This window comes from Gordonia amarae NBRC 15530 (assembly GCF_000241345.1).
GTDB lineage: Bacteria > Actinomycetota > Actinomycetes > Mycobacteriales > Mycobacteriaceae > Gordonia > Gordonia amarae.
In genome coordinates, this window is sequence record NZ_BAED01000075.1 from 1 (window position 1) to 56,821 (window position 56,821).

Genomic DNA, 56,821 nt, shown 5'->3' on the forward strand with positions numbered 1-56,821 from the left:
GGTGGGGTGCGCTTGAGCGGTCTCGGGGGGGCACGAAGGTGGGGTGCGGTTGAGTGGTCTCGGGGGGCACGAAGGTGGGCGCAGTGGAAAAGTTGAGGCCGCCGATCAGTGCGGGGATCGCTCGCAGCTTTGATCGGCGGCCTGCACCGGTGACGCGACGAGGTGTGTCGGTCACCGGAATTCGGGGGGTGTCGCGGTTACGGGGCCCAGGTGCGGGGGGCGGTGCCGTCGGCGTCGGCGGGGGCTGCCGCGCGGTGGGCACGGTTCACCGCCGAGACGACGGCGCGCAGGCTGGCGGTGGTGATCGACGGGGCGATACCGACACCCCACACCGTCTCACCGTTGGTCTCCACCTCGACGTAGCAGACGGCGCTGGCGTCGTCGCCCGAGGTCAGGGCGTGCTCGGCGTAGTCGAGGACGCGAACGTCGAAACCGACGGTGCCGATGGCGTTGACGAACGCGGCGAGCGGGCCGTTGCCGACGCCCTCGATCTCCCGTTCCACACCGTCGACCTTGACGATCGCGGTGATCTGGTCCTCGCCGCCGTCGATCTCGGAGGCGTCGACACGCTGGCGCATCCGCTCCAGCGGGGTGATCGGCATCAGGTATTCCTGGCTGAAGACATCCCACATCTCCTTGGGACTGACCTCGCCGCCCTCGCCGTCGGTGATCTTCTGGATCTCGCGGCTGAACTCGATCTGCAGGCGCCGCGGCAGATTCATGCCGTGGTCGGCCTTCATGATGTAGGTGACGCCGCCCTTGCCGGACTGGCTGTTGACGCGGATCACGGCCTCGTAGTTGCGGCCCACATCCTTGGGATCGATCGGCAGGTACGGGACCGCCCAGATGATGTCGTCGACGTCCGAATCCTGCTCGTCGGCATCGATCTTCATCTGATCCAGGCCCTTGTTGATGGCGTCCTGGTGGCTGCCGGAGAACGCCGTGTACACCAGGTCGCCGCCGTACGGGTGGCGCTCGGGGACGTTCAGCTGGTTGCAATATTCGACGGTGCGGCGGATCTCGTCGATGTCGGAGAAACTGATCTGTGGGTCGACACCGCGGCTGAACATATTCATGCCCAGCGTCACCAGGCACACATTGCCGGTGCGCTCACCGTTGCCGAACAGGCAGCCCTCGATGCGGTCGGCGCCGGCCTGATAGCCCAGCTCGGCGGCCGCGACCGCGGTGCCGCGGTCATTGTGCGGGTGCAGGCTCAGGATGATCGAGTCGCGGCGCGCCAGGTTACGGCTCATCCACTCGATCGAGTCGGCGTACACGTTGGGCGTGGCCATCTCGACCGTCGCCGGCAGGTTGATGATCAGCGGCTTCTCGGGGGTGGGTGCGATGATCTCGGAAACCGCGTCGCACACCTGTTTGGCGAACGACAGCTCGGTGCCGGTGTACGACTCGGGGGAGTACTCGTACCGCCAGTTGGTGTCGGGGTACTTCTTCTCCTCCTCCAGCACCAGCTGCGCGGCGTCGGTGGCGATCTTGACGATGGCCGGCTTGTCGGCGCGGAACACCACCCGGCGCTGCAGCACCGACGTCGAGTTGTAGAAGTGCACGATCACATTCGACGCGCCCTGGCAGGCCTCGAAGGTGCGCTGGATCAGTTCGCTGCGGCACTGGGTCAGCACCTGGATGGTGACGTCCTCGGGGATCGCGCCGTCCTCGATGATCTCGCGGACGAAGTCGAAGTCGGTCTGGCTGGCCGACGGGAAACCGACCTCGATCTCCTTGTAGCCCATGCGGACCAGCAGATCGAACATGCGGCGCTTACGGGCCGGGCTCATCGGGTCGATCAGGGCCTGGTTGCCGTCGCGCAGGTCGACCGCGCACCACAGCGGGGCCTTGGTGATGACCTTGTCGGGCCAGGTGCGGTCGGGAACCGATACCTTCTCCACCTCGTCGGCGAACTGGAGGTAACGGTGGACGGGCATCGCCGAGGAGCGCTGCGGATTCCAAACGGGCTGGTCGGCGGGGATGGGGCCGGAAGGCTCAACGATACGGCTGGCTCCGGAAGTGAAACTGTCTGCTGCGGCCATGATGGGTCGTTCTCCAGGTCAAGAAAGAAAGGGGAGTGACCGGCACGTCTGATCCCCGCGGCGGAGAGCCGGTCGAATCAGACCCCGCCGCGGCAACCGAGAAGGAGCGCACGCTGCATGCCGAACACTGTACTCCTGCGGATTCACCCCGCAAAATGGCCACCCCACCAACTGGTTGAGGTGTGAGGAGCGCAAGCGACGAGCCTCGAAACCTCGTGAGCGGACAATGTCGTCTCACGAGGTTTCGAGGCTCATCGCCTAGCGGCTCTTCGCACCTCAACCAGCGGAGGCGGTCTGGGCGGTGGCCACCTGACGGCGGGCGAAGAAGATCAGGCCGGCGACACCCGCGGCGATCATCACGAAACCCCATGCAGGCCAATCATTGTCGGGTCCGAGGGTGATGGGCAGCATGATTGTGGCCAGCGATGACCGAGCAGGGTTGCCGATCCGGTCGTGATGGGGGCGGGGTCGTCAGGCGGTGGCGGGGTGGGCGGCGTCGGCGTAGCGGCGCAGGCGTTCGGACAGGGAGAGGACGAGGGCGTCGACGGTGGCATTGGCGGTGGTGGTATCGGGGTAGCGGATGCGCAGGTCGAGGCCGTCGTGGTGGCGGGAGAACCACATCTGGACACTGTCGGTGGTGGTGCTGTTGGAGATGTGCCGGGCGCCGGGCAGTGGATCGCCGAGGCGGCGGTAGTCGAGGTAGGACACCATGAAGATGTCGGCGGTGGTCATCGCCGGCTGACAGCGTTGCAGCACGTGGTCGAGTGGGACGGCGGCCAGGCCCAGGGCGGACTTGAGGGCGCGCTGGGCACCCCCGGTGTCGCCGGAGCGGACCCGTACCGGGGCGTTGGTGACCAGCCAACCGGCGGTCTGATGCCACCGTGACGACGACCGGCCGCGGGTGTGCACCGGGATCACCGTCGACAAGGTCTGCGGCCCGCCCTGGTCGGCTATCGACGCGGCGAGCTGGGCCAGGATCTTGGCGAACGCGCCGCGGCCGAGGGCGTCTGCGGCGGTGTCGTCGAGAAGTTCCACCACGCGCGTGCATTGCGGCGCACCGCCCGGCGGGATCTCACCCAGCGGCAGCGGGAAGGTGGGGATCGCATTGCCGGTGGCGGCGAAAAACCGTCGCCAGGCCGGTAATCGGGGATGCTCACCCTCGGCGGCGGCGAGTTTCTCGCTGAGGATGCCGTCGAGTTCGGACCGGTCGAAGAAACGCTCACCGGGGCTGCGGCGGGACTCGGGGTCGAGGTAGAGCTCCCGGATCCGGCGCAGCGCCAGGTCGACGGTGAGGGCGTCGCAGTGGGCGTGGTCGAAACCGACGATGAGGGTGGAATCGAGCAGCCCGAAGAACACGCCGGGCACCTCGCCGCTGCGGCAGCGGGCACTCAAAAGCGTTGCCAGATCAGCGGATCCGATGTCGCCACGGGGTTCGGCGGTCACCCGCACCTGGTTGGGGCCGAAGACGTCGGCGTACGGTACCGAGGTCTGCGGATCGAACTGGAAGCGGGCGCGCAGGGCCTCGTGCTCGGTCAGGAACCGGGCGACCGCGTGTGCCGCCCGCTCGGTGTCCACCGCCTCGCCGTCGTCGGCGAGGTCGACGGTGCCCGCGATCCACACCCCCTGCGACGTCGGATCAGCAAGTCCCAGAAGGTGATTGGCCTGATTGAAGGTGACCGCGAGCTGTCTCCGGACCGGCTCGCCGGTCCAGTGGGTGCACAGCTCGGTGAACGCTCCCGAGAGCATGACCAGATCGATCGTGGTCACATGCATGGACGCCCACCTCCGGCCCTGAAGTCGTCTCCGCCGCCGGTCAGCCTATCGCGGATACCGCTGCGATACCGCTGGTGTGAACAAGATCGCTTATCGCGAACCGCTCACGCCCGCGCGGTGAACGGCTGCCCCCAGGTGCCGGCAAACGCGACCTCCTCCAGCGGGCGGCGTCGGCGTGGAATCGAATCACGTTCGAGTACTTCGGGACTCAGGATCGAGATGTCCTCGGCGAGCTTGCCGATCGCGAGGACCACCATGGCGCGTTTGTCGTCGGGGATGGCGAACCGCACGCGGGCGCCCGCGGCGTCGAAACCGGCCATCGGGTGTGCGTTGCAGCCGAGCGCCACCGCCTGGATGCTCATCTGCGCCACGGCCAGCCCGAGGTCGACGGCACCGTACTCGTGGGCCATCGTGTCGTCGGGGTTGTCGGTGGTGCACACCAGCACGAGCGCCGCCGCGGCGGGCGCCCACGACTTGTTGCCGCGGGTGAGCAGGTCCGTGATCGCGGTGAAGGTGTCGTCGCCGCGCTCCCCGACGACGAACCGGACGGGCGCCACCTTCCCCCAGGTGGCGGCCCACCGGCCGGCGTCCAGGATCTCGGTGAGCTCGTCGGTGGAGATGGTTGCCGCGGGGTCGTAGCCGCGGGCGCTCCAGCGGCCTTCGATCAGTTCATGCACCCTGACGACGGTAAGGCATCAGGACGCGACCGGCTCGACCGCCGGACGGCTGCCGGGCCGCATCACGAAGGCGAGCACCACGGCGACCACCGTCAGCAGGGCCGTGGTGGCCAGCGCCGCGGTGTGCATACCGTCGACGAACGCCACCTTGGCGGCGGCCACCAGCGCGTCGCCGGAGGCGCCGAGGCCGTCGGCTGTGCGCAGGGTGTCGCCGAGTGTGTCGCTGAACTCGCGCCCATCGGATCCACCGCGGAAGACGAGTGTCGCCAGCGAACCGAGCAGGCCCAGCCCGAGGGCGGTGCCGAGCTCGAAGCAGGTCTCGGAGATGCTGGAGGCCGCACCCGACCGCTCCGGCGGCACCGACCCGACCACGACCTCCGACACCAGGGAGAACTGGACGCCGAAGCCGATACCGGCGATCGTCGTGAACAGCATGTACATCCACAGACCGTCGTCGACACCGAGCGTCAGGACACCGGCCATGCCGACGGCGGTGAGCACCACAGACCCGACGAACGCGTTCCGGGTTCCGACGGCCGCGGCCACCTTCGCGGCGCCGACGGAGAAGATCGCCACCGCGCACGCCATCGGGAGCCCGGCAATCGCGGCGGCCAGCACATCCATGTCGAGGACGGACTGCAGGTAGACGCCGGTCAGGTACGACATGCCGCCGAGCGCCATCATGCCGGTGAGGGCGACCGCGACCGAGCCGCTGAACATCGGGTTCTTGAACAACGAGAGGTCGAGCAGCGGGTGCGGGGTGCGCCCCTGGTGCATCAGGAACGCGACCAGCAACGCCAGGCCGGCCAGGCCGATCAGCAGGGTGCCGGCCGAGAAACCGTGCGAGGCCATCGTCTTGATCGCGTACATCAGCGGCAGGATGCCGGCCATCGACAGCCCCACGCCGAGGGCGTCGAACGGCCCGGACGCGCCGGCCCGGAACTCCGGCACCAGCCGGGGGCCGACCAGCAGCAGCACGATCACCACAGGCACGTTGATGAGGAACACCGAACCCCACCAGAAGTGGTGCATGAGCACACCGCCGACAACCGGCCCCACGGCGCTGCCGCCGGCGAACACCGAGGTCCAGATGCCGATGGCCAGCCCGCGGTCGCGGGCGTGGACGAACATGTTCGCGATCAGCGACAGGCTCGACGGCAGCAGGGTGGCGCCGCCCAGGCCCATCAGGGCGCGGGCCGCGATCAGCACACCGGCACTCGGGGCGAACGCGGCGATCATCGACGCCACACCGAACACGAGGGCGCCGCCGAGGAGGATCTTGCGGCGGCCGATGCGGTCGCCGACATTGCCCATCGTGATGAGCAGGCCGGCGAGCAGGAAGCCGTAGATGTCGAGGATCCACAGTTGCTCCGACGCCGACGGGTCGAGCGCCGAGGTGATGGCGGGGATGGCCAGGTAGAGGACGGACACGTCCATCGACACCAGCATCACCGGCAGGGTGAGCACGGCCAGGCCGAGCCACGTGCGGCGGTCGGCGCGGGGGGCGGAAACCGCCTCGACGCGCTGTCCGCTGCTCTGGTGGTCGATGGCCATGATTGACTGCTTTCTGTCCGGGTGCCGGAAACGGCGTGCGTACGGCGTACGCGTCACACGGTACGGTCAAACGGTACGTAGGTGAGTACGCTGTACGCAAGCCGGTTATTCCGTGTACCGATCAGTGGTTTCGGGTTCAGATCAGGAGGCGATGGATCCGGTGTCCGCCGAGAGTCCCAAGCTCACCGTTCCGGCGATCGTCGACGCCGCGATCGCCGTCGCCGACCGCGACGGGATGGGCGCGCTCTCGATGCGCCGGATCGCCGACGAACTCGGCGTCGGCGCCATGTCGCTGTACCGGCACGTCGCGGGAAAAGACGATCTCATCGAGGAGATGACCGTCGAGGTGGGGCGGCGGTTCCCGTACCCGATCGACGCCGAACCGGCGCTCGGCTGGCGCGAGCGGGTCGCCGCGGCCACCGACATCGACTGGGAGCTGTACCAGCGGCATCCGTGGGTCGTGCAGGCCTACACCTCACCCCGCTACGGCTTCAGCATCGAATCACTGCGCTGCCTGGACTGGTTGGTCGGCGGTTTCATGGACGGCCTCGGCGTCGACGTCGAGGTGGCGACGGAGATGTCGCTGACCGTGTGGAGTTACGTCAACGGGGTCGCGCTGGCCGTGCTGCCCAGCGTCGCGCTCGACACCGATTCCGACGTGCCGGGCGGACTCGTCGACGTCATCGAGGGCCGGGTCGCCGACGCGCCGCCGCACCTGGCCGGTCTCGTCGGCAGCGCCCGGGGTGGCGAACTCACCGATCCCCGCGCCCAGGTCGACCGCGGCATCGCCTGGCTCTGCGCCGGTTTCGCCGCCGGGTAGTTCCACGTCCGGCGGGGAGTTCTCCCCATCGGAGGCTTCCGCCTGGGGAGTTCTACCCATCGCCTGTGGGGGCGCTGTGAGTCATTGTTGACCCATGCCGCAGTTCACCGCCTCCCGCATCGCCCGTCATTCGGCCGCCGTCGCGGCCGGAATCGTCACTGTCGCCGCACCATTGGCCGTCGCCGCGCCCGATGCGTCGGCGATCCCGGGGGAGTGGCCGAAGGTCAACCCGGCCGATTTTCAGGTGGGCGGGAGCTACTACTTCCAGTCCCCGTCGGGCAGCTGGAAATGCGCCATCCACCTCGACAGGGGTGCGCCGTGGGCGGGATGCCGGGGCAAAGTGCCCGCCCGGGCGCCCAGGGTGTCCGGCGGCGGAGTCGCCTCGATCCATCCCAACGGGGTGTACATGACCACCGCGACGCCCGCCCGGTTCACCTTCTACAGCGACACCACTGTGGACGTGCCACGCCAGCGGGTATTGCCCTACGGCAGGCTGCTACAGGTCCGGGGCATCACCTGCTCCACAGACCCCGGCTACGGCGTGAACTGCGCCGGCGGGGGCCACTACTTCACGATCTCCACCGATGACTACCGAATGGGGTGAACAGATGACTCAGAACTCTGACGACGACAACGGCCACCGCGATTCCGGCCAGTACCGGGTACCGCCGGAGAACGTCCGGCACTGTGCGCGGGCACTACCGCGGTCGGGCCGCTCGCGGTGGCGGTTCGCGCCGGTGGTGTGCCCGCACCGCGCGGCCTGACGCCGGCTGCCCGCACCACACAGGACATCTCTGCTGCGGGCGAGTGGTCCGGTCCCGGTCGGCCATGTCGATCTCCGGGATTCGCCCTCACTGGAATTTAGGCTGACCGGGATTCACACCGACAGGGATTCACACCGACAGGGCGGACTCGCAGGCGGTTCCGTCGGCCGGGTGCCCGCCAGGTCGAGGATGCGATTGCGCAGCTTCGGGGGCGAACTGGGCAGCCACATCGCCATCACCGGAACCTGCGGTGGTGCCGTGAGACTGACAACCCGGATCTGGTCGTGGTACACCCAACCGGCCTGGTTGGTAACGAAGGTGCAGGCGTCTTGATGCACGAGCACCGCCATGTGCGGTGGGATGCCGTGCAGCTTGGACACGATTATCGTCGGTTCGAATCCCGCGTCGCGGCAATAGGACACGATCATCGGCGTGCAGTCCGTTTCGAGTTCGGACACGACGATGGGGTGGCGGCTGACATCGCTCATCGAACACGTCGGCGCGGAGGCGAGCGGATGCCGAGCGTGCACGGCGAGCCGCAACTCATGCCGGAACGCGACGACCCCTGCCAGGTCCGACGGCACGGTCGCGCTGCGCGTCAGTGCCAGATCGATGGTCCCGGCGAGCAACTCCTCGCGCGCGCTGTCGGGGGCTATCGGGCGCACGGTGATGGCGAGAGTGGGGTCGGCGAGGATGGGGCCCTCGATCACCTCGAATGCCTCGGACGGGGCCACCGCCGGAGTGTGCCCGATGGAGTAAGGCACGTCCCCGTCGGTATCGAGCTTGCGGACCTCGGTGGTCAGGCTGGTACCGACCGCCAGCAGCGGAACAGCCCCCTCATACAGCGCCTCGCCGGCCTTGGTCAGCACCAGGGAACGTTTGCTGCGGGAGAACAGGTCGACGCCGAGCTGGGCCTCGAGTTCGCGGATCGCCACCGACAGCGACTGCTGTGAGATGGCCAGTTCCTCGGCGGCGATCCGCAGCGACGGTGACTCGACGACCGTGACGAACATGCGCAGACGGCGGAGGTCGAGATCGCGCATGTGCGCCCCTTGCTGTCATTGGCTTGAGATGCCGGTTGGTATGGACGTTGATGGTGAAATTTTCTCACATCCTGGGCGAGGTTTCGTCATCAGTCCGGGCAGCGGATCAGATCGGCGATCGCGAGGAATCGTTCACGGGAGAACCCGGCGGCGTGACCACTTGTCATCGCCGGTGACCGGCCAACGATGCGGATCAGTCACTTTTAACATTCTGACTATGACAAATGGTGTTAAATATCAGCAACACACTGACGATGATCTGCGGGAGGGTTCGCGTGGCAAGGCGCTTGTCGCTGGCATTCGGTGCCTTGACCCTGGAACGGGACGGAACAGGTGTGGGTACCTACACGCGCGAATTGCTGTCGGCCATGGCGTCACTACTTCCCGAATGCCTCGACGTATCGGCGCTCGTGCAGGCGCCGTCGGCGGATTGCCTGCCCGCGGCCATCGAGGCGTGGCAGGTGCCGCAGAGCAGCGGCATCCGCAGGGCGGTGCTCGGCAAGCTGCCCGTCCCCCGGGTGGACGTCTTCCACGGCCTGGACGCGGATCTGCCGGTCTCCGGTCCCCGCGCGAAGGTCGCGACGATCCACGACATGTCTGTGTTCGACACGCCCTGGGCATATCCGGCGATACGCGCACGCGGCGAACGGCTCCTGGTGCGCGACAGCCTGCGCCGGGCCGACGCGGTGATCGCGGTATCGGAGTTCACCGCCGACCGGATCCGTGATCTCGCCGGCGTCGAGCCGATCGTGATCGGGCTGGCGCCGCCGTCCTGGGCGCGCTGTGCCTCGCCCGCCGAGATCGTCGCTGTGCGGGAGAAATACGCGCTACCCTCTCGCTTCGTCCTGCAGGTGGGGACGGTGGAACCACGCAAGCGGCCCGATGTGGTGGCTGCCGCCGCGCGGGGGGCCGGACTTGCCTGCGTGCTCGCCGGCAAGAACTCCGATACCTCGGCGGCACCCGCCGGGGCGATCGGACTCGGCTATGTCGACAGGGCCGATCTGCCCGCCCTCTATGGAGCGGCGACCGTCGTCGCGTACGCCTCGGAGTACGAGGGTTTCGGGCTGCCGCCGCTGGAGGCGATGGCGTGCGGTGCGGCCGTCGTCGCCTCGGACGTGGGTGCACTGCCCGACGTGGTCGGTGACGGTGCTGTGCTGATCGGCGGCTTCGAGGTCGCCGAGTGGGCCGACGAATTTGGCGACCTGGCCGCCGGCCCTGCCGAGCTGGCCGCGCTTCGTCGTGCGGGATTGGCTGTGGCGCAGTCATTGTCGTGGCGTGACGCGGCCCGGCGAACCCTCGCCGTGTACGAATCGGTGGGTCTGTGGGCGCGGACCGGGGTCGCGTGATGACGGCTGTGGCCGGCAACCGCGACGGGAGGCACCGGGCGGACCCGGAACGTGGGCGCCACCAGTTGCCGGAGCGGGGCAGACACCACGAGCCGCCCGACGGCCGCCACCACCGGGTACCGGAGGGCCGCCACCGGGCGAATCCCGACCTGGCTCCGCACAGCAGCGCCGACGGCCGCCATCACCGGGTTCCGGACGGGCAGCGCCGGACGCCGGCACCCGCGCCGGCGTGCTGAGCCCGGCGTCGCTGCGGCGGAATGCGGCCGGCCATAAATGATGCATCACCATCATCTTCCGGACTGTCGGAGCGGTGCTGGGCGGGACGGGGTCGTAGCGCCGAGCTGTCAGTGCGTGGTGCGGTCGGCGTAACCGGATCGCTCCAGCCGTAGCTGGTTGCCGCCGGCGCGTTTCGCGGCGTAGAGCGCCCGGTCGGCGCACGTGAGCAGGTCCGCGGACATCATCGCGGCGTCGGCATCGGCTCCGGCTCTGCCGGCATCGAAATGCGCTCTGCCGGTAGTGCGACACGCTCTGCCGGCGATGCGACACGCTCGGCCGGTATTGCGACACGCGCGGCCGGCGTTGCGGCACGCTCTGCCGGTATGGGGACGCGCTGCGGCGGCATCGACACCCGCTGCGCCGGGGTGGGCGTGGTACACGGACACCCCGGCGGAGGCGGTGAGCTCGCGGTCGTGACCGGGAGCCGGAATGCCGAGTTCGGACACTCCCTGCCAAATGGACCGAGCCCGATCGACCAGGCGGGCATCGGACATCGTGGGATCGCCGGTGAGGAGCACCGCGAATTCCTCACCGCCGATGCGGGCCGCCAGCGCGAAGCCGTCGGTCAGTGGGTTTTCCGGTGGCGGTTGGCCGGGGAGTTGCTGGTACGGCGCGACGGCCGCGGACAGATAGCCGCCGATCCGCCGAAGACACGCGTCGCCGGCCGCGTGACTGAACTCACGGTTGTAGGCGCCGAACGAGTCGAGGTCCATGGTCATCACGGCGACGTCACGACCGTCGGTGACGAGTCGGCGTAGCCGGGATTCGAATGCGCGGCGATTGGCCAGCATCGTGAGGGTGTCGACCTGGCTGAGAAAGGCCAGATGCTGGGATCTGCGCCAACGGATCCGGTAACTGATCTCGACGCGGAACGCCGAGCGCATTCCCATGGCCGTGATCAGGGTCGCCACCACGATCGAGAGGATCTGCGAGGCGGTGATCGGTGTGCAGATCAGTTCGATCACGAACGTCCCGGCCAGCATCGATGCCCCGACGGGCAGCGCGATATTCCAGACGACGTGTGTGGTGAACAGACTCAGGACCAGCGTGACGGGGATGATGATGGGGACCGTGGCGGGCCCGTCCGCACCGAGCGCGATGAAGGCGGCCATCCCCGCAGCCCAGCACGCACCCACCGCACCGATGAAGGCGAACGTGGACCAGCGCCGCAGTGTCGGTAGCTGAATGGCGATCAACGCGGCGAGGGTGGCTGGAATGCCGATGAACGCGAGCGCCGGCGTGACCACGTCCGTGACGTCGGCGGGCACGTTGTTCAGGGGTGCGCCGATGACCAGCGTCGCGATCGATATGACCAGGATTCCGGCCAGCACGGCCGTCCGCAGCGGCTTGCCCCGCGCGTCGGACCCGATCCGGTAGTCGGCCTCCGCCTGCGGCGGGTAGGTGATCGAATGCCACGTGGTGTGCAGCGGATGCGGGCACGGGTGCTTCTCCTGGGTGACCCGGGTGGCCTCGCCGAGGTCGAGGGTGAAGGTTCCGGCCGGCGGCTGATCATCGGGGCGTGCTGTGACCAGCGCGGCGTCGTCCGACTCGCGCGAGCGGCACAATGCGCCTTCGGCGCGCCGCACGAACTCCTGGAGGCCGGGTTCCTCACCGGGCTGCTCGTCGGGCCACCCGGGCCGATGCGCCAGGCTCGAGTGCACCCGCAGGGATCGGCCGGCCGGGCCGGTTGCCGCCCGGATGGCCGTGACCACATGGAGGCGAACGTCGTACGCCTTTTCCGAGGTCACCTGGCCGTTGCGCCACAGGACGGCGAAACGCTTGCCCGCCACCCGGGCGACCACGGCGTTGTCATTTCCGCATGATTCCCGCAGGCACAGGGCGACGGCGCGCAGCACCTCGTCACCCGAGGGGTGACCGTGGGTGTCGTTGTAGTTCTTGAACCTGCCTATCTCCAGCAGCAGCAGCGAGAACGCCTGCCGGTGATTGTCGGCATCGATCAGCTCGAGCGCCAGCCGTGTGCTGTTGGCGATCCCCGTGAGCGGGTCGGTCTCGTTGAGGAGTGCGATCCGGTGTTGCTGTGCCCAGGATTGCCTGCCGATGATCTCGGATCGACGAGCGGTGAGTGTCGAGCCACAGACGATGGCGAGCGAGACGACAGCCTCGGTGACCTGCGCACCGAGGCCGCCTTCGGCCAACTCCATCGCACCGACGGAGATGACGAATACCGCGGTCACGCCGACCAGGATGTTGAACGGCAGATGTGCGAACTGCACGCTGAGGATCAACGCGTACGGCACCATCAGCGGGACGGAGCCCGGTACGTCGCCCGCATGCGCCAAGTGGGCGGTGAGCACGCAGACCAGCGTGAGGAATTGGGCGGCGACGAACAGCGCTGCCGAACCCATCGAGTTCGCGTACGTCCGCGGGTACCGCGCGACCAGCAGCCGGTTACCGAGAATGGCTGCCGACTGGATTCCGACCGCGGTTCCGAGGATGGCGCAGATGGCCGCTGTACCCGGGCCTTCGCAGGCGGAAAGCGATACGGTGGCCAGAGCGAGCGTCAGCGCGAGGAAGGTGAGCAGGTGGACCTCGGCGCGGGTCTGTGCCCCGGAATCGCAGAATGTGGCGCGGAAGCGTCGTTCGTTCCGCTCCGGGAACAGCGGTATGCCCATCCATGATGTGCGTGCATCGAGGATGAGTCGGGGGTCGCCGTCGCTGCCGATCGTGGGCAGCACGGGAACGCGGGGTCGTTCAACCATTGAAGAGTCGTTGGTCCTGCATGCTGTGGGTACTAAGTCACAATAATTAGACACTTTAGGGTCGGCGCACCGCTAATCGGGGTGCCTTGAATGCGCTCGAATGTGAGTGGGCGGGGCACACGCGAAAAAGGCGGACGGGTCGAACCCGTCCGCCTTCATCACTGAGGCCTTTTAGATTCTGGTCTCGGCCGCCACGGCGCGGAGCTTGTGCCGTGCCAGCGCGAGATTCGCGGTCGCCCGGTTGAGGACCAGATAGATGAACAGGCCATTGGTACCCCGGCCGTCCAGGATGTTGATCAGATGATACTGCTTGTCGAGCGAGATCAGGATGTCCTCGATGTTGCCGGAGATGCCCAGCGTCTCCATCGTGTTCATCTTCGCGCGAACGACATTTGAGTTGCCGGCGGCTGCGACTTCGAGATCGAAACCCGGGTCGCCGCCCTTCGCGAGAGCCATGCCGCTTTCGCAGTCGACGATGGCCGCACCGACGGCACCGTCGATACGGAGTAGTTGCGATACATAATCTTCGAGTTGTGACACTGGTGTATTTCCTATCTCTGTGTGGGATGACTGATCGGTTTCGATATCCCCGACTGATGGGGAAGATTCTGGCTCCGGCGGTAGTGATGCCCGGATTGCGGGGAGCGAGGTCTCTGCCCCGGGTGGAACAGGATCACCGGGTGGAACAGGATCACCGGGTGGAGCGGGGTCGGCGGGTGGAGCGGGAGTCGTTGCCTCGAGGTGTTCCGGCGGAGTCCAGGGGCTGTGCCGATGGATACGCCGGCCGGTGGGCATCGGAGGCATCTCCTGCGCCGGGTAGGCGGCACGCCGGTGCCGCTGCGTCGTGCGCTGGACCGGCCACCGGTCGGTCGGGGCGTCGTCGGGTGCGACCTGCGTCGACGCCCCGTCGGTGAGCCGGTTCACGTCACCGACCAGCGTCCCGAGCGAAGGCTCTGGCGGTGCCGGTTCGTCTGCTTCCTCCTCGACGGGCCGCAGAAGGGCCGGCGACGGGCTATCGCGTGCCGGCTCCTCCCGCGAGTCCCTGCCCGGGGTGTCGAACTCCGAAGTCGATGCGGCCGACCGGGTCTTCCCTGGGGCAAAGGGTTCCGGACCGTCCACTGCGGGGGTCTCGTCTTCGTTGTCGTCCTCTCGGGCGGGTTCACGACGCCGTCGATTCCACCAGCGATCTGCCATTACTGCCGGACCTGCCTGACCGGGCCGCGGGGCGTCGTCATGCGGTCGCCGGCTCGGTGTCGTGGTACTGGTCGATCGCGGTGGGGGTGTGTGCGGCGTGCAGTCTGTGTTCGAACTCTTCCGGGCTCATCGTCTCCGGAACGATCCACTCGGTCAGGAAGCCGTCGACGATGACGCCGACACGGGAGCACCAGGTGCGTAGTTCGGCGGCGTCACCGGACACCACGACGGCACTTGAACCGGACAGGACCGAATCGTTGAGCAGGCGCCGGAGTTGGGTCTGGGCGGCGACATCGAGCCCGCGGGTCGGGGAATTGAGGACGACGAGATCGCTGTCCTCGAAGATGAGCGGTGCCAGCCGGACCTTCTGGGCGTCGCCGCCGGACAGTTCACCCACGCTTTTATGGAAACTGTTCGACTGCAATTCGAGTGAGGCCATCATGGCGATCACCTTGCGCAGGGCGGCCACCTCGGCGTGGAATCCGGCCTCGGTGGTCCAGCCGCTGTTCATCATCGAGCGGGCGACGGATTCGCTGGGATCGGCGCCGAGTTCATCGCGCTCACCGGTGAAATAGGAGAAACGCAGTGCTGAGGCGTCTGCGGGTGTCAGCACACTCCGCGGTTCGCCATGGACCACGAAAGTTCTTGCGCTGGCCGTGACCTGGCCGGTGATGGCCCCGCCGATCTCGAACACGCCGGAGTCCCGGGACCCGGTCAGCCCGATGATCTCACCGGTGTACACCGTCAGGTCGACGCCGTGCACGACACCGGGAACTCGGAGGTCGGTGACCTCGAGCAGCGGCGTCCCTCCTTGTCCCGCAGGTGGTTCCGGAGCCGGTGCGGGCTCTGCCACATGCGTGGTGCCCAGCATCAACTCGGCGAGGTCATCGGCGGTCAGCGCGCTTGTCGGACCGGAGTAGACCAGTCGCGACTCGCGCAGCACCAGTACCCTGTCGGCCAGCTTCAGCGCCTCCGGGAGGCGGTGGGAGATGAACAGCACACCGCGACCCTGCCGCACAAGGCGGCGTACCACCTCGTGCAGTTCGGCGGCCTCGGCCAGGTTCAGCGGCGCGGACACCTCGTCCATCACCACCACCTGGGCGTCGTCGGTGAGCACCCGGGCGGCTTCGATCAGCCCGTACAGTGGCCGGGGCACCTCGCCGATCAACTCGTCGGGCGAGAGCGTCATGCCCATCTCATTCAGGATCCACGCGGCCTGCCGGCGCAAGGCGTCGTGGGGACGGTCCTGTTGGAAGGTTCCCCGGAAGATCGCTTGGGCGACAGTCAATGTCGGGTCGATGTCGATGCGCTGCTCGATCATCGCCACTCCCCGGGCACGTGCTTCGAGCCGGGATGCGCGCGGGTATTCGACACCGAGGGAGCTGATGGTTCCGGCCGACTCGGACTCGGTGCCGGCAATGATCCGCCCCAACGTCGACTTGCCCGCGCCGTTTCTTCCGACGAGTGCGACGATCTCGCCGGGCGCGACCGCGAACGTGACGTCATCGAGTACTCGCTTGGAGTGAAAGTCTTTGGACAGTCCACTGACCGAGAGCAACTCATTGGACTCCACGAACGTAACTCCTTGCCGACGGATGAGACACACAGCCCGACGCATTGACAGTCCAGGATGGACAGTCAATGACTTTAATCAGTCATAGTATGTATGAAACGTGTGATGTGTACAACTGCGTTGTACCTAGAGCCTAAAGTCCCTGGATCTGGGGGGTTACTCAGTGGTAACTGACCGGCAGGTAGCCGTCTGTGGCCCGAATCGGGGGCTATGTCAGCAGTGTGTGCGGCGCCGGCGCCGGACCATGGTGTGAGAGGTCAGCCGGCTGTTGCTGTTCGTCCGGCGAGCGCTGCCGCCGCCGTCGGGTGCCCGAAGAGGTAGCCCTGGCCGTAGCCGATGCCGAACCCGTGCAGGACGGGGAGGATATCCTCGGACTCGATCCCCTCGGCGACGATGTGGATGCCGACTGCCTTGCACATCTGGCAGATGGCGTCGACAACTGCCGCACTGACCGGGTCGCAGGTCACCTGATTGATCAGGTCGCGATCAATTTTCAGGACATCGACGGGCAGGTCCCTGATGTAACTGAGTGCGGAATAACCCGAGCCGAGATCATCGATGCTGATTCTGCAGCCCAACTGATGGAGTTGATCGATTACCTTCGAGGTACTCGAATCATTCTGGATGGCGGCATCTTCCCGCAACTCGATCCACAGTCGTCCGGGATCGACGCTGAAATTATCCAGTGTGCGGCCGATATACCCGGCCAGCGCCGGGTCGGTCAACTGCCTGCTCGACAGATTGATGGTGACAAACGGTTCGTCGGATGCGCATAACGGCGCCAGGGTATTGGCAAATGTTTCGATGATCACGGGGATTGTCATCAAGCCGATGTCAAGAATCAGCGACGAGGCCTCCGCCTCTTCCATGAAGTGGTCCGGGGTGAGGACATCCTGGTCGGGGCGCCAGCGCAGGAGGGCCTCGAACCCCATCACCTGGCGGTCGGACAATCGGACGATGGGCTGATAGACGAGGGGGAAGTCGGCGGCCGACGAGAGACGCAGCCGATGTGCGAGCGTGAGCCCGTCGCGTACCTCGGCGCGAGATTCATTCTCGGCAAATCGGATTCGATCGGTAGATCGCAGGCACAGGCTCAGTGCGGCCGATGCGTACTCGGCCAGATCGTGATCGGTTGTGGCGGCGGGAAGGTGCGGGCCGACGGCGAACCCGGCGCAGCAGTCCAGGTAGAGGCCATCGGGATCGTCGTCACCGCATGTCGACAGCCGGACGAGATGTTGGAGCAGTGCGTCGTGTTCGTCGGGGTCGTCGGGCAGGTCGACGACATATCGCCAGGTCGTCTCGCCGGTCTGGGTGAACTTCGCGGCGGATCCGAGATCGTGGGCGATTGCGCGGGTGGACGCCTGGGCCGCCGAGAGCGCGCGTGCCGGACCGTGGGTGAATGCGACGCGCTGGTACGGATCGCACGTGACTGCGACCGCGACTTTGTTGAGTGTGGATCGGGAACACGTGTCACCGTCACCTCCACCGCCCCCTGATCCGGAATATGTCACGTCAGTCAGCATAAGCCAGTACCGCACGGGCGCCCGCATCTGTCGGCACAATACCGCATCGAGTCGGGGCCGCACTTTGATTCACGTGTAGGACATGCGACAGTTTCAGGGATTCCGGTAGAAATTGGAATCGATAAGGATACCGTGCTCTTGATGCGGCGATATGGGGAGGGCTGATTGTGGCTGTGCCGGCACGTGAACCAGGTGCGCGCCCCGAGGGCAGGGCATCCGGGGACGTGACACCCGACGGCATCCTGCGGGTTCTGTCGTGCCTCGGGGTGGGCGCGGTCGTCTTCGGCAACCGGTCGGTGGTCGAGTACGCCAATGACGAGTTCGCGGAACTGCTGGGTTACCGGTCCGCGGGTGAACTGATCGGGTCGGGGATCGGTCAGGTCATCGACACATCGGACCTGGCCGTCCGGGACGAGTCCACCCGGCGCCCGACACGCGAAGGCGCAGAATCGGTGTGGGCGACATGCACACTGATCCATCGGTCCGGGATGCGGTTGTACAACTGGGTGCGCCGCTGGCGGGTCCCCGTCGACGGCACCCTGCCGACACTGATGATCATCGAGGAATCGGCGGACACGCCGGACGGGTTGTCGGGAGTTCGTGAGCGCTGGCTGGCCGACCACGACGAACTCACCAGCCTGCTCAACCGGCGCGGCTTCAATCGTGCTGTGCGGGACGGGCGGACCGAGTTTCCCGCAACGCTGGTGGTGGTCGACGTCGACGCCTTCAAGGCGATCAACGATCGCTACGGCCATCACACCGGGGATCTCGTATTGCGGGCTTTCGCAGGCCAACTCGGGCATATCGCCGTACTTCACGGCGGGGTGTGCGCACGCTTCGGAGGCGACGAGTTCGTGCTTCTGGTGGCGGCCGGGGAAGCCGATCGGGCGTTGCGCCGGCTCAAGACACTCGTCCACGACAACACGGTCGAAGTTCCCGGGGGATCGGTGGTGTTCACGGTGAGCTACGGCTGGTCCCAGGTGCTCAATCCCGATCAGATCGACCACGCGCGGGTCCGGGCGGACGGACACATGTATGACGCCAGATCGGTCAAAGGCGGGCCGCCTCGCCAGGGCCGGCACAACCGGGTCCGCATCGGTGACCCGAGAGAAGACTGGTGACAGCGATCACATCGCGTGCGGATACACGGTGAGCATGTAGGCGCCGAACCACGAACTGCCCGCGACGACCGGCACCAGCGCGAGGAGGATCGCCGCCGGACGCCGGCGCGCCAAGAGCACCGCGAACGGGATGAGCAATACGAATGCCGGCAGCAGCAGCCGGGCCCGGCTCATCATCAGCCCGCTCGACGCCATGATCGAGAGCACCACGAGCGCCGCGTACAGCAGCACCGGCCACGGCAGCCGTGACCACACGGCCACCGCGATCAGCAGTGGCGTCGACAGCATGATCCAGGCCGTCGCCACCGGCGCCACGTCGCCGGAGTGGGCGAGGGTGTCGTTGACGAACCGCACCGCGGCCACCCCGAAGTCGAAGCGGGTGTCCCAGCCGTCGGTCTGGATGGTGAACCAGCCGAGCGGATCCCCGGTGTGTGCCCACACCACGCAGAGAAAGCCCAGGTAACCGAGGGGGCTGAGGATGATCGCCGCCCAGATCCGGGACGCCTCATGCCGGCCCGGCCGCCGGCGCAGCGCCAGCAGGCCGACGAGGATGACGGTGCCGATCACCACGACCCCCGTGGGCCGCGTCGCGCCGGCGAACAGGGCACACACGCCGGCGAGCAGCCACCGTTCCTCGAGCACCCCGATCAGCGCCCATACCGCGAGCGCGCAGAACAGCGCCTCGGTGTACGCCATGTTCAGCACGATCGACATCGGTGTCGCGGCGAACAGCGCGACGGCGATGAGCCCGACGGTGTACGGATCGGCCTCCGACGCCGGTGCGGGCCGGGGCTTCGAGGATTCGGGCAGGATCCGGGCCAGGGCTGCGGGCAACGTAGACCGCAGCCGGCGCCAGGGCAGCGGCGTGGCCGTCGCCATCCGCTCCGTGCACAGCGCACCGAGCCGGGCCACCCCGGAGGCGGCGAACACGCACAGCACCACGTTCACCAACAGGGCCGCGCCATAGGTGCTGACCAGCGGAAGTTTCGCCGCCAGCGACACCAGGTACGGGTAGCCCGGGAAGAAGGCGTACGCGGTGTCGGCGGTGTGGATGCCCCACGCGTCGGTGAGGTCGACCGGGACGCCGTCGTAGCCGTGTTCGGCGATGGCCAGCATCCATTCGCCGTCCCACGCGGACAGCCGGTCACCGAGGGACTTGCCGTTCAGATAGGCCATGTCGGCGAGCACGAGGAGCCCGACCGCGCGGATCGCGAAGAACACGACAACCGGCGCCACCCACAACCGCAGGAATCGGTCGGTACCGGGCGGCGGGGCAGGGACGGGTTCGGCGGTGGTGGTGGAATCCTCGGCGAGCGATGCCATGCGGGCGATGGTAGGCGGTGATCTTGCCCCAGCACGGACGCGACGTGCATCGCCGGTAAGGTTGACCGGGACTGTCCGCACCACAGAAGGGAACCGGCGTGGCACTCGTCGTGCAGAAATACGGAGGGTCATCGGTCGCGACGGCCGAGCGGATCCGTCGTGTCGCCGAGCGCATCGTCGAGACGAAGAAGCAGGGCAACGACGTCGTCGTCGTGGTGTCCGCGATGGGCGACACCACCGACGAACTCCTCGATCTCGCCCAGCAGGTCAACCCCGCACCGCCCGCACGCGAGATGGACATGCTGCTCACCTCCGGTGAACGCATCTCCAACGCGCTGGTCGCGATGGCCATCGCCTCGCTCGGCGCCGAGGCGCAGTCGTTCACGGGCTCGCAGGCAGGCGTGATCACCACCAGCAGTCACGGCAAGGCGAAGATCATCGACGTGACACCGGGTCGCGTCCGTGACGCGCTCGACGAGGGCAAGGTCGTGCTGGTCGCGGGCTTCCAGGGCGTCTCGCAGGACACCAAGGACATCACCACCCTCGGCCGCGGCGGTTCGGACACCACCGCCGTCGCGCTCGCCGCGGCGCTGCAGGCCGATGTGTGCGAGATCTACACCGATGTCGACGGCGTGTATACCGCCGACCCGCGCATCGTGCCCGACGCCCGCCGCCTGGAGACGGTGTCGTTCGAAGAGATGCTCGAAATGGCCGCCTGCGGCGCCAAGGTGCTGATGCTGCGCTGCGTCGAGTACGCGCGCCGCTACAACGTTCCCGTTCACGTGCGCTCGTCGTACTCGACCAAGCCCGGCACCATCGTGACCGGATCAATGGAGGACATTCCCGTGGAAGAAGCCATTCTCACCGGCGTCGCACACGACCGCAGCGAGGCCAAGATCACCGTCACCGGCCTCGATGACAAGCCCGGTTCGGCCGCCAAGGTGTTCCGTGCCGTCGCCGAAGCCGAGATCAACATCGACATGGTGCTGCAGAACATCTCCAAGGTGGAGACCGGCAAGACCGACATCACCTTCACCCTGCCGCGTGAGCTGGGCCCGCTCGGCGTCGAGAAGCTCACCAAGCTCAAGGACGAGATCGGCTTCACCGAACTGCTCTACGACGACCACATCGGCAAGGTGTCGCTGGTGGGTGCGGGCATGAAATCGCATCCGGGTGTCACGGCCACGTTCTGCGAGGCGCTGAGCAACGCCGGCATCAACATCGAGTTGATCTCCACCTCGGAGATCCGCATCTCGGTGCTGTGCCGCGATACCGAACTCGACGACGCGGTGCGCGCCCTGCACGAGGCATTCGATCTCGGCGGCGACGAAGAGGCCGTCGTCTACGCCGGAACGGGAAGGTAGACCCATGGCTCTGCGAATCGGTGTTGTCGGCGCGACCGGTCAGGTCGGCGGCGTGATGCGGACCCTGCTGGCCGAGCGCAAGTTCCCCGCCGACGAGGTGCGGTTCTTCGCGTCGGCACGGTCGGCGGGCAAGAAGCTGCCGTGGGGCGACGGCGAGATCGTCGTCGAGGATGCCTCGACGGCCGACCCGTCGGGTCTGGACATCGCGCTGTTCTCCGCGGGTGCCACCATGTCGCGCGAGCAGGCGCCGCGGTTCGCGGCGGCCGGGGTGACCGTCATCGACAACTCGTCGGCCTGGCGCAAGGATCCCGACGTGCCGCTGGTGGTGTCCGAGGTGAACGGCGAGCTGGCCAAGAACCCGCCCAAGGGCATTATCGCCAACCCCAACTGCACCACGATGGCGGCGATGCCGGTGCTCAAGCCGCTGCACGACGCGGCCGGCCTGCAGCGGCTGATCGTGTCGTCGTATCAGGCGGTGTCGGGCAGCGGGCTGGCCGGTGTGGAGGAACTCGCCGGGCAGGCACGCGCCGTTGTCGGCGAGGCCGAGAAACTGGTCTACGACGGTTCGTCGGTGACATTCCCGGATCCGGTGAAGTACGTGGCGCCGATCGCGTTCAACGTTGTGGCCCTTGCCGGTTCGCTGGTGGACGACGGGTCGGGCGAGACCGACGAGGATCAGAAGCTGCGCAACGAGTCGCGCAAGATCCTGGGTCTGCCGGAACTGCTGGTGAGCGGCACCTGCGTGCGGGTGCCGGTGTTCACCGGGCACTCGCTGTCGATCAATGCCGAGTTCGCCGAGCCGATCTCGCCGGAGCGGGCCCGGGAGATCCTGGGTTCGGCTGCGGGCGTGGAACTCTCCGACGTGCCGACGCCGCTGGCCGCCGCCGGCAAGGATGCCTCGCTGGTGGGCCGTATCCGGCAGGATCCGGGTGTGCCGGACGGCCGTGGGCTGGCGCTGTTCGTGTCGGGTGACAACCTGCGTAAGGGTGCGGCGCTCAACACCATTCAGATCGCGGAGTTGCTCGCCTGAGGGCTGGAAACAAATGAGGTAAGGAGGGTGGGGCGGCACGCCCCACCCTCCTTACTTTTTAGCCTGATTCGGAATGTGATCGGCTTCGACGGGCGGGTCGTCGGAGTCCAAAGGCGATGGAGTCGATGACCGCCAGGCGAGAATACCCAGACCGACGACTGGCACCGAGCCCAGGACCAGCACGATAGCGGTCACAGAGCCCGTGGGCACAATTCCCGCGAGAATCATGCCTACCGGTACGGCCGCTGATGACAGGAACTGGTCGACCGAACTGAACCGGGCAAGGGATCCATGATCCAGCGAGGACTGCAGGGCAGTCGTCCAAATGATGCCGGACGAGGTTACGACCAGCGGGCCGACGGTGAACGCGGCGAACAGTAGGACGATGGAGACGCCGGTGCCGCTGACAGCGTAGAGCGCCAACATGCACGCCTGGACCGCTGTCGATATGCCGACTGCGACACCAGCAGAGCGCCAGGAGAGGTTTGTCGCCGCAGCGATGAGAGTTCCGGCCAGACTTCCTACGGCCATGCATGTGGCGAGCGCAGCCCATGTTCCTGAGCCCCGCTCGGGTAGGACGGCGGCCGGTCCGCTGACGGCCATGGCCCCGATCAGCACTGAGATCATCGTCCAGAGTAGGAGGCCTGTCATTGCCCAGGGATTCATGCGGGTCACAGACCGCAATGACGGTACAGTTCCGCGGCCTTCCGGGTCGTCCTCGGGCTCCCTCGTGCCGGTACTGGAGCGCGGTGACTCTCGAAGAAGTCTGCCGCAGATCAGGAGTCCGGCGATGTTGACTGCGAACGTCAGAGCGTCGAGGATCAGAATTCCCCGAAACCCGATGCCGTGGATAAGCACGACGGCGAAGACGGGGCCGCCGAGCACTGCGATGTCCATGGTCAAAGACAGCGCGCTGTTAGCGCTCTTGAGTTGGCCAATGCCGACGAGCCTGGGCAACAATGTGATCGACGCCGGCGCGTAAAAGGCCGTCGCGATCCCGTAGAAGCAGGCGGACAGCGCCATTGCGGTCGTGGTGTTCTGTCCGGTTAGGAGAATGTATGTTGCCAGGCCGCCTTGGGCACAGATCCGCGCAATGTCCGATACCACCATGATTCGGATGCTGTCGTACCGGGCTGCCACCGTCCCTGCCAGCGGTGTGAAGACAAAGCGTCCCAGCCACAGTCCTACGAGAACGATCGTAAGCGTAGATGCGGAACCGATCCCGGAGATCGACTCTATGGCGAAAGCCGTCGGTATCAGCCCGTCGGCCAGGACTGAGACAGCAGTGCCGCTGAACATGGAAATGAACGCTGTATTTGAATTGAGAGTGGTGCGGGGAGTTCTGCTCACATGGCTCCTGAAAAGGCGGTGGTGGGTACCATCGATTGCTGTTAAATACCTTTGAACAGTACCCCTGCTCTACACAGTCCACGTATCAGGCTATGAACTTGAGCGTTCGGTAGTTCGGCGCATATCTCCAGCGCTTCGTCGAGTGAAATTCTCCGGCCACGCTGCAACGCTTCCAGAAATTGGTGTGCTCGGCGATCAATCCGGTACACTCCAACGTGCGCTTCTACCACGCAGTACTTGTCATTACAATTAATAGCAGGCCGCTGCCGGGGAGAGAATCGGTATCGACCGGAACTATTTGGACTTTCGGACTCATCGAAAGCATCCGGCCAGTGGCTTCCGATTCTTGTCGATTCGTAGTGGTTCAACCGGTCACAGTCTTCGATCGATGATCCCCAAGGCCTTGTTTCGCCGCTTACAAAATCGAATGCAATTGTAAGATGGAGGGACAGTTCGCCAACTCCGGACACTGCATGAGGGGTATTGGCTGGTGCAACCAGGTAGTCTCCTGGATTTAGTATTAGCTCATTTGTCGGCGACTGCGGGTCGGACGAGATCGGGCCGTAAGCCCAATTCTTGGGACCATGAAGTTGTAGTGCGACGAAGTTGTGATCGTCCAGGTGCCCACCAAACGCGGTGGATCCAGCCTTCCCCTATCCTCGCAAGCATAAAACGACGGGGATGCTGGTCTCTGCCCTCAAGTATCAGTCTTATGTTGGACCAAAGTGGACCAACTCGACTTATGCTGTCCCACACCTCCTGCTCGAGTGCGTTAAGATAGGGCAGGTGCTCATTGCTGATTGATCTTAACACGGGTTCGGCGTTTTCGGGCATAGATTGAGCTATCTCGAGAGCTAGTTCGTATATGCTGTTGGCCTGATTCATGCGACTACGATAGCTCCATTTCTGTGGAGTGTTTTTAACAGCTTTCGGGAGTCAGAGCAACCTCTTCCGATTAGCCTACCTATTGTGTTCTCATCTATTGACTCGGAGTGGTTTACATACTCACAAAGGGATTCTATGGTGTCGCGTGGAAGCCGGGACTGGAGTTCCTGGCCGAACGCGTACATACCTCCGTCAGTGCGAGTCTGAACTACGCCAGGGAATCGACGGGCAAAGATGGACGGAATTCTAGGGCTGGGAATACAAGATAGCGCGCTTTGGTGTGGAGGTAACGTATAGAGACAAGATTGGTCACGAGATTTAAGGTTGCGCGCGGCGGTTTCGATGCGTCGTTTGCCCTCTTCGGAAGATAGAATATCGATCGCATCCCTTCCCAATTCTGCGCAGGTAAGATCTATAGCCTGGTGGGCTACCGGATTTTGAGGTACTACGAAGGCGGCGATTCCAATGAAGGCTGATGGTTCGCTGTTCTTGAATACGTGATAGAGATTTGAAGGTATGCAGATGTAGTCGCCGGGTCTAAGGGTAAAGTGTTCGGCAGACCCGAGTGTCCTATCCAATTCAAACGAAACTCCATTCAATGCAGGGCTGGATGCGAAGACGATGTTGTCGGGCTGGCCATCCGGCCAGACCCAGAGATCCTTTATTCCTGGTCCTAAGTGAAATATCAGAGACGGCTCATAGTCTCGGTGGATCCCGAAAGGGGTCCATCCGCCTCCGGAGGTTACGAATGTGTAGGTATCGAACCCATTCGTGATATCCCAATCCGTACTATGGTGAATCTGGCGGATAAAGTCGATAGTCCAGTCTGAAATAGGAAGACTCCACTGCGAGATCTCATTCACCGCGAGTGACGCATCTTGGCCGCCATGATATGAGAGCCATTCTACGACCGATGATTCCTTTATGGGAGAGGAGCCAAGCGTGTTTGTAAGTCTGTAGTCTAGTGAAAAATCACGAAAACCTCGAATGCGAAAGTTTCCCGTGCTATTCTCCACTACTCGGGCGACGGCGAGCGAGAGTTCGTCAAGCAAGTGATCCACCTGGTCCAGGATGAGTCCCGGAATGTGTACTGTCTCGCCGAAGGGGTGGCCGCACTTCTTATCGAAGGCTTTTGATGCCCACGAACGTGGATAGTTGGACTTCATTCCCATTTCCAAATCGAATTTACAGTGGTGTTGGTAACCCGGGAGCCGTGTATTTGGCTCCCGGGTTACCGCCTAATCGATACCGCAGGGAATCAGTGGCCGTATCCTGGCGTGGGCCAGGGCGGACGATTCCCAGTCCACGATCTGCGGTTTGGACGACTTCGAGCAAGAAGTCGTCCTCGGTTGCAGTGTCGCGCGAATCAGGGTTCTTGTCCATGGTGTTCGTTCCCTTCATTTCCACTGGGCGATCTGCCCTGTCGCCAAAGTAGGGGGGTCTGGTCTCTCGGGGGCCGAGTGTGATCTAGACCATACGGTTTGGTCTGTTTGGAGGACACCCGCGAAGACGCCTCGAGTTACTTGCTATTGGGTTCCAAAAATGTTGGGGGACAGTATTATTAGTGGAAAGTGATGACGGGTTGTAGCTTCAGTACGCCCGGGTTGTAGATCTGGTATTGGGTTTAGCTCAGTGAATATCGCAAAATTCTGGGTCCACCCGAGCTGCTGGTGAGTGGCACCTGCGTGCGGGTGCTCTCCGGAGCAGGCCCGGGAGATCCTGGGTTCGGCTGCGGGCGTGGAACTCTCCGACGTGCCGACACCGCTGGCCGCCGCCGGCAAGGATGCCTCGCTGGTGGGCCGTATCCGGCAGGATCCGGGTGTGCCGGACGGCCGTGGGCTGGCGCTGTTCGTGTCGGGTGACAACCTGCGTAAGGGTGCGGCGCTCAACACCATTCAGATCGCGGAGTTGCTCGCCTGAGGGCCGCCGGCCGGGTGTGGTGAGCCGATGAGGCACGACCTGGCCGCTTAACATCAGCGCATCTCTGTCGATGCCCTACTTTCATCCTGCAGATCTTGTGAGTCGGCGCTAATCTTCCGCATCAGGAACATTCTGTTCCAGAAGCGAGATGCGAGGAGAGCGCTGACCATGGATGCCGGTGTCGTCAAGAGACCGCGCGTAGGCAGGCACGGCCAGACCGCCGACCTGGTGAGCGTCGATGCCGAGCATTTCGGATTCGAGCGCCGCCGGGGGTCACGTCGCACGGGGCCCGGTAGCAGGCTCGTCCGGGTATTCATCGGGCTCATGCTGGTCGCGGCGTTGGCCGCCTCGGTGTTTCTCTGGCGGAACCTGGCCGACGGTTGTGGCGGTGACAGGTCACGGGTATCGGTGGTCGTGGACTCGTCGATCTCCGCCGGCCTGAAGGCGATCGCGGATCGGGCCGCGGACGACTCGTGTTTCGATTTCGCCGTCACCCCGACATCAGGCGCGGACGTGCCCGCCCGGCTCACCGCCGGCGGGGCGGGTGTGGACCTGTGGCTGGCCGACTCCCAGATCAGGGCCGAGCGGGTCATGGCGCAGGTGCGCCGGACCCCCGAGTACGTGACCAGGTCGCTGGCCAGTTCCCCGGTCGTCGTGGTGGGCACCAAGCTGGGCCAACTCACGAGCTGGGCCGACGTGATGAACCTCGACAAACTGCAGGTGGGCAGTCCGATGGAGAACTCGGCCGGGGACGCGCCCATCATCGGCGGGGCGGCGGCGGTCTCGCGCGGCGAGATCACCCGGACGGCGTTCACCCAGGCGATGACCGCGATGGCCGCGCAGCGGCACAAGGTGATTCCCGGGCAGGACACCGACGACGCCCGGATGCGCACCTCCAACGTCTCCGACATCCCGTCGGTGGCCAGCGAGCAGCAGTACCTGATGTTCAAGAAGAAGTGGACCGGCTCGCAACTGGCCGCGAAGATTCCCGCGGACGGCACGCTGATGCTCGACTATCCGCTGATGACCACCGCCTCACCGGATCACCGCGCCTCGGCCGACGCGGCCGGTCGCGCACTCGTTGCCGCCGCGGCGTCGGACGAAGGGCGAAAGATGCTGCAGGAAGCTGGATTCCGAAATCCTGACGGCAGTGGAATCGGGCGGCCCGTCAAGACGATCAGCGCCGGTGATTCACGCGAGATCAACGAGGCACTCAGGAGCTGGCAGATTCTGAGCGTACCGATGCGCATGCTGAACGTCCTGGACACGTCCGGGTCGATGCAGGCGCCCGCGGGCTCGTCGACCCGGGCGCAGTTGCTTGCCGAGACCGTGATCGACGGCACCAAACTCCTCGGGGACGCCTCGCAGGTGGGGGTGTGGATATTCGGTATCGACCGGGGGACCGACGGTGCGGACTGGAAGCAGATCGTGCCTATCCGTCGCCTCGACGAGGTGGCCGCCGGCGTGACGCAACGACAGACGATCGCGACCACCACCCGGGAGGCGATGCGGGACGACCTCGGCGGTGGTACCGGCCTGTACGACACCACGCTCGCCGCGTACAAGGCGATGGTGGACGGCTACGACCCGGCGGCCACCAACACCCTGGCCATCGTGACCGACGGGCGCAACGAGGACGACAACAGCATCACCCTCGACGATCTGGTCACCCAGCTCAAGGCGCTGCAGGACCCGGGCCGTCCGGTACGGATCGTCGCCATCGGTATCACCTCCGACGCCGACGCCGATTCGCTCAACCGGATCGCTGAGGTGACCGGCGGCACGAGTTACATCGCCGAGACCCCCATGGACATCCGCGGCATCTTCACAACGGAGGCGGGCAGGCTCCTCAGCAGCTGACCCGGTCATGCTCCCGCCGGCGGTGGCCGGAATATAGGTGTGGAGCTTTCCCGAGATCCTGGACACGTGACCTGGTTACCGTGAGGTAGCCTACGCTTCTATGGGAATTCTCAGGGGAATGACGGGGCGCCGTGTGGCCGCGGTGGTGCTGGCAGGGGCGATGGCCACGACCGTGACAGCGGTGGCCGCGCCCGAGGCGTCGGCGGCGGACTTCTACACGCCACCGGCGACCATCACCGGCAAGCCGGGCACGATCCTCAAATCCCAGTCGATTCCGCTGGTGCTGCAGATCCCGGGTGTCAAGAACCAGTGGCCGGGCACCGCCAAGAAGGTGATGTACGCATCGCGTGACGTCAACGGCAAGCCCGTCGGCGTCACCGGCACCGTCATCGAACCCACCGCACCGTGGACCGGCAAGGGGTCGCGACCCACCGTCGTCGTCGGCTCCGGCACCATCGGCCAGGGTGACCAGTGCGCGCCGTCGAAGATGATGTCGTTCCCGATGTCGGTCGACATCACCAAACCGACCATCGGCGTCAACTACACCGCGCCCGAGATGTACATCTTCCTGCTCAACGGTGTGCGGGTGTTCGTCACCGACTACATCGGCATGGGCACCCCCGGCATCCACACGTACGTCAACCGCACCGAGACCGGGCACGCCATGCTCGACGGCGCACGCGCCGCGATCAACGCAAGTGGCGGCTCCAAGGATTCGCCGGTCGGCTTCGTCGGCTACTCGCAGGGCGGCGGCGCGGCGGCGTCGGCGGCCGAGCTGGCGCAGACCTACGCCCCCGATCTCAAGGTGAAGGCCACCTACGCCGGTGCCCCGCCGGCCGACCTGCGCAAGGTCCTCGCCGCCGTCGACGGCACCACCATCTCCGGCGTGATCGGGTATGCCATCAACGGGATGAACGCGCGCTACCCGGCGATGCGCGAGGTGCTCGACAAGGAGGCCAACGCCACCGGTAAGGCCAAGCTCAAGCAGCTGTCCACCGAGTGCATCGGCGACACCGTCCTGAGCACCGGATTCCAGACCACCAACGGCTGGACCAAGTCCGGCAAGCGGCTCAGCGAGATCGTCTCCGAATATCCGGAGGCGCTGAAGGTGCTGGAGGAGAACCGGATCGGTCAGCTCAAGCCCAACGCACCCGTCTACCTGCAGGGCGGACTGCATGACGACGTCATCCCGTATGGTCAGGTCAAAGATCTGTACAAGAACTGGAAAGCCCAGGGTGCCGATGTCACGTTCCACACCGACCCCACCCCGGCGATCCTGACCAAGGTGATCGTCAACCACGTCGTGCCGATGCTGGCGACCCTCCTGCCGGGCACGAACTTCGTCCTCGATCACCTCCGGAAGTGACGCACAGCCGTCCCGAAGAGAGGGTGAGCAGGCGATGACCGAGCGGGGCGACGGGGGATTCGACCTGGGCGACGGGCAGCGGCCTGACCCGGACATCCCGAGCCAGGCCGAACTCGACGCCGAGGACATGGCCGAACTGGCCAAACGGTCATCGGCCGACCGCGATCAGACGGGCCTGTACCCGGTGCGCCGCGGCGATCCGGGGCCGGCACCGATCCCGCTGGTCAAGCACGCCGTCGGCTGCTTCTGGGCGGCGGCGGTGGCCGGGGCGATCTGCATGGTCTACGGCTTCCTCAACCTCGGTACCATCAAGGATCTGCTGTACACGCGGCTGCTCGACGGTGTCCGCGACGACCCCGGCAACGCCGCCCCGGAGGACCAGATCTCCGGGATCTCGTCGACGTTCCCGCCGGTGATGCTGGTGCTGATCGCGGTGTTTCTGGCGGTGGAGTATCTGCTGCTGGTCAACACCGCCAAACACAACAGTCGCGGCGTGCGCAATGTGTACCTGTCGGTGGTCGTGGTGCACATGATGTGCATCCCGATCGGTATCGACCTGCTGTTCGCGTACGACGGACTGTCGGTGGTGATTGTGGTGCTCGGCTGGGCGCAGCTGGTGCTGCTGGCCCTCTCGGCGTTGTGCACGCTGCGCAAAGAGGTCAACGACTGGCTGCCCGCCCCCAACAAGGTCCGCCCGGGCACCGGTTTCGGGCGCCGCTGAGGCCCGACACCCCGACCCCGGCAAACGCGGACGCGGGATCGGTGTCAAGGGCACAATGGTCACGTCAGTGAAAGACGTCACCATTGGAGGAGAGCCATGGCAGTCGATGCCGTGTACCACGTGTCATCAACCGCGGCCGGCGGCGGCCGGGACGGCGAGGTCGTCTCGGAGACCGGCCGGATCGATCTCGAACTGCGCCCACCGGTGGAGATGGGTGGCAGCGGTGAGGGCAGCAACCCCGAGGAACTGTTCTCCGCCGGCTACGCCGCCTGCTACCTGGGTGCGCTGCGGGCCGTCGCGGGCCAGCAGGGTGTGACCGTCCCCGAGGGCACGACGGTGAAGGTGACCGTGGGTATCGGCAAGGACAGCGAGGGCGGCTTCGGCCTCACGGCCGCCATCGAAACCTATCTGCCCGGTCTCGACGAGGCCGGCGCCCAGGCCCTCGCCGACGGCGCCCACGCCTTCTGCCCGTACTCGAAGGCCACCCGCGGCAACATCGAGCACACGGTGACCGCCCGGGTCTGACCCCCGGCCGACGATTTTCCGGCGATATGACGGTTCGCTCGGGTGTATGCCCGAGCCGCCGTCATATCGCCAGAAACTGTTTCGGGGCTTGTTTGGTGTGAGCTGCCGCACGTCGACGGAGCGGCGACGGGTAGCCTGTGCTCTCGTGGATACAGGGTGGGCAGGACTTGGACTGATCGCCGCGGCCGTCGCCGTCGTGGCCTACGTGCACTACCGCGACAAGGAGACGGCGCGGCTGGGCACGGGGGCGGAGCTGGCGCGGGAGCTGCGGTCGCTGGCCGGGGGCGACCCGGTGCGCATCGCGGCCGTCGAGGAGTACGAGACCACCATCTACCAGCGGTTGTTCTACGCCTCGGCGATCGGTCCCCGCGTGCGCGCGGCGGCCTGGGCGCTGCTCGGCGCGGCGCTGGCCGCGTTCGGCGCACTGGTCACCGACCCCGCCAAGGGCGCGTTCGGCACGGTGGTCACCATCGCGTTCATCGTCGTCGCCGCCGTGTTCGCGCTGGCGACGCTGGTGCTGGCGGCGATCGCCGCCTACCAGGCCGCCACCACGCCGCGCGTCTCGTTCGCCGACTCCTACGCCGAGGGATCGTCCGAATAACGGATCCGCGCGTTGACCACCGACCTTGCCGACGTCGATCCCGGCGGTATCGAGGCCGCCGAACCGGAGAATTGAGAGGGACCGCCGTGGTGGATGTGAGTGGCGAACTGCGCCAAAGGGTTCAGAGACTGATGCCGCAGACCCGCGGCGATCTGGCCGAGATGGTGGCATTCCGGTCGGTGTTCGACGCCGCGCAGTTCCCGGTCAGCGAATGCGACGGCATGGTCGACTGGCTGCTGGCCGCGTTCGGTGAGCTCGGATTCGCCGATGCGGCAGCACATGTCACCGCCGACGGCAGCAAGGCCGTCACCGGCAGTATCGCGGGCGCCGAGGGTGCGCCGACGGTGCTGCTGTACTTCCACCACGACGTGCAGCCGCCCCTCGGCGAGGACGAATGGGATTCTCCCGTATGGGAACTCACCGAACGCGACGGCCGCTGGTACGGGCGCGGGGCGGCCGACTGCAAGGGCAATATCGCCGTCCACCTGACCGCGCTGCGCGCTCTCGCCGGCGGCGGTGCCATCGCGCCCGGGCAACTGCCGGTCACCGTCAAGATTCTCGGCGAGGGCTCGGAGGAGCAGGGTGGTGGCGGTATCGAAGACTTCGTGGTGAACCATCCCGAGTTCGCCGCGGCCGACGTCATCCTGATCTGCGACTCCGGCAACTTCGCCGTCGGCAGGCCCACCCTCACCACCAGCCTGCGCGGGGTGGCGAATGTGGTGGTGTCCGTGGAGACGCTGGGCTCGGCGATGCACTCGGGCATGTATGGCGGAGCCGCCCCCGACGCGCTGGCCGCGCTGATCGCGATGCTCGCCACGCTGCGCAACGCCGACGGTGACACCACGATCGACGGACTGGACTCCGGCCAGAGCTGGTCGGGCGTCGACTACCCGGAGGAGGCGTTCCGCGCCGACGCCAAGGTGCTCGACGGGGTACGGCTTGTCGGGTCCGGGTCGGTGGCCGAGATGCTGTGGGCCAGACCGGCCGTCACCGTCCTGGGCATCGACTGCCCGCCCGTCGTCGGATCGTCGGCGTCGGTGGTGCCGCACGCCCGCGCCCGCATCAACCTGCGGGTGCCGCCCGGCATGGACGCCACCGAGGCGCAGGACCTGCTCATCGCCCACCTGACGGCGGCTGCGCCGTGGGGAGTGCATGTGTCGATCGAACGGGAGGCCGTCGGATCACCGTTCTCCGGTGCCACCTCCGGACCCGGCCACGACACCCTCGTCGACGCGCTGTCGGCGTCGTACGGCGTGCAGGTGTCCCGGCAGGGGCAGGGCGGGTCGATCCCGCTGTGCAGCGTGCTCGCCGAGACCTTCCCCGACGCCGAGATCATGCTGCTGGGCGTCGAGGAACCGGCCTGCCTGATCCACGCGCCCAACGAGTCGGTGGATCCGTCCGAGATCGAACACCTGGCGCTGGCCGAGGCGGTGTTCCTCACCGAATACCCGAACCGCAAGGGATAACCGGACCGCCGGGCGCAGGTCAGTGAGGTCCCGGGGACAGGTCGGCGCGCGAGCGGTGCGTGCGCAGCGGCGGGATCGGCCTGCCCGGCCAGCGTCCGGACGCGGCCAGCCTGCCGACCTCGTCGTGGATGATCTGACCGATCTGGATCGCCAGCCCGCGCGGGATCTCGATCTCGCGGGTCGAGGCCATCATCAGTGTCTGCGACACCGCCGGGTCGGCAAGCGGCGCCCACCGGATCCGGCCCGACTCGATCTCGTCGGCACACGCCGAACGCGGCAGCAGCCCGAACGCCGCGCCGCTCTGGATCAGGTCCTTGGTGAGTTGCAGCGAGTCCGTCGCATAGCGGGGTTGCAGGAGCAGCCGGCACCGTAGGGCGGCGTTCTCCAGCGAGGTGCGCAACCCGTTCTGACTGCTCGGCAGCACGAGCGGGAGGCCCTCCACATCGCCGAACAGGAATGGTACCTCCGGGGTGAGATCGCTTGTCGCGCCGCCGAGGACGACGACATCCTCGGTGATGAGTTCGCCGCCGAACAACCGGTTGTCGGCGACCTGATCGGTGATCACGATGTCGAGCGCGCCCCGGGTGAGGGCCGAGATCAGCGAGTCGGTGTCGGACGCGGTCACGGTGACGGTGAGCTTGGGGAACGCCGACGCCAGCACGGACAGCAACGGATGCGCCAGCACACCGAGGGTCGACTCCAGCAGACCCAGCCGCAGGCCGCGTTCGACGCGCGCCAGTGACGAACCGGCGTAGCGCACCGCCAGTTCGAGCTGCCGCAGCGGCACCGCGGTACCCGCCCGCAGCCGTTCGCCCTCGTCGGTGAGTTCCATCCCGCGGGCGGTGCGGTGAAAGAGCTTGACGCCCAACTGCTCTTCCAGGCGATGCAACTGCCGGCTCAGTGCCGGCTGGGCGATGCCCAGTGTCGCGGCGGCCTTGGTCATCGAACCCTCCTCGGCGATCGCGAGGAAGTAGCTGAGGCGGTGTGTGTCCATGGCGCAACCCAGTGTGTCACATCGTGGTTCGTTGCTCGGTTCGCTTCACTGAAGATCTCCGCTCCCTCAGATCTCCAGAGTGCGGCGGATCAGTTCGGCGATGGCGTGGGGTTCGTCGCCGTGATGGGTGACCACCAGGTCGGCCTCGGCGGGGCGTTCGTAAGGCGAATTGATGCCGGTGAACGCGGCGATCTCCCCGCGCCGTGCCTTGGCGTACAGGCCCTTGGGATCGCGGCTCTCGCACACATCCAGGGGGGTGTCGACGAAGATCTCGTAGAACGGCAGCCCGCGTTCGGCGTGGATCTCCTTCGCCCGCCGGCGTTCGGCGGCGAACGGGCTGATCAGCGACACCACGGCCACCACACCGGAATCGGCGAACAGGGCGGCGACCTCCGCGGTGCGGCGCATGTTCTCGCGGCGGTCGTCGTCGCCGAACCCGAGGTCGGAGTTGAGTCCGTGGCGCAGGTTGTCGCCGTCCATGAGGTAAGCCGGCCGGCCCTCGGCGACCAGGGACCGTTCGAGTTCGACTGCGATGGATGACTTTCCGGAGGCCGACAGGCCCGTCAGCCAGATCGTCGCACCCCGGGTGGCCCGCTGGTCACGGGTCACCGTCGAGGAGTGCCAGCGGACGGCGGGTTCCTTGCCGGCCGGGCCCTTGATCATCCCGGCGCCCACCGTCTTGTTGGTGGCCTCATCGACGAGAATGAAGCTGCCGGTGTCGCGGTGGCGCTGGTAGTCGTCGAACATCATCGGCTGCTGCGTGCGTAGGGTGAGACGCCCGATGTCATTGAGCCGTAGGGAGTTCACCGTCTGGTCACGGTGCAGGGTGTTGACGTCGAGGCGGTAGGTGAGGGACTCGATCACCGCCTTCGATTCGCGGGTGGAGCTCTGCAGGATGTAGCGGTTCCCGGGGGTGAGCACGGTGTCCTCGGAGAACCAGCACACCATGGCGTCGATCTCGCGGCCCACGTGCGGACGGTTCAACGGGCGGGCGAGCATGTCGCCGCGGGTGATGTCGATGTTGTCGCGCAACGACAGTGACACCGCCATCGCCGCGAACGCCTCGTCCACCGGGGTGCCGCCCGGCCCCCAGATCTCGTCGACGGTGGTGGTGAAACCGCTGGGCAGTACCACGATCTCGTCGCCGCGCCGGAACGTTCCGCTCGCGATGGTGCCGGCGTAGCTGCGGTGATCGGAGCCGTCGGACACCTGCGGACGGATCACGTACTGCACGGGCAGCCGGGCGTCGATGAGATTGCGGTCCGAGGAGACGTGCAGGTCCTTGAGATGCCCGAGCAGCGAATTTCCGGAGTACCACGGCATATTCGAGGATCTGTCCACCACATTGTCGCCGAGCAGCGCCGACATGGGGATGAAGGTCAGGTCGCCGACGTTCAGCTTGCGGGCGAAATCGACGAACTCGTCCTGGATTTCGTTGAAACATTGCTGCGACCAGTCGACAAGATCCATCTTGTTGACGCACAGCACCAGATGGGAGATGCCCAGCAGCGTCGACAGGAAGGCGTGCCTGCGTGTCTGTTCCAGCACCCCCTTGCGGGCGTCGATGAGGATGATCGCGACGTCGGCGGTGGACGCGCCGGTGACCATGTTGCGGGTGTACTGCACGTGGCCGGGGGTGTCGGCGATGATGAACTTGCGTTCGGGAATCGCGAAGTAGCGGTAGGCGACGTCGATGGTGATGCCCTGTTCGCGTTCGGCGCGCAGGCCGTCGGTGAGCAGGGCGAGGTTGGCGTACTCGTCGCCGCGCTCGCTGCTGGCGCGTTCGATGGATTCGAGTTGGTCGGTGAAGATGCTCTTGGAGTCGTAGAGCAGCCGGCCGATGAGTGTGGACTTGCCGTCGTCGACGCTGCCGGCGGTCGCCAGACGCAGCAGTTGTTTGGGTGCGCGGGTCGGTTCGGCCCCGGAATCGGTGATGCCGGGCTGTGCGGCGGGGGAAGCGGTGACGGTCATCAGAAGTAGCCTTCCTTCTTGCGGTCTTCCATGCCGGATTCGGAGATCCGGTCGTCGGCGCGGGTTGCCCCGCGCTCGGTGAGCCGGGTGGCCGACACCTCGTCGATCACCTGCTCCACGGTGACGGCGTCGCTGAGCACACAGCCGGTGCAGGTGGCGTCACCGACGGTGCGGAAACGCACCGTCTCGGTGAGCACCTCCTCACCGTCGGCGAGTTCGACGAAACGCGTTTTGGCGAGCAGCATTCCGTCACGCGGCACCACCTCGCGGCGGTGCGAGTAGTAGATCGAGGGCAGTTCGATCTCCTCGGCGGCGATGTACTGCCAGATGTCGAGTTCGGTCCAGTTGCTCAGCGGGAACACCCGGATGTGTTCACCCCGGTGGTGGCGGCCGTTGTAGAGGTTCCACAGCTCGGGGCGCTGTGCCCGCGGATTCCACGCGCCGAACTCGTCGCGGAAACTGAACACCCGCTCCTTGGCGCGGGCCTTCTCCTCGTCGCGGCGGGCACCGCCGAACACCGCGTCGAACTTGTTCTCCCGGATGCCGCGCAGCAGCGAGGTGGTCTGCAGCCGGTTGCGGCTCGCGCCGGGACCGGTCTGCTCGACGACCCGGCCGGCGTCGATGTCGTCCTGAACACTCGAAACAACCAGTCGCACACCGGTGTCGGCGACAACCTGGTCGCGGTAGGCGATGACCTCGTCGAAGTTGTGCCCGGTGTCGACGTGCATCAGCGGGAACGGAACAGGGGCGGGCCAGAACGCTTTGCGGGCGATGTGGAACATCACCACCGAGTCCTTGCCGCCGGAGAACAACATCGCCGGTCGCTGCGCGGTGGCGGCGACCTCGCGGAAGATGTGTACGGATTCGGCTTCGAGCGCGTCCAGGTGGGACAGTGCATAGCGGGTGGTGGTCATGTGTGTCCTCCGGACTCTCAGAGCTTCGCGATGATCTCGGAACCGATGAACGCCGCGTCGTCGCACCACTGCGCGAGGGTGCTGCCGGTGACGCCGACACTCACGGCGGTGGCGCCCGCGTCGCGGTAGCGCCCGATCCGGTCGACGACCTCAGCGGGCGAACAATTCTCACCCGGCTTGCTGATGCCGCCGACGTGGATTGCCAACGGTGTTGTGCGACCGGCCTTGTCGCATTGTTCGGCGAGATAGCCGAGGGCCGCCCGCAGATCGTCGGGGCCGGTCATCCCGGCGGTGCGGGTGGTGGCCAGGTCGGTGCCCGACACCGAGGTGACGAACGGATTCCAGCCGTCGCCGAGTTCCACCGCCCGGCGGATGGCGCGCCTGGAGTTGCCGCCCACCAGCAGCGGGGGATGCGGGCGTTGCACGGGGCCGGGCAGGATCCGGTTGCCGAACGCGGTGAAACCGTCGCCGTCGAAGGTGAACTCGGCCCCGGACAGGGCTGCCCGCAGCGCCGCGAGATACTCGTCGGTCAGGTCGTTTCTTCTGGCGAAATCGACACCGAGGGCGCGGAATTCGCCCTTGAGGTAGCCCGCCCCGACGCTGAGTGTGACCCGGCCGCCGCTGAAATGATCCAGGGTGGCGACGGAGCGTGCGACGAGGAACGGACTGCGGTAGGGCAACACCAGGATTCCGGTCTGTAGTCGCAGCCGGGTGGTGGCGGCGGCCAGCAGCGACAACATCACGAACGGATCCTGCGCATGGTGCCCGCCCGCGTCGAGCCAGCGGCCGGTGGGGACCGGGTGGTCGGTGACCAGACCGGCGTGGAAGCCGGCCGCGTCGAGCACCTTTCCGACCTCGGTCACCGCGGCAGGGGTCATGAACTCGCCGGCCGTGCGCAGCTCATCGAAAGGCAGCGAGACGTTGATCTTGATGTCGGCCATGGTTGTTCGCGCTCCCGATGTCGTCAGGCGTTCTCAATTTTGCTGGGCGGGTTGGAACGTTCCATCATGCCGACCGCCTCCTCGCCGTCCCATCGGTACCGCACCCCCGCCTGATGCACCACCGGGAACTCGGGCATCTCCGCTTTCAGCGCGGCCGTCGAGAAGGTCTTGTCCTTGTGGTGCACGTCGTGGGCGCCGAACAGCACCTCGCCGTCGATGCGGATCGTCCCGTCAGCCGTGCGCAGTTCCAGCGACGCGTCGTCGCCGGCGGGGACCAGCCGGGTCAGCCACGGGGCCCGCACGATCTCGGCGGGGATGAGGTCGCCGTCGCCGGTGAACACATAACCTTCGGCGTAGCTTTCCTGGCCGTCGTCGCGTGGGGGATAGGCGATGTAGCCGAACGCCTTTCCGCTCGGGAATACCGCCGACTGCCAGCAGTGCCCCCAGAATCCGGCGAGCTTGCGCACACCCTGGCGGCGGATACGCAGACCCCGGCCGGTGAACTCGTGGGCGGGTTCGCCGTCGACGGCGATCCGGCCGGTGGCCAGGAACAGTTGCTCGTACCGGGGGCCACCCATCAGTGCGTTGATGCCGTCGTCCTCGATCCCGTTGTTCTTGCTTTCGGGCACGGCGTTCTTGCCCATCGTCCCCTGAATCCACGGCGGCACAGCCATTTTCGCATCCACGTGGAAGCTGACGTCGACCAGCGGGCCGTCGGTGTCGCCGTCGATGAGGCCCTGCGCGGTGACCGCCGTCGCCTTGCCGTCGTAGGTCATTGTCCAGGTGTCGAATTCGTCGACACAGCGGAATGCCAGCCCGCCGGAACCGAGGACGGTGGGTTTACCCTCCGGGCCGATCGGCGGCACCGCCGGTTCGGTGGACCGCAGCCGGTAGATCCGGCCGTCCGGGTAGGTGACGTTGACCTGGATGTCGTGGTCCTCCCAGTTCGATGACACCGCCTCCACCCCGATGCGGGGCAGGCCCACCGCGCCGCTGTCGTCGACAACCCAGAAACTCACCGAATCACGCATCTCCGGATTCTCGGGACGCTCGGCGAACACATGCTCGCGGGTGGGGTGCAGTCCACCGGTCAGATCAATCGACATATCTTCTCTCCCTGTGGTTCTCTCAGTTACCGAGCCGGGCGGGGTGGGCGGTCCAGCGTTGGGCGTGGCCGACGTAGTCGGCGAACAACGGACGGATCTCATCGAGGTCCATGCCGAACTCGGTGGGGTCGGCATGGGTGCTGGGTTCGCGCTGATCGGCGGCATGCGTCCACCAACTGGTCATCCGCGCCTCGAACTCCTCACTCACCGGGGTGCCCAGCCACCCGTACAGGCCCTTCACCTCGCCGATCGGGTCGGTCTGCATGGCACGGAAGTCGATGTCGTAGAACCGGTCGTCGGCGCCGGCTTCGCGAAAACGCACCGCGCGGTCGATGCCGAGGGACCAGTGTTCGACGTTGAGCCTGCCGATGTACTCCTTGTCGATGCTGTCGGTGAACCTGCCGATGATGTCGGCGTACAGGTCGGCCACCGACAGCAACACATCGGTCGGGTCGCGGTGTGTCATCACGAACCGCGCGTCGGGAAAGGCGTTGTCGAGGGCGTCGAGCACCAGGATGTGCGACGGGCATTTCAGGCGCCATTCCCGGGCCGGCTCACCCCACTGCATCAGTTTCATCACCCGGCGCTGATACTCGAAGGTGCTTGTCAGATCCGCTTCGGAGACAAACCATTCCGAGTAGCCGGGAATCTGGGCCAGGGACTGGAAGAAATGGGTTTTGAAGTCGAGCGCCATGATCTCGTGGCATTCCATCGGGCCGTGGATCGTCATCGGCACATGGCGGCGGCTACCGACGACGTCGCCGTCGCCCTCCTCGGGAATGCGCGGGTCGTGGCCGGTGACCGTCGACGGCGGCGGGCACGGGCGGCCCGACTCCCACAGCCGGATGTAGCGGATATCCGGGTCCTGGGACAGCAGATTCGCCAACGCCGACGACCCGGTGCGGGGCAGGCCCACCCCGATCAGCGGGGTGACGATCTCGGTGTCGTCGATCTCGGGATGGCGGCGATACCAGTCCTCGACCTGCAGGCGCTGACCGAGATATCCGACGATGCGCTGGTGCAGGAACGCCTCGCCCGCCGCGTTCAGGTGGGCCTCGTCGCGCAGGGAGGCGAGCAGTCTTTCCAGGCCTTCGCGGAACGTGTCCTCGCCGAAATCGGTGAGCCCGGTGCTCGCGCGAGCCTCGTCCATGACGTCGTCGGCGATAGTCATTGTGCCTCCGTGGGTGGTGGTGAAGGGCTGGGCCTCGGGTGTCTGAAATGTGTCTCACACCACATCCGCTGAGGTGTTGCTGACGAGAATAGGGTTCTCATCACGGGTGATTCCAATACCGATTACGGCGTCAAGCCATATCAAATTGTTATGGCTCTTGCGGTCAGGGTGCGCAAGACCGTGCACCGGCGGCGCGTCGGCGCATAGCGTGTGCGGTATGTCTGTGCTGATCACCGTCGACGACCTCGCCGCCGCACTCGCCGGCCCCACCCCGCCCGTCGTGCTCGACGTGCGCTGGACGCTCGGCGGGCCGCCCGGGCACGGGGAATACCTGGGCGGACACCTACCGGGCGCGGTGTACGTCGACCTCGACACCGAACTCGCCGGGCACGGTGAGCCCACCGACGGGCGGCATCCGTTGCCGGATGTCGACGATCTGGAGCGGGCGGCGCGGCGGTGGGGGATCGAACCCGGCTCCGCCGTCGTCGCCTACGACGGCGGTGGCAATCTGGCGGCCGCGCGGGCGTGGTGGCTGCTGCGGTGGGCGGGGCTGACCGACGTCCGGCTGCTCGACGGCGCGCTGCCCGCGTGGGTGGCGGCAGGGCTGCCGCTGACCGTCGGCGATGTGGTGCCCGCACCGGGCCGGGTCTCGCTGGCCGAGGGCGCGTTGCCGACGCTGACGCCGGCGGGGGCGGGAGCCTTCGACGGGGTGCTGCTCGATGCCCGTGCGCCCGAACGGTTCCGGGGTGAGACCGAACCCATCGACCCCAAAGCCGGTCACATCCCCGGCGCGGTCAGCGCCCCCACCGGCGACAACCTGACCCCCGACGGACATTTCCGGACACCGTCCGAGTTGCGCGACCGGTTCACCGCGCTGGGCGTCGGTGACGGGAAAGCCGTTGGCGCCTACTGTGGTTCGGGGGTGACCGCCGCACATCAGGTGGCGGCGCTGACCATCGCCGGATTCGATGACGCCGCGCTGTTCCCGGGGTCGTGGTCGCAGTGGTCCAACCACGACCTTCCGGTGGCCACCGGTGACTGACGCCGGTGTCCTGCACTGCCGGACGGTGGTGCGGTACGGGATCGGGTCGGTCGGCACCGCCGCGTTCGGGACACTGCCCGGGCTCGTGCTCGTGTACTACCTCACCGACACCCTCGGCGTGCCCGCGCTCGCGGCGGGCATCGTGATCGCCGTCGCCAAGATCTGGGATGTGGTGATCGACCCGGCGATCGGCTTTGTCAGCGACCGGCATGCGGAGGCGCGCGGGTCGCGGCGGCCGCTGATGCTGCTCGGCGCGGCGGCCCTGCCCGCCGCGTTTCTCGTCACCTTCGCCGTACCCGGTGCGCTGCCTACCGCGGCGCAGGCGCTCTGGGTGGCCGTGGCGTTCCTGTTGTCGGCCACCGCATTCAGTCTCTTTCAGGTGCCCTACATCGCGCTCCCGGCCGAACTCACCGACGACTACGACCAGCGCACCCGGCTGCTGACCGTGCGGGTGGTGGTGCTGGCGCTCGGGATCCTGGTGTTCGGGGCGGGCGGTCCGGCGCTGCGGGACGCCGGGAGTTCGGAGGCCGTCGGCTATCTGCTGATGGCCGCGGTGACCGGTGTGCTCATGGGCGTGAGCATGTGGGTGGCGTCGCGGTCCGCCGACGACGCCCGGCGGGTGGTGGTCGGGGATGCCCCGGTGTCACCGGCAGTCGCGTACAGGGCGGCGATCGCGGCACTGCGGCGCAGCCGGGCCCTGCGAATGCTGCTGGGGGCGTTCGTTCTTCAGGGTCTGGCGACCGGACTGATGCTGGCCGGTGCGCAGTACATCGCCACCTGGGTCCTCGACTCCGAGTCCGCGGTGTCGGTGCTGTTCGCCGCGCTCATCGCGCCCGCCCTGATCTGTACGCCGCTGTGGGGCGCGATTGCCCGGCGGTGGGGTAAGGAGGTCGGATTCGTCGCGGCCACAGCACTGTTCGCGCTCGCCGCGGTGTCGCTGGCCGGACTGTGGTGGTCGTCGGGACCGTGGGTGTACGGCTCCGTGGCCGTCGCGGGAGCCGCCTACGCCGGGATGCAGGCACTGCCGATGGCGATGCTGCCCGACGTGATCGGCCACGACGAGGCCACGCACGGGGAGAGTGCGGCCGGAACCATCGGCGGGGTGTGGACCGCCGGCGAAACCTCCGGCATGGCACTGGGATCGGTGCTGTTCACGCTCGCCCTCGCGATCGGCGGCTACATCTCCTCCGATGAGCCGGACGCGGTGATCCAGCCCGGGTCGGCGCTCGACGCGATGATCGTCGGATTCAGTGTGCTGCCGGCGGTGCTGGCACTCGTGAGCGTGCCGCTGATCCTGCGCTACCCGTTGCGGCGCACCACTATCGAAACCATGAATGACAAGGTGGTGGCAGGTGACTGATCAGCGCGCCGAGCAGATCCTGGCCCGGCTCACCGAGCTGCGCGCCGACGACGCACCCACCCGGGGCGGTCGGATCCTGTCCTATGTCTACGACCCGGGCCTGGCCGTCGTCGACGAACTGGCGCGCCGTGCCGCGCAGCAGGTGCAGCACGTCAACGGCCTCGACCCCACGACGTTCGGGTCGGTGGCCCGGATGGAGGCGGACGTGATCGGGTTCGCCGCCGGGATCGTGCACGGCGACGACGCGGTCGGGGTGGTCACCAGCGGCGGCACCGAAAGCTGCCTGCTGGCGGTGAAATCGGCCCGGGATCGCTGGCGGGCACGTCACCGGGAGGCGACCGGCATGCCGTCGATCGTCGCGCCGACGACCGTGCACGCCGCCTTCCACAAGGCGGCCCGCTACTTCGATCTGCGGCTGGACCTTGTGCCCGTCGGCGAGGACGGAACCGTCGGGGCCGACGACCTGCTGGCGCGGTGCTCCGGGGACACTGCGCTGGTCGTCGTGTCCGCGCCCTGCTACCCGTTCGGCGTGATCGATCCCGTCGCCGACGTCGCGCCGCGCGCGGCCGCACTGGGCATCGCCTGCCATGTCGACGCCTGCATCGGCGGCTGGGTGCTGCCCTTCTGGGGAGAAGGACTGCCGCGGTGGGACTTTCGGGTACCGGGCGTGACCAGCATGTCGCTGGACGCGCACAAATACGGCTATTCGCCGAAAGGCGTGTCGGTGCTGCTGTTCGCCGACCGCGACGCCAAACGCGCCGCGTCGTTCGCCACCACCGACTGGCCCGGCTACCCGGTGGTCAACCCGACGATGCTCGGCAGCCGCTCGGCCACCGCACTCGCCGCCGCGTGGGCGATACTCGAATACCTGGGCGCCGACGGGCTGACGGGGCTGACGGCACGGACCCGGCAGGCCACCGAGACGCTGGCCGGTGTCGTCGCCGGTATCGAGGGGCTGCGGGTGGCCGGTGCGCCGTCGGGCCCGCTGTTCGCCGTACGCACCGACCCCGAGGCGGCGGCCGGTCGGGGAGTGGACCCGCACCAGTGGTCGGACCGGGTGCGTGAACTCGGCTGGACCCTGCAGCCGCAGCCCGGACTGCGGCAGCACGGCGGTCCCGCGTTGCCGCCCACCACCCACCTCACCGTCACCCCGGTCACGGCAGGCATCGTCGACGCCCTGGCGGCGGCGATGACCCGGGCGGCCGACGACGTGCGCGGCCGCCCGCCGATCGACCTGTCCGCCCTCCCGGACGCCCTCCCCGCGCTGCGCTCCGACGCCCCGCTCGACTCGGCTGCCGCCACCGAGATCCTCGCCGCTCTCGGCCTCGCCGGCGACGGCCCCGCCCTGCCCGACCACCTCGCCCCCGTCATGGCACTCCTCGAGGTGGTCCCCGCCCCCCGCGCCCAGGAACTGCTCACCGAACTCCTCGCCCGCCTCAACGAGCGATAGTTCCACCTGTAATCGAAGGATCCACCCTTTGTGTCCGGTGGATCCTCCAGTTAGGGGTGGATCTATGCGCTGACCAGGCGATTTTCTAACCCGGTCGGTGGTGATGTAACCTTTCTGAGGTTGCACACGGGGTGTGGCGCAGCTTGGTAGCGCGCTTCGTTCGGGACGAAGAGGTCGTGGGTTCGAATCCCGCCACCCCGACGCTAGGTTGAGATAGCAGAAGAGGCCCTGACCAGGGAAAACCCGGTCGGGGCCTCCTCGTTTCTACGGCACGATGCTCGCCGATTCCGGCGCTGGCCCGCAGTTGGCCCGCAGTAGTTTCGACCGGGCATCGTCCAGAGCGTCGGCTACTCGTTCCAGATCATCCGGGAACAGATCGGCGTACGTGTCCAGCGTGAGTGCCGCCGACTTGTGTCCCAACATCGTCTGCACGGCCTTCACGTTCGCGCCGGCCGAGATCGCCAGCGACGCCGCGGTGTGCCGCAGATCGTGCGGTGTGACCGTGGGGAAGTCGCCGAGCTGCTTACCGTCGTCGTCGACTGGCCGCAGATCCTCGACGGCCGGCCCGAACTCACGCCGCCGCCACGTGTTCAGTCGCAGCACACCACCTTGCGCCGCGGTGAACACCAGATCGTCGCGGCCCTTCCCGACCATCACGGCCGCGAGCGGATCCGCGAGGAACCGAGGGAACGGCACCGACCGACGTTCGTGGTTCTTCGGCGATGACCAGACGATCTTCCCGACTTCGGTGACGGACTGCCGTACGTTCACGCGCCGCCGCAGCATGTCGAAGTCCTGCACCCGCAGCGCCGCCAGCTCACCGAACCGCAGGCCGGTGTAGGCGAGCATCAGGACAACGACCTCGTACCGTCCGTCGATCGTGTCCGCGAGCTGCGCCACCTGGCCGTGGGTGAGGTAGGCGCGAGCGACGTGTTCACGGCGTGGGGCCTTCACCCCGGAGACCGGGTTACGGGCGAGTCGTCGGTCCTCGACGGCCAGTGCGCAGATGCCGCGCAGCACGCCGAGCGCGTTCTCGATGGTCGCCGGTTTCGTGCCGGCGTCGGTCATCTGCTGCACCCATGAACGCACTGCTGACGTTTGAATCTCGTTGACCGGGGTAGTGCCCCAGCGGTCCCGGACGTGCGCGTTCCACGTCGTTTCCCGGGTCGCTTTCGTGGTCGCCTTCAAATGTCCGAACGTCGTGACCCACTGGTCCTTCAACACGGCGACGGTGACATTCCCGGCCCCTGGTGCAACGTAGGTTCCGGTGACGATGGATGAGGTGACCTCAGCTAGGAACTTCGTTGCCTCGACCTTGGTTCTGAACAGTTTCTCTTGTTCGTCGCCGTCGGCGTCAACCCATCGTGCGCGCCAGCGGGAACCCTTGCCGTGCTTGGCGCTTGGTGTTCCATCGACTTTGCTCCATCGGTCCTCGACGCCGGACCGAGGGTTACGTCTTTGGGGCACGCCATCTCTCCATCTTCTGCCGGTTCGCGGCAACAATGTCGTCAGCGGGACCGATATTCAATCCTTTGCGTATCTCGGTTTCCGGCTGCTCCGCGTACGCGATTGTTGTTCGCATCCCTTGCCGAACGTCGATGAGCCGACGTATGTCCTCGATCGCCGAGAACGCCGCATTGAACGCCCGGTTGAGATCCGGGCCGAGGTTGTCGTCTGGGGCATCCGCGAGGTGCGATAGATCCTCTGGGGACATTCGTAGCTGACGCTGGGCGGTGTCCAGCTTGTCTATCAATGAGTTCAGCTCATCGACTGCCGCAGTCCATGTTTGGGTGAACGCGTGCAGCGCCTCAGCTTGAGGTCTCTCGTGTTGTGTGACCAGTTCGTCAAGCGTCACGGCGATGGTTTCGGCTATCGCGATCGCCTCGCCGAGTCGCGGTTCGCGCTTGCCTGTCTCGATCCGATGAATACCTGAGGCGTCGATGCGTACGCCGGTCCTGTTCTCCAACTGCTCGCTGAATGCGCGCTGAGTGAGTCCTCTGTCCTCGCGAAGGCGTCGCAGCGCTGGGCCGAACCTGTCCTGTTGCATTCACACACCGTAGTGCCACTTGACAACACGTACAACCGTGCCGATGATGAAATTGCTCTGCACGCAGCATGTTGCAGAACAGCATCAGAAACGAGGGTTTACATGACCAAGGACCAGTTTGACGACGTCATCACCACCAAGCAGGCGTGCGAGCACTGGCCGTTCCTCAACCCGAACACCCTGCGCTACCTGCGTCACAAGGGTGAGGGGCCGGCGTCGTTCGTCATCAACGGCCGCGTTCTGTACCGGCGCGCCGAGGTTGAACGCTGGCTCGCCGAGCAGGAGCAGGCCACCACCCGAGGTGGCGCGGCATAGCCGCTCCGCGTGGCCGAGACCGCGCACCCGACCATCGGGCACGACACCACACGATCGAAACACGAAGGAACACAATGACACTCCCCTCAGTCGACGCCATCGCCGAGAAGACGGTTCACCTCGCCGGCACCGGCGATAACCGCAGCTCCTACGGCAACGCATCGGTCAGCATCACCGACGACGGACAGGTGTGGATCAACATTCCTGACCGGCACTACGGGCACGCTCCCAGCTACAACTTGACCCGCGCCGACGCCGAACGGTTCCTCGCGGCGCTCCAGTCGGTGATGAGCGAGGTCCCGGCGTGAACGACCGCTACGGGCACCTGGTGGCGCACGCCGACACCGGCATCGGCGCCGACGAGTACCGCGGCCCGGCCCGCTTCACCCGCGCCACCGAAAAGACAGTGCCCCCGGCCAGCACCGCCAAGCACCAGACCGAGGGCAACGAACCCACCGCTATGAAAGAGCAGATCCGATGAACAACAACCTTACCCGCCCGATGCCGGCCGCAACCCTGCTCGCCGAAGCCGACACGATCCTCGACCAGCCCGGCACATTCGACGACGCCGTCGACCGCCTGGTCGAACTGGTCACCGCCGTACACGGCGACGTCGACGACCTCGACATTCCGGGTCTCGCCGCCGACGTCATCGACTGCTACAGCGACCGCGAGGGCTGGGTCGTCGTGGTCGGTGTCGATTTCTGGGAATTCGTGGAGGACGCCCGCAGGAGCGCGCCGTGACCTCGCTCGCGGTCGCCGTGGCCGCTGCAACCACCGTCGCCTACCTGGCCGGCAGATACACCCCGTAAACGCCTGTGGCGGCCGTCCCAACTCTCACCCCGGGACGGCCGCCACCAGAACAGAACCGCGAGGCCCAGAGTATGCCGCACACCAGCCCCGAGCAACCACCCACCGACCGCCCGCACCTCGACTACGAGAGCGCAAACCGGTTGCGGTACCAGCTCACCCAGGCCGCCGTCCTACCCGACGACATCGACCGCGCCGACTTCATCGAACTGCTCACGGCTGGTGTCCGCGACATCTACCACCGCGACCTCGACGACTACCGGCACGCCCACAAGGCCGCCGCGGTCGCCGTGTCCCAGGCCGCCGACTGGACCGCCGTAGCGAAACGAGTCCGAGACCGAGACCAGGCACTCAAATCCGGCGCCTACATCCCCAGGAGAACCGCGTGAGCGTCCCGAACTACCACGGCAAGCCGGAGTACGACGAGAACGGGATGCCCGTGGAAGTGCGTCCGGACGTACCCGCTGCACCTCGACGCCGAAAGCGCACCCGTGGCGCAAATCGGGACGCGTCCGGACCTATAGACCCGGACGCGTCCCGACGCTCTGACATGCACGTTTCCGAACTGAATTCGAAGGTGCGTCCGGACCTTGAAAACGGGTCTGAACGCGTCCCAGACGCGTCCCGGACGCACCTGCTCGAACTGGGTTTCGTCGACGTCGCCGACGTGCTCGACAACGGCATACCCGACCCGCCTACCCCAGACATCGGACTCCGCACAGACGGCGTCGGCCTGTTCTACAGCGGGCAGTACAACGTTGTGTTCGGCGATCCCGAGTCCGGTAAAACCCTGCTGCTCGACTACGTGACGGCCGAAGTCCTCAACGCCGGCGGTGGTGTGCTGCGCATCGACCTCGACCACAACGGCCCAGAGCCGACAGTCACCCGGCTACTGGACTTCGGCGCCGACGAGAAGCGACTCCGCGACCACGAACGGTTCCTGTACATCCAGCCCGACAGCTCCGCCCAGATTCGCGAGATTGCGGCCGTGATGACCGTGTGGGAACCGAACCTGGTGGTGATTGACTCCCTTGGCGAGCTGGTACCGCTGTGTAGCGCAGGCACCGACAAGGCCGACGACTTCACCGCGGTGCACCGCCGCTACATCAAGCCGTTCACCGACACCGGCGCCGCCGTCGTGGCGATCGACCATCTGTCGAAGGGAAGCGATTCCCGCGCATACGGCGCAACCGGCACGGTGGCGAAGAAGCGCGTGATCGGTGGCACCTCGATCCGGGTGACCGTCGATTCTGCATTCACCCCCGGCAAGGGTGGCTCCGCGTTCCTGGCGATCCACAAGGACCGGCACGGCGGTCTCCGGCAGAGCTCACCCACCGGTGACAAGGAACCGCTCGCGGGCAAGTTCGTGATGCTCGCCGACAAGACGTCGATTCACCCACCGGCCGCCGATGCCCGGAACCCCGGCGAGACCGCACCGGCCGAGGACATCGCGGCGGTCGCCGGTCTCGAACCGCCGCCGACGTCTGGGAACGATGCGCAGAAGCGCCTGCACTGGAACGCCCATCGAGCCCGCACCGCCTACAAGGCATGGAAGAAAGAGAACCAACGATGAGCGCCGAACGCCGGTGCAAGGACTGCCCCACCGATCGGCCGCAACGGCCGGCACCGCACCCCGGCCCCCGATGCCACACCCACCACCGCGCCAAACGACGCGCCGACGCAACCCGCGCCCACGCCCGCCGAGTCGAAACCGTCTACGGCATCACCGGCGACGACTACGACCGCCTGTACGCCGCACAGGGCGGTGTGTGCGCCATCTGCCAACGCGCCACCGGCAAAGCACGCCGCCTGGCCGTCGACCACAACCACGACACCGGCGACGTTCGCGGCCTGCTGTGTGGGCCGTGCAACCACATCCTGATCGGCCGGTGGCCGCGTGACGCCCTCGCCCGCGCCGTCACCTACCTCGACCACCCACCAGCCGCACAAACCCTCAACCAACCCCGAACGGACCCCACATGACCGACACCAGCCGCCCCAGCAACGCCCAACGACGCGAAATGGCCTACCGACTCCACGACCTCGCCAACCGCGCCCGCGCCGGCGAATACACACACCCCCAACTCGCCGCCCTATCCGACGCCATCGACCAATGGCACGACCACCACATCGGAGACCAGTGACCATGCGCCGAGACAGCGAATGGCTCGAACGCCGCGGACACCACCGCATCAACGGCGTGAACTACCGATCCATCAACCGCCGAGCACCCAACCTCCCATCACCCCAACAACCACCCCACCACTGCCGAACATGCGGCGAACCCATCAAGCCCTACGCCGAACACTCCATCGCCCTCACACCCGACACCACCAGCACCCGCGCCACCTACCACGCCCACCACACCCCCAACGACGAGAACACCACCCCCGCAAAGAACCGCCGAGAAGCCTGGACCAAACACCACGCACTCAACCAACGAGACAAAGCCATAGCCCGCATAGACAAGAAGATCGAACGATCACAGCGAATCCAAGAACAACACCGCCGAGGCCAGTAAAGCCGGCGCGAGTTCCGCCCGTTGCGTGCGGGTACGGGACGATCAATTGCCATAAACTGTTGTTACACATCATGATTGGAGATTCACACCATGTCTGAGATTCTTTCGCCGGAGCAGGCGCGGCAGGAGGTGACGGCCGCCGAGGCCGCGGTCGCCGACGCCGAACAGCAGATCGCCGACGGAGGCACCGTCACCCCGTCGACGTTCTCGAAACTCAAGGACGCGTTGACGTTCGCCCGGTTGCGGGCCGAGGGTGCTGAGAAGCGCGCCAAGGCCACCGCCGAGGCCGCGGTCGCCGCCGAACGCCGGTCCCAGCTCGACGCGCTGGCCGCCGACGTCGCCGACCTGACCGACTGCACACCCGTCTACGTCGCGTACGCCGCGCTCGTCGCCGCGCACACCGAGTTCGGTGCGGTGCTCGCCGATCGGTCTGCCCGCATCGACGACGCCGGCCGACGTGCCGACGCCCTCGACGTGCCCGAGCAGGTCGCCGGCCTCGCCCGGTTCCGCGCCGACCGAGGCGCCGAGCAGGCCGCCAAGGATGCGCACGGCCGGCACCCGAGTCAGGGGCCGCACGAGTTCCTGACACCCGAGGAGCAGGGCACCGCCGTGGCCGCACGTGAGCAGTGGGCCGCCGACTCGCTCGCCGAGTCCGAACGGCAGACGGCCGAGTACATCGCCGAGGAGAACGCCCGCGAGCAGCGAGCACGCGAGGAGTACGAGGCGCTGCAACGGCGCCTTGCCGAGGAACGCAAACCCCGATACAAGCAGGAGGTCACCCGATGAACACCAGCCCGAACAAGAAGCTCACCATCCACGAGCCCGCAGCACGCCCGCAGGTGGTCCGCATGGATCCGCACACACCGGGCGCGCACCACTCCGCGGTGCGGATCTTCGACGACGAGCGGCCGGGCGCCGAGGCAGCGCAGCGCCAGCAGGCCGCCACCACCGCCGCCGAGCAGGACCGCGCCGCGAACAGCGCCGAGCAGATGCACGCTCGGCAGGTGGCCGAGGCCGCCGAGCAGACGGCCACCGCCGAGGCCGCGGTTCACCAGTCGGCGGAGTGGAAGGCGTTCATGCTCGCGCAGGAGAACGAACGCCGGCTCAAGGCCGCAGGGCTCAAGTCGTGAGCGTGCCGGCCGAGGCCGTCCGGTTGTTGGATGGTCTCGACGAGCTGGTGACGACACGCGAGACTCGCGTGTTCATCGACGGGATACGAACCGGGCTCACCCTCGCCGACCTCGACGACGAGTGAGCCACCCCCGGTTGCCCCGGCACCCCACCAGGTGCCGGGGCATCGTCGTGTGTCGGTTCGTGGTGTTCGAACACGCGGCGTGTCTAAGTGGGGTATTCCCAAATAGACACCCCCGACCGACGCCATCAGTCCAGCAAAGTAGGGCCGGAAAGTGGATTGTTTGACACTTTCAAGTAGACACTATAGAGTCTACTTTGACAGTCACTACTGAGGGAGCACCGATGACCACCGCCGACACCACCAACCTGACCGGCCTCATGATGGCCCGCATGATGGCCGACGCCATCAACCGCTACGACGACACCCGAGGAACCGCAGCCCTGCGCCTGCAACAGATCACCGGTATTCCCTGCTGGCGACTGGCCGCCGCCTACCGGCGCAACCTCGCCGCCCTGTAGCCGGCCCCGGCCGGGGGAACCACCACCCCCGGCCGTCGCACTCCCTCACCCCGAGACCTCGACCCGCAGGAGAACCCCACGATGACCGGCACCCGCATCGGCTACAAGCGCGTCAGCACCGTCGACCAGAACGAGGCCCGCCAGCTCGACGGCATCACCGTTGACCGCGTGTTCGTCGACAAGGCCAGCGGCAAGGACCGGAACCGGCCGCAGCTCGCCGAGATGCTCGCCTACGTCCGCGACGGTGACACGATCCTCGTGCACTCCCTCGACCGCCTGGGCCGCAACGTCGACGACCTGCGCCACATCATCGACGACCTCACCGGGCGCGGTGTGCGCGTCGAAGTCGTCACCCAAGGACTCGTGTTCACCGGCGACGACAACCCCATGAACAAGATGCTGCTGACCATGTTGGGAGCGGTCGCCGAGTTCGAGCTCGCCATGATCCGCGAACGCCAAGCCGAGGGAATCGCGGTCGCCAAGGCCGCCGGCAAGTACAAGGGCCGTAAGGCGACCCTCGACGACCAGCAGGCCGCCGCGCTTCGTGCTCGCCACACCGCGGGCGAGTCGGTCGCCGGCCTCGCCCGTGAGTACGGCATCACCCGCCAGAGCGTCTACAACTACCTGGGCCGCAGCGCGTAGCCACGCCTCGACGACCACCAGCACCCGCGCCAACTCCCCGGCGCGGGTGCCGCCGTCTGTAGCCCTCGACCTCGACGAGTCCGCAGCGCATGGCCCGCAGATGGCCCGCAGTAGATTCACAAGCCCGCATCGACGCCAACACCGCCAACGCCGTGACCTGCCGATATTCACCGACACCAACACGACCAACGAACACAAAACACCAAGACGGGTCGTTCGGGACGAAGAGGTCGTGGGTTCGAATCCCGCCACCCCGACGCTAGGTTGAGATAGCAGAAGAGGCCCTGACCAGGAGAAATCCGGTCGGGGCCTCCTCGTTTTCCCGGTGCTGTGAGTTCGTTGACGTAAACCCCACGGATACGTGGCGGCATCGACATAATTGACGTGCCGACCCGTATCCGTGGGGTTTACGTACTGCTAGGAGCTCAACGATGAGTAGCGCAACCGACTATGACGTCCTGATCGTCGGGGCCGGGATCTCCGGCATCGATGCCGCCTACCGGATTCAAGAACAGTGCCCGGAACTGAGCTACCGGCTCGTCGAGGCGCGTGATCAACTCGGTGGCACGTGGGATCTGTTCCGGTACCCGGGCATCCGGTCTGATTCGGACTTCTTCACCCTGTCGTTCCCGTTCCATCCGTGGCGGGGCAAGGACTCGATCGTCGACGGGGACGAGATCCTCGACTACCTCCACGAGGTCGTGGAGACCCACGGCATCGACAAACACATCAGCTACCGCACCAGGATCATCGCCGCCGACTGGAACAGCGAAGACGCGCGCTGGATCGTCCAGGCTGAGGTCGACGGGCAGCCGGAGCAGCTCGTCGTCCGGTTCATCGTCGGATGCACCGGCTACTACGACTACGAGGAGCCCTACGACGCGCAACTGCCCGGCCGGGAACGGTTCAAGGGACAACTCGTGCACCCGCAGTTCTGGCCCGAGGACCTCGACCCGAACGGCAAGACCTTCGCGGTGATCGGGTCGGGCGCCACCGCGGTGACACTGGTGCCGAGCCTGGTGAAACTTGGGGCGCACGTGACGATGGTGCAGCGCACACCCACCTACATCCTGGCCGAACCCCGCCAGGATCCGGTCGCCGACCTGCTGCGCAGCAAACTGCCCGCCGGCCGGGCGCACCAGATCATGCGGATGAAGAACACGGCGCTGCAATGGGGCCTGTTCCAGGTGTGCAGACGGGCACCCAAGATGATGAGGAACGTACTACGCAAGGGTGCGATCAGCGGCACCGGATCCGAGGCTCTGGTGGACACCCACTTCAACCCGCCGTACGACCCGTGGGATCAGCGGCTGTGCATCGCGCCGGGCGGTGACCTGTTCACCGCGATCAAGGACGGCGGCGCGGAGATCGTCACCGGAAGTATCCGCACCATCACCGAGGACGGAATCGAACTGACCGACGGCACAAAGGTTTCCGCTGACATCATCGTCACCGCGACGGGCCTGGCGATGTGCATGCTCGGAAAGGTGCAGCTCAGCGTCGACGGCACACCCGTCAACCCGTCGGAGACGGTGGTGTTCCGTGGCACGATGCTCAGCGGCGTACCGAATTTCGCGATGTGCGTCGGCTACATCAACCTGTCGTGGACGATGCGCGCCGACATGACCGCACGACTGGTCTCCCGGATCCTGAAACGACTGTCCGCCGACGATCGTTCGGTGGTGGTACCCGTCTACACCGGGGAGCGTCCCGACAGCCCGTTCCTCGACATGCAGTCGGGGTACCTGCGACGGGGTGCGCCGCTGATGCCGCGCGCGGCCAAGGAATACCCGTGGACCATGGCGCAGAACGTGATCCGCGACGCCTGGCACACCAACCGGGCCGACCTCGACGACGGTCTGGTGTGGACGGGGGAGCGTCAGAAGGTCACAGCCGGCTAGCGGCTCACCGGAGGCTGGTCGTGTGGGGGATCAGCTGCGCGGCCAGGTCATTCAGATCCGAGGCGTGAAAGTCGTTGTGCGGTGAGCCCGAATCATCCTTGACCGCACCGCCCCATTCGAGTGGACGCTCGATGAAGGCGGTGCGCAGGCCGAAACCCCGGGCGGCATCGAGATCGCTCTGGTGGGTGGCCACCATCATCACCTGATCCGGCCGGACTTCCATGAGTTCGGCTATGCCGCAATAGACCTCGCGGGCCGGTTTATAGTGGTGCCACAGGTCCGAACCGCCGATGAAGTCCCAGCCAAAGCCGTTGCGCTTGGCCATCGTGGTGAGCAGGGCGACACTGCCGTTGCTCAACGCGCACACCGTGAACCGTGTGCGCAGGCGGGCCAGCCCGGCGGCGGCGTCGGGCCAGCCGGGGATCTCCCGCCACGCGCGCACCAGGCGCGCCGCGTCGTCGTCGGCGATGGTGATACCGAAATGTGTTGCGGTGTCGTGCAAGGTCTCGGTCTGCAGATCGTCGAGACCACGCCACGGCAACTCCCCGGACTCCACCCGGGCCAGGATCGGGGCGTACCGGGCGCGCCACTGCCGGGCGAAATCCCCGGCGTCGACACCGGGGACCGTGCCCCCGACAATCCCGGAAATGCCGGTGAACCAATCGGTTACGGTGCCGAAGGTGTCGAACGCGAGGACCTTGATCTCATCGGTTATCACCGGCCCAGCTTACGGCGCCACCACCCTCGCGCCGGTTCGGCGGCCTTGCGCGCCCGTGCCTCGGCCTTGCGCTGGGCCTCCGCGTCCTCGATGACCGCGGCCTCATCGCGGGTCGGGGCCGAACCGCCGAGGCGGGCCGGAACCCAGAACTCGCCGGCCGGGTGCGGACCGTACGCCTGCTGGGCGTCGAGCAGCATCCGGTGCATCACCTCGTGCAGACGCGCGGTCTCGGCGGCGACATCGGCGTCGGGTGCGATGAAGAACGGGGTCCCGAACGTGACCGACACCGGGATCCGCGAACGGCCCATGGTGCGGGTTCCGCCCTTGGTCCACTGGCGCTGGGCGCCCCACACGATCGCCGGGACGATCGGCACCCCGGCGTCGGCGGCCATCCGCACCGCGCCCGTCTTGAAATCCTTCAGCTCGAAGCTGCGGCTGATCGTGGCCTCCGGGTAGACGGCCACCACCTCGCCGGACCGCAACCGCTCCACCGCGGCCTGGTACGCCTGCGCGCCCGCCGACCTGTCGACCGGGACCGTGCCGGTGTGGTTGACCAGGAAGCGCATGACGGCGATCTTCATGACCTCGGACTTGATCATGAAGCGGGTGCGCCGGCCCGCCCGGTACACGCCGAGCGCGGCGGGAATGAAGTCGACATAGCCGGTGTGGTTGACGGTGAGCACCGCGCCGCCCGACTCGTGGTCGGGGATGTTGTCGACGCCCGTGAAGCGCAGGTCCAGCGCCTGCGCGCGGACGAGGGTGCGGGCGATGATCTCCAGGGTGCGGAACACCGGTTCGCGGCGCCGTCGCGAGGACGCCGGAGTGGGGCGGCTCATGCGCTCAACGTTAGCGGTGCCGGCCGGGCCGGGCCGGCGTGCTCTTGACATCGCGTGACGGGGCCAAGGACACTGTGACCGATATAACGGTACTATTAACTGTAATGGCGACGGTAAGTTGCCCCGGCCGGGAAGGCGCCCCCCACCCATGTCCAACTTCGACGTCGCCACAGCCGACATCATCGCCGACGTAACGCTGGTCGACGCCTCCACCCAGGACCACTCCACCGCCGACAAACAATTCCCCGGCCTCCACAACGACCTGTCGTTCCTGTGGGCCATGGTCGACACCGAAGACGGCTCCCGCTACGAGATCGTCCGCAGCGTCTCCCAGAGCTGCGCCTACGACTTCACCGTCCACGAATGTCCCGCCGACATCTGGGAAAAACCGCGCGGCATCCGCATCCCCGGCGAACACGACCTGTACTGGGGACCGGCCGTGTGGCTCGGCCGCGGCGAACGGCGCCGCATCACCCCCGCCAACTTCGACATGATGCTCAAACACCCCATGAACATCACCCTGTCACCCGCCAAATACAGCTGGCAGGAAGAAGACGTCGTCGACCTCGAACTCACCCCGCTGCCCGGCAACGTCACCCGCATCGACGTCCCCGGCGACCCCGACCCCGTCGGCTACACCAGCACCGGCTGCTCCGTCGCCGGCACCGTCGACGGCAAGAAGGTCACCGGCGGCTACGGCGGCATCGACCGCATGTATTGCATCCCCGGCCTCAGCGCCCAGCTCTCCAAGATCGCCCAGCTCGAGCACTACTGGTTCGTGTGGGGCGCGATCCACGAGGACGGCACCTGGGAAACCGGCAACGCCATGCTCGGCGCCGGCGGCTACGCCACCGCCACCTGGCACCGTCAGGGCTTCGACCCCATCATCGCCACCAATGCTGACGTCGACATCAACGTCGCTTGGGAAGACCGCGACAACGGCCAATCCCAGCCCGTCTCCGCCACCCTCGCCTTCGGCGGCCGCACCTTCGACTTCACCACCACCCACAACGCAGCCGCCCAGGCCGCCTCCCTCGGCATCAAATGGGTCCACGGCCGCGTCCAGGAACGAGGCGGACCCGTGCCCGTACAGACCTGGTCAACAATGGAGGTCATCGTCCGCTCGGTGTCCATGCGGCGGGCCTGAGCTTTTGGCCCCTTGACCCCCGTTCTTCCTCCCTCGCTCGACGGTCGCAGGCTCCCTTGCTCGCTCAGTCGTCCAGAACGGGGCGGGGCCAAGAACTCAACCCGCCTGGGCGGCCAAACATGTTGTCGTGTTGGCATCGGCCACTCGCGTAGGTGGATGGAGAGGTCGTGGTCCGGTTGCGGCGGGCTCGCCCCACTAGGGTGGGGGAATGGATCCCTATGCGGATGTGCCGTTTTTCGATGAGCCGCCACCGGACGACGACCTCGACACGCTGCCACCCGACGAGGGGTGGGGAGAGTCTCGGGACGTCCCGCGGGGGCCCGCGCCGGCGCGGTTCGGGTCGGCGATCGAGGCGCTGCGCACGGTCTTCGGGTACGACGCCTTCCGCGGTGATCAGGCGGCGATCGTCGAGCAGGTGATCGGCGGCGGCGATGCGATTGTG

The 56,821-nt window shown here is 66.7% G+C and carries 55 protein-coding genes, 1 tRNA gene and 2 pseudogenes (1 of these 58 cut by a window edge); 34 read left to right on the top strand and 24 right to left on the bottom strand.

Annotation, left to right across the window (positions count from 1 at the left end):
• Positions 1 to 197: 197 nt before the first annotated feature.
• The 5 genes from leuA to GOAMR_RS21965 form a co-directional block, all read right to left on the bottom strand.
• Positions 198 to 2,045 carry a 2-isopropylmalate synthase gene (gene leuA / locus GOAMR_RS21950; RefSeq protein ID WP_005193290.1) on the bottom strand — a complete coding sequence of 616 codons (1,848 nt, stop codon included), beginning with the start codon at positions 2,043 to 2,045 and terminating at the stop codon, positions 198 to 200.
• A gap of 276 nt (positions 2,046 to 2,321) precedes the next feature.
• A complete protein-coding gene (locus GOAMR_RS25770; protein WP_259064590.1) occupies positions 2,322 to 2,456 on the bottom strand; it encodes a hypothetical protein in 135 nt (44 codons plus the stop codon).
• Positions 2,457 to 2,516: 60 nt separating this feature from the next.
• Positions 2,517 to 3,818, bottom strand: coding sequence for a condensation domain-containing protein (locus GOAMR_RS21955; protein ID WP_005193292.1), 1,302 nt, complete (start codon positions 3,816 to 3,818; stop codon positions 2,517 to 2,519).
• A gap of 104 nt (positions 3,819 to 3,922) precedes the next feature.
• Positions 3,923 to 4,495 carry a nitroreductase family protein gene (locus tag GOAMR_RS21960; RefSeq protein ID WP_005193294.1) on the bottom strand — a complete coding sequence of 191 codons (573 nt, stop codon included), beginning with the start codon at positions 4,493 to 4,495 and terminating at the stop codon, positions 3,923 to 3,925.
• 18 nt (positions 4,496 to 4,513) lie between these two features.
• Positions 4,514 to 6,049 (bottom strand): MFS transporter, encoded by a 1,536-nt coding sequence (locus GOAMR_RS21965; RefSeq protein WP_005193296.1) that lies wholly within the window; start codon positions 6,047 to 6,049, stop codon positions 4,514 to 4,516.
• Between the two features lie 151 nt (positions 6,050 to 6,200).
• Here GOAMR_RS21965 and GOAMR_RS21970 point away from each other — a divergent pair, with 151 nt between their 5' ends.
• The 3 genes from GOAMR_RS21970 (at position 6,201) to GOAMR_RS25245 (ending at position 7,633) form a co-directional block, all read left to right on the top strand.
• Positions 6,201 to 6,869: a TetR/AcrR family transcriptional regulator gene (locus GOAMR_RS21970; protein ID WP_005193297.1), complete on the top strand. Its 669-nt coding sequence runs from the start codon at positions 6,201 to 6,203 to the stop codon at positions 6,867 to 6,869.
• Between the two features lie 94 nt (positions 6,870 to 6,963).
• Complete coding sequence (locus tag GOAMR_RS21975) at positions 6,964 to 7,473, top strand: hypothetical protein (RefSeq protein WP_005193299.1); 510 nt, start codon at positions 6,964 to 6,966, stop codon at positions 7,471 to 7,473.
• A 4-nt stretch (positions 7,474 to 7,477) separates the two neighbouring features.
• The gene (locus tag GOAMR_RS25245) at positions 7,478 to 7,633 is read left to right on the top strand and encodes a hypothetical protein (RefSeq protein ID WP_170319206.1); all 156 of its coding nucleotides are present in this window, start codon (positions 7,478 to 7,480) and stop codon (positions 7,631 to 7,633) included.
• A gap of 113 nt (positions 7,634 to 7,746) precedes the next feature.
• On the opposite strand, the gene GOAMR_RS21980 is transcribed toward GOAMR_RS25245, so the two are convergent.
• Positions 7,747 to 8,676, bottom strand: coding sequence for a LysR family transcriptional regulator (locus GOAMR_RS21980; RefSeq protein WP_005193301.1), 930 nt, complete (start codon positions 8,674 to 8,676; stop codon positions 7,747 to 7,749).
• A gap of 254 nt (positions 8,677 to 8,930) precedes the next feature.
• Here GOAMR_RS21980 and GOAMR_RS21985 point away from each other — a divergent pair, with 254 nt between their 5' ends.
• The gene (locus GOAMR_RS21985; protein WP_040516121.1) at positions 8,931 to 10,022 is read left to right on the top strand and encodes a glycosyltransferase family 4 protein; all 1,092 of its coding nucleotides are present in this window, start codon (positions 8,931 to 8,933) and stop codon (positions 10,020 to 10,022) included.
• A gap of 344 nt (positions 10,023 to 10,366) precedes the next feature.
• Here the strand turns inward: GOAMR_RS21985 and GOAMR_RS21990 are convergent, their stop codons facing one another.
• From GOAMR_RS21990 to GOAMR_RS22005, 4 genes are all read right to left on the bottom strand, one after another.
• Complete coding sequence (locus GOAMR_RS21990; RefSeq protein ID WP_040516102.1) at positions 10,367 to 13,018, bottom strand: GGDEF domain-containing protein; 2,652 nt, start codon at positions 13,016 to 13,018, stop codon at positions 10,367 to 10,369.
• A gap of 171 nt (positions 13,019 to 13,189) precedes the next feature.
• Complete coding sequence (locus GOAMR_RS21995; RefSeq protein ID WP_005193305.1) at positions 13,190 to 13,558, bottom strand: hypothetical protein; 369 nt, start codon at positions 13,556 to 13,558, stop codon at positions 13,190 to 13,192.
• A 691-nt stretch (positions 13,559 to 14,249) separates the two neighbouring features.
• Positions 14,250 to 15,785: an ATP-binding cassette domain-containing protein gene (locus tag GOAMR_RS22000; RefSeq protein ID WP_005193306.1), complete on the bottom strand. Its 1,536-nt coding sequence runs from the start codon at positions 15,783 to 15,785 to the stop codon at positions 14,250 to 14,252.
• A 257-nt stretch (positions 15,786 to 16,042) separates the two neighbouring features.
• The gene (locus tag GOAMR_RS22005; protein ID WP_005193307.1) at positions 16,043 to 17,335 is read right to left on the bottom strand and encodes an EAL domain-containing protein; all 1,293 of its coding nucleotides are present in this window, start codon (positions 17,333 to 17,335) and stop codon (positions 16,043 to 16,045) included.
• 140 nt (positions 17,336 to 17,475) lie between these two features.
• On the opposite strand from GOAMR_RS22005, the gene GOAMR_RS23875 reads away from it, so the two are divergent.
• Complete coding sequence (locus GOAMR_RS23875; RefSeq protein ID WP_005193308.1) at positions 17,476 to 18,429, top strand: sensor domain-containing diguanylate cyclase; 954 nt, start codon at positions 17,476 to 17,478, stop codon at positions 18,427 to 18,429.
• Positions 18,430 to 18,435: 6 nt separating this feature from the next.
• Here GOAMR_RS23875 and GOAMR_RS22015 read toward each other — a convergent pair whose 3' ends face one another.
• Positions 18,436 to 19,752 (bottom strand): putative hexosyltransferase, encoded by a 1,317-nt coding sequence (locus tag GOAMR_RS22015; protein WP_005193311.1) that lies wholly within the window; start codon positions 19,750 to 19,752, stop codon positions 18,436 to 18,438.
• A 98-nt stretch (positions 19,753 to 19,850) separates the two neighbouring features.
• Here GOAMR_RS22015 and GOAMR_RS22020 point away from each other — a divergent pair, with 98 nt between their 5' ends.
• Positions 19,851 to 21,116 carry an aspartate kinase gene (locus GOAMR_RS22020; protein ID WP_005193312.1) on the top strand — a complete coding sequence of 422 codons (1,266 nt, stop codon included), beginning with the start codon at positions 19,851 to 19,853 and terminating at the stop codon, positions 21,114 to 21,116.
• Between the two features lie 4 nt (positions 21,117 to 21,120).
• Positions 21,121 to 22,146: an aspartate-semialdehyde dehydrogenase gene (locus GOAMR_RS22025; protein ID WP_005193313.1), complete on the top strand. Its 1,026-nt coding sequence runs from the start codon at positions 21,121 to 21,123 to the stop codon at positions 22,144 to 22,146.
• A 51-nt stretch (positions 22,147 to 22,197) separates the two neighbouring features.
• Here GOAMR_RS22025 and GOAMR_RS22030 read toward each other — a convergent pair whose 3' ends face one another.
• From GOAMR_RS22030 to GOAMR_RS24940, 3 genes and pseudogenes are all read right to left on the bottom strand, one after another.
• Complete coding sequence (locus tag GOAMR_RS22030; protein ID WP_138943853.1) at positions 22,198 to 23,496, bottom strand: MFS transporter; 1,299 nt, start codon at positions 23,494 to 23,496, stop codon at positions 22,198 to 22,200.
• Positions 23,497 to 23,537: 41 nt separating this feature from the next.
• Positions 23,538 to 24,131, bottom strand: a pseudogene (locus tag GOAMR_RS25945) (JmjC domain-containing protein); the annotation flags it as partial.
• 246 nt (positions 24,132 to 24,377) lie between these two features.
• A complete protein-coding gene (locus GOAMR_RS24940) occupies positions 24,378 to 25,547 on the bottom strand; it encodes a hypothetical protein (RefSeq protein WP_138943854.1) in 1,170 nt (389 codons plus the stop codon).
• Between the two features lie 465 nt (positions 25,548 to 26,012).
• Between GOAMR_RS24940 and GOAMR_RS24400 the strand changes: the two are divergent.
• The 7 genes and pseudogenes from GOAMR_RS24400 to GOAMR_RS22065 form a co-directional block, all read left to right on the top strand.
• A pseudogene (locus tag GOAMR_RS24400) lies at positions 26,013 to 26,301 on the top strand (Asd/ArgC dimerization domain-containing protein); the annotation flags it as partial.
• 168 nt (positions 26,302 to 26,469) lie between these two features.
• A complete protein-coding gene (locus GOAMR_RS22040; protein WP_005193318.1) occupies positions 26,470 to 28,161 on the top strand; it encodes a substrate-binding domain-containing protein in 1,692 nt (563 codons plus the stop codon).
• Between the two features lie 118 nt (positions 28,162 to 28,279).
• Positions 28,280 to 29,527 carry a lipase family protein gene (locus GOAMR_RS22045; protein WP_005193319.1) on the top strand — a complete coding sequence of 416 codons (1,248 nt, stop codon included), beginning with the start codon at positions 28,280 to 28,282 and terminating at the stop codon, positions 29,525 to 29,527.
• Positions 29,528 to 29,561: 34 nt separating this feature from the next.
• Positions 29,562 to 30,248, top strand: a complete 687-nt coding sequence (locus tag GOAMR_RS22050) for a hypothetical protein (RefSeq protein WP_005193321.1) — start codon at positions 29,562 to 29,564, stop codon at positions 30,246 to 30,248.
• A gap of 96 nt (positions 30,249 to 30,344) precedes the next feature.
• Positions 30,345 to 30,773 (top strand): organic hydroperoxide resistance protein, encoded by a 429-nt coding sequence (locus GOAMR_RS22055; protein WP_005193322.1) that lies wholly within the window; start codon positions 30,345 to 30,347, stop codon positions 30,771 to 30,773.
• A gap of 145 nt (positions 30,774 to 30,918) precedes the next feature.
• Positions 30,919 to 31,374, top strand: a complete 456-nt coding sequence (locus GOAMR_RS22060) for a hypothetical protein (RefSeq protein WP_040516106.1) — start codon at positions 30,919 to 30,921, stop codon at positions 31,372 to 31,374.
• 95 nt (positions 31,375 to 31,469) lie between these two features.
• Entirely contained in the window at positions 31,470 to 32,840 is a 1,371-nt protein-coding gene (locus GOAMR_RS22065; RefSeq protein ID WP_083837080.1) for a dipeptidase, read from the top strand.
• 19 nt (positions 32,841 to 32,859) lie between these two features.
• On the opposite strand, the gene GOAMR_RS22070 is transcribed toward GOAMR_RS22065, so the two are convergent.
• From GOAMR_RS22070 to GOAMR_RS22095, 6 genes are all read right to left on the bottom strand, one after another.
• Positions 32,860 to 33,834, bottom strand: coding sequence for a LysR family transcriptional regulator (locus tag GOAMR_RS22070; protein ID WP_005193328.1), 975 nt, complete (start codon positions 33,832 to 33,834; stop codon positions 32,860 to 32,862).
• 66 nt (positions 33,835 to 33,900) lie between these two features.
• Positions 33,901 to 35,805, bottom strand: coding sequence for an adenylyl-sulfate kinase (gene cysC, locus GOAMR_RS22075; RefSeq protein WP_005193329.1), 1,905 nt, complete (start codon positions 35,803 to 35,805; stop codon positions 33,901 to 33,903).
• A complete protein-coding gene (gene cysD / locus GOAMR_RS22080; RefSeq protein WP_005193330.1) occupies positions 35,805 to 36,719 on the bottom strand; it encodes a sulfate adenylyltransferase subunit CysD in 915 nt (304 codons plus the stop codon). Before cysD ends, cysC begins: the two co-directional genes overlap by 1 nt.
• A gap of 17 nt (positions 36,720 to 36,736) precedes the next feature.
• Positions 36,737 to 37,660, bottom strand: coding sequence for an LLM class F420-dependent oxidoreductase (locus GOAMR_RS22085; protein WP_005193331.1), 924 nt, complete (start codon positions 37,658 to 37,660; stop codon positions 36,737 to 36,739).
• Positions 37,661 to 37,683: 23 nt separating this feature from the next.
• The gene (locus tag GOAMR_RS22090) at positions 37,684 to 38,766 is read right to left on the bottom strand and encodes a DUF7064 domain-containing protein (protein WP_005193332.1); all 1,083 of its coding nucleotides are present in this window, start codon (positions 38,764 to 38,766) and stop codon (positions 37,684 to 37,686) included.
• 22 nt (positions 38,767 to 38,788) lie between these two features.
• Complete coding sequence (locus tag GOAMR_RS22095) at positions 38,789 to 39,937, bottom strand: sulfotransferase family protein (RefSeq protein WP_005193333.1); 1,149 nt, start codon at positions 39,935 to 39,937, stop codon at positions 38,789 to 38,791.
• A gap of 217 nt (positions 39,938 to 40,154) precedes the next feature.
• Here GOAMR_RS22095 and GOAMR_RS22100 point away from each other — a divergent pair, with 217 nt between their 5' ends.
• The 4 genes from GOAMR_RS22100 to GOAMR_RS22115 all read left to right on the top strand — a co-directional run bounded on the left by GOAMR_RS22100 (position 40,155) and on the right by GOAMR_RS22115 (position 43,990).
• Positions 40,155 to 40,979, top strand: coding sequence for a sulfurtransferase (locus GOAMR_RS22100; RefSeq protein WP_083837074.1), 825 nt, complete (start codon positions 40,155 to 40,157; stop codon positions 40,977 to 40,979).
• A complete protein-coding gene (locus tag GOAMR_RS22105; protein ID WP_005193335.1) occupies positions 40,972 to 42,339 on the top strand; it encodes an MFS transporter in 1,368 nt (455 codons plus the stop codon). The genes GOAMR_RS22100 and GOAMR_RS22105 overlap by 8 nt, the downstream gene beginning before the upstream one ends.
• Positions 42,332 to 43,789, top strand: coding sequence for a pyridoxal phosphate-dependent decarboxylase family protein (locus GOAMR_RS22110; RefSeq protein WP_005193337.1), 1,458 nt, complete (start codon positions 42,332 to 42,334; stop codon positions 43,787 to 43,789). The genes GOAMR_RS22105 and GOAMR_RS22110 overlap by 8 nt, the downstream gene beginning before the upstream one ends.
• A 127-nt stretch (positions 43,790 to 43,916) precedes the next feature.
• Positions 43,917 to 43,990, top strand: a tRNA-Pro gene (locus tag GOAMR_RS22115).
• A 63-nt stretch (positions 43,991 to 44,053) separates the two neighbouring features.
• On the opposite strand, the gene GOAMR_RS22120 is transcribed toward GOAMR_RS22115, so the two are convergent.
• Together GOAMR_RS22120 and GOAMR_RS23880 are read right to left on the bottom strand one after the other, a co-directional pair.
• Complete coding sequence (locus GOAMR_RS22120; protein ID WP_005193338.1) at positions 44,054 to 45,256, bottom strand: tyrosine-type recombinase/integrase; 1,203 nt, start codon at positions 45,254 to 45,256, stop codon at positions 44,054 to 44,056.
• A complete protein-coding gene (locus GOAMR_RS23880; RefSeq protein WP_005193339.1) occupies positions 45,240 to 45,836 on the bottom strand; it encodes a helix-turn-helix domain-containing protein in 597 nt (198 codons plus the stop codon). Before GOAMR_RS23880 ends, GOAMR_RS22120 begins: the two co-directional genes overlap by 17 nt.
• 102 nt (positions 45,837 to 45,938) lie before the next feature.
• Here GOAMR_RS23880 and GOAMR_RS22130 point away from each other — a divergent pair, with 102 nt between their 5' ends.
• The 14 genes from GOAMR_RS22130 to GOAMR_RS22180 all read left to right on the top strand — a co-directional run bounded on the left by GOAMR_RS22130 (position 45,939) and on the right by GOAMR_RS22180 (position 53,678).
• Positions 45,939 to 46,151 (top strand): helix-turn-helix transcriptional regulator, encoded by a 213-nt coding sequence (locus GOAMR_RS22130; RefSeq protein ID WP_005193340.1) that lies wholly within the window; start codon positions 45,939 to 45,941, stop codon positions 46,149 to 46,151.
• A gap of 74 nt (positions 46,152 to 46,225) precedes the next feature.
• Entirely contained in the window at positions 46,226 to 46,459 is a 234-nt protein-coding gene (locus tag GOAMR_RS22135) for a hypothetical protein (RefSeq protein ID WP_005193341.1), read from the top strand.
• Positions 46,456 to 46,632, top strand: coding sequence for a hypothetical protein (locus GOAMR_RS25250; RefSeq protein ID WP_005193342.1), 177 nt, complete (start codon positions 46,456 to 46,458; stop codon positions 46,630 to 46,632). The genes GOAMR_RS22135 and GOAMR_RS25250 overlap by 4 nt, the downstream gene beginning before the upstream one ends.
• Positions 46,629 to 46,895: a hypothetical protein gene (locus tag GOAMR_RS22140; protein ID WP_005193343.1), complete on the top strand. Its 267-nt coding sequence runs from the start codon at positions 46,629 to 46,631 to the stop codon at positions 46,893 to 46,895. The genes GOAMR_RS25250 and GOAMR_RS22140 overlap by 4 nt, the downstream gene beginning before the upstream one ends.
• A gap of 140 nt (positions 46,896 to 47,035) precedes the next feature.
• Positions 47,036 to 47,350, top strand: coding sequence for a DUF2742 domain-containing protein (locus GOAMR_RS22145; protein ID WP_005193346.1), 315 nt, complete (start codon positions 47,036 to 47,038; stop codon positions 47,348 to 47,350).
• A gap of 188 nt (positions 47,351 to 47,538) precedes the next feature.
• Positions 47,539 to 48,534, top strand: a complete 996-nt coding sequence (locus GOAMR_RS22150) for an AAA family ATPase (RefSeq protein ID WP_244427484.1) — start codon at positions 47,539 to 47,541, stop codon at positions 48,532 to 48,534.
• Positions 48,531 to 48,944: an endonuclease VII domain-containing protein gene (locus GOAMR_RS22155; RefSeq protein WP_005193349.1), complete on the top strand. Its 414-nt coding sequence runs from the start codon at positions 48,531 to 48,533 to the stop codon at positions 48,942 to 48,944. The genes GOAMR_RS22150 and GOAMR_RS22155 overlap by 4 nt, the downstream gene beginning before the upstream one ends.
• A complete protein-coding gene (locus tag GOAMR_RS25255; RefSeq protein ID WP_005193350.1) occupies positions 48,941 to 49,105 on the top strand; it encodes a hypothetical protein in 165 nt (54 codons plus the stop codon). Before GOAMR_RS22155 ends, GOAMR_RS25255 begins: the two co-directional genes overlap by 4 nt.
• Before the next feature lie 467 nt (positions 49,106 to 49,572).
• Entirely contained in the window at positions 49,573 to 50,268 is a 696-nt protein-coding gene (locus GOAMR_RS22165) for a hypothetical protein (RefSeq protein WP_005193352.1), read from the top strand.
• Positions 50,265 to 50,612 (top strand): hypothetical protein, encoded by a 348-nt coding sequence (locus GOAMR_RS22170; protein WP_005193353.1) that lies wholly within the window; start codon positions 50,265 to 50,267, stop codon positions 50,610 to 50,612. The genes GOAMR_RS22165 and GOAMR_RS22170 overlap by 4 nt, the downstream gene beginning before the upstream one ends.
• A complete protein-coding gene (locus tag GOAMR_RS25775) occupies positions 50,609 to 50,737 on the top strand; it encodes a hypothetical protein (protein ID WP_259064566.1) in 129 nt (42 codons plus the stop codon). The genes GOAMR_RS22170 and GOAMR_RS25775 overlap by 4 nt, the downstream gene beginning before the upstream one ends.
• A gap of 221 nt (positions 50,738 to 50,958) precedes the next feature.
• Complete coding sequence (locus tag GOAMR_RS25260) at positions 50,959 to 51,135, top strand: hypothetical protein (RefSeq protein WP_005193354.1); 177 nt, start codon at positions 50,959 to 50,961, stop codon at positions 51,133 to 51,135.
• 81 nt (positions 51,136 to 51,216) lie between these two features.
• A complete protein-coding gene (locus GOAMR_RS22175; protein ID WP_005193355.1) occupies positions 51,217 to 51,777 on the top strand; it encodes a recombinase family protein in 561 nt (186 codons plus the stop codon).
• Positions 51,778 to 52,208: 431 nt separating this feature from the next.
• Positions 52,209 to 53,678, top strand: coding sequence for a flavin-containing monooxygenase (locus GOAMR_RS22180; protein WP_005193356.1), 1,470 nt, complete (start codon positions 52,209 to 52,211; stop codon positions 53,676 to 53,678).
• Positions 53,679 to 53,682: 4 nt separating this feature from the next.
• Here the strand turns inward: GOAMR_RS22180 and GOAMR_RS22185 are convergent, their stop codons facing one another.
• Positions 53,683 to 54,396 carry a haloacid dehalogenase type II gene (locus tag GOAMR_RS22185; RefSeq protein WP_005193357.1) on the bottom strand — a complete coding sequence of 238 codons (714 nt, stop codon included), beginning with the start codon at positions 54,394 to 54,396 and terminating at the stop codon, positions 53,683 to 53,685.
• Positions 54,393 to 55,232: a lysophospholipid acyltransferase family protein gene (locus GOAMR_RS22190; protein WP_005193358.1), complete on the bottom strand. Its 840-nt coding sequence runs from the start codon at positions 55,230 to 55,232 to the stop codon at positions 54,393 to 54,395. Before GOAMR_RS22190 ends, GOAMR_RS22185 begins: the two co-directional genes overlap by 4 nt.
• A 148-nt stretch (positions 55,233 to 55,380) precedes the next feature.
• Here GOAMR_RS22190 and GOAMR_RS22195 point away from each other — a divergent pair, with 148 nt between their 5' ends.
• The gene (locus GOAMR_RS22195) at positions 55,381 to 56,379 is read left to right on the top strand and encodes a hypothetical protein (RefSeq protein WP_005193359.1); all 999 of its coding nucleotides are present in this window, start codon (positions 55,381 to 55,383) and stop codon (positions 56,377 to 56,379) included.
• Positions 56,380 to 56,587: 208 nt separating this feature from the next.
• Positions 56,588 to 56,821: the beginning of a DNA helicase RecQ gene (recQ, locus tag GOAMR_RS22200; protein WP_005193360.1), read on the top strand. It continues 1,725 nt past the right edge of the window; the window shows 234 of its 1,959 coding nt (coding positions 1-234); it begins with the start codon at positions 56,588 to 56,590; the stop codon falls past the right edge of the window.

Bases quoted from the DNA above. Each gene is read 5' to 3' on its own strand.
- GOAMR_RS22145 (WP_005193346.1), top strand. From the start codon at position 47,036: ATGCCGCACACCAGCCCCGAGCAACCACCCACCGACCGCCCGCACCTC.
- GOAMR_RS22190 (WP_005193358.1), bottom strand. From the start codon at position 55,232: ATGAGCCGCCCCACTCCGGCGTCCTCGCGACGGCGCCGCGAACCGGTG.
- leuA (WP_005193290.1), bottom strand. From the start codon at position 2,045: ATGGCCGCAGCAGACAGTTTCACTTCCGGAGCCAGCCGTATCGTTGAG.
- GOAMR_RS25255 (WP_005193350.1), top strand. From the start codon at position 48,941: ATGACCGACACCAGCCGCCCCAGCAACGCCCAACGACGCGAAATGGCC.
- GOAMR_RS22090 (WP_005193332.1), bottom strand. From the start codon at position 38,766: ATGTCGATTGATCTGACCGGTGGACTGCACCCCACCCGCGAGCATGTG.
- GOAMR_RS22005 (WP_005193307.1), bottom strand. From the start codon at position 17,335: ATGCGGGCGCCCGTGCGGTACTGGCTTATGCTGACTGACGTGACATAT.
- GOAMR_RS22155 (WP_005193349.1), top strand. From the start codon at position 48,531: ATGAGCGCCGAACGCCGGTGCAAGGACTGCCCCACCGATCGGCCGCAA.
- cysD (WP_005193330.1), bottom strand. From the start codon at position 36,719: ATGACCACCACCCGCTATGCACTGTCCCACCTGGACGCGCTCGAAGCC.
- cysC (WP_005193329.1), bottom strand. From the start codon at position 35,805: ATGACCGTCACCGCTTCCCCCGCCGCACAGCCCGGCATCACCGATTCC.
- GOAMR_RS25245 (WP_170319206.1), top strand. From the start codon at position 7,478: ATGACTCAGAACTCTGACGACGACAACGGCCACCGCGATTCCGGCCAG.
- GOAMR_RS21980 (WP_005193301.1), bottom strand. From the start codon at position 8,676: ATGCGCGATCTCGACCTCCGCCGTCTGCGCATGTTCGTCACGGTCGTC.
- GOAMR_RS21965 (WP_005193296.1), bottom strand. From the start codon at position 6,049: ATGGCCATCGACCACCAGAGCAGCGGACAGCGCGTCGAGGCGGTTTCC.
- GOAMR_RS21975 (WP_005193299.1), top strand. From the start codon at position 6,964: ATGCCGCAGTTCACCGCCTCCCGCATCGCCCGTCATTCGGCCGCCGTC.
- GOAMR_RS22170 (WP_005193353.1), top strand. From the start codon at position 50,265: ATGAACACCAGCCCGAACAAGAAGCTCACCATCCACGAGCCCGCAGCA.
- GOAMR_RS22050 (WP_005193321.1), top strand. From the start codon at position 29,562: ATGACCGAGCGGGGCGACGGGGGATTCGACCTGGGCGACGGGCAGCGG.
- GOAMR_RS22025 (WP_005193313.1), top strand. From the start codon at position 21,121: ATGGCTCTGCGAATCGGTGTTGTCGGCGCGACCGGTCAGGTCGGCGGC.
- GOAMR_RS22130 (WP_005193340.1), top strand. From the start codon at position 45,939: ATGACCAAGGACCAGTTTGACGACGTCATCACCACCAAGCAGGCGTGC.
- GOAMR_RS22140 (WP_005193343.1), top strand. From the start codon at position 46,629: ATGAACAACAACCTTACCCGCCCGATGCCGGCCGCAACCCTGCTCGCC.
- GOAMR_RS21970 (WP_005193297.1), top strand. From the start codon at position 6,201: ATGGATCCGGTGTCCGCCGAGAGTCCCAAGCTCACCGTTCCGGCGATC.
- GOAMR_RS25260 (WP_005193354.1), top strand. From the start codon at position 50,959: ATGACCACCGCCGACACCACCAACCTGACCGGCCTCATGATGGCCCGC.
- GOAMR_RS22135 (WP_005193341.1), top strand. From the start codon at position 46,226: ATGACACTCCCCTCAGTCGACGCCATCGCCGAGAAGACGGTTCACCTC.
- GOAMR_RS22175 (WP_005193355.1), top strand. From the start codon at position 51,217: ATGACCGGCACCCGCATCGGCTACAAGCGCGTCAGCACCGTCGACCAG.
- GOAMR_RS22095 (WP_005193333.1), bottom strand. From the start codon at position 39,937: ATGACTATCGCCGACGACGTCATGGACGAGGCTCGCGCGAGCACCGGG.
- GOAMR_RS22165 (WP_005193352.1), top strand. From the start codon at position 49,573: ATGTCTGAGATTCTTTCGCCGGAGCAGGCGCGGCAGGAGGTGACGGCC.
- GOAMR_RS22195 (WP_005193359.1), top strand. From the start codon at position 55,381: ATGTCCAACTTCGACGTCGCCACAGCCGACATCATCGCCGACGTAACG.
- GOAMR_RS24940 (WP_138943854.1), bottom strand. From the start codon at position 25,547: ATGAAGTCCAACTATCCACGTTCGTGGGCATCAAAAGCCTTCGATAAG.
- GOAMR_RS22015 (WP_005193311.1), bottom strand. From the start codon at position 19,752: ATGGCATCGCTCGCCGAGGATTCCACCACCACCGCCGAACCCGTCCCT.
- GOAMR_RS21955 (WP_005193292.1), bottom strand. From the start codon at position 3,818: ATGCATGTGACCACGATCGATCTGGTCATGCTCTCGGGAGCGTTCACC.
- GOAMR_RS23880 (WP_005193339.1), bottom strand. From the start codon at position 45,836: ATGCAACAGGACAGGTTCGGCCCAGCGCTGCGACGCCTTCGCGAGGAC.
- GOAMR_RS22085 (WP_005193331.1), bottom strand. From the start codon at position 37,660: ATGGCCGACATCAAGATCAACGTCTCGCTGCCTTTCGATGAGCTGCGC.
- GOAMR_RS21985 (WP_040516121.1), top strand. From the start codon at position 8,931: ATGATCTGCGGGAGGGTTCGCGTGGCAAGGCGCTTGTCGCTGGCATTC.
- GOAMR_RS21990 (WP_040516102.1), bottom strand. From the start codon at position 13,018: ATGGTTGAACGACCCCGCGTTCCCGTGCTGCCCACGATCGGCAGCGAC.
- GOAMR_RS22040 (WP_005193318.1), top strand. From the start codon at position 26,470: ATGGATGCCGGTGTCGTCAAGAGACCGCGCGTAGGCAGGCACGGCCAG.
- GOAMR_RS22070 (WP_005193328.1), bottom strand. From the start codon at position 33,834: ATGGACACACACCGCCTCAGCTACTTCCTCGCGATCGCCGAGGAGGGT.
- GOAMR_RS25770 (WP_259064590.1), bottom strand. From the start codon at position 2,456: ATGCTGCCCATCACCCTCGGACCCGACAATGATTGGCCTGCATGGGGT.
- GOAMR_RS22180 (WP_005193356.1), top strand. From the start codon at position 52,209: ATGAGTAGCGCAACCGACTATGACGTCCTGATCGTCGGGGCCGGGATC.
- GOAMR_RS22055 (WP_005193322.1), top strand. From the start codon at position 30,345: ATGGCAGTCGATGCCGTGTACCACGTGTCATCAACCGCGGCCGGCGGC.
- GOAMR_RS22100 (WP_083837074.1), top strand. From the start codon at position 40,155: ATGTCTGTGCTGATCACCGTCGACGACCTCGCCGCCGCACTCGCCGGC.
- GOAMR_RS22045 (WP_005193319.1), top strand. From the start codon at position 28,280: ATGACGGGGCGCCGTGTGGCCGCGGTGGTGCTGGCAGGGGCGATGGCC.